Genomic DNA, 57,671 nt, shown 5'->3' with positions numbered 1-57,671 from the left:
ACATACTGCACTTTACGCCGACACATCCATTCCAACGCATCATTTGTAACCCGCCCTACTTCAACAGCGGCGAGCAATCGAAACACAGTCAACGTGCAACCGCGAGGCACACTGATACGCTAGGCCATAACGCATTGCTACAGCGTTGCTATCATTTGCTTGATGACGAAGGGAGAGCTAGTTTTGTTTTGCCAATCACCGAAGGCGAGCAGTTCATTGAGCTAGCATTAAACCAAGGTTGGTATCTATCGAGGATCTGTCGTGTGCAACCATCAGAAAAGAAACCAGTACACCGATTGTTATTTGAACTGTCAAAACGACCTTGCGATTTGCAGACGTCACATTTAATTATCCGTTCAAATGACGGCTATAGTGATGATTTCATCCAGTTAACCCGCGAGTTTTATCTTAAGATGTGAAATAACATGTGATCCTTATCACCAATCACTTTATAATGTGCGACCTTTTTGTATTCTATGCTGTTGTGGCGAACCATTAACCAAGCTTTGCTTGTGGAGAACTCATTGTGATCAGAACCTTTGCTGAACTTGATCTAGACCAAAACCTACTTGAAGCCATTGAAGAGATGGGTTACGAACGCCCAACAAAAATTCAGGCAGAAGCGATTCCACAAGCGTTGGACGGTCGTGACATTCTAGCGTCAGCGCCAACAGGAACTGGTAAAACGGCCGCCTTCGTCCTGCCAGCATTGCAATACTTGCAAGACTTCCCTCGTCGTAAGCCTGGGCCTGCGCGTATTTTGATCCTAACGCCTACTCGCGAACTGGCGATGCAAATTGCCGATCAAGCACGTGCTTTGGCAAAAAATACCAAACTCAACATTTTCACCATCACTGGTGGTGTTCAGTACCAAGAGCACGCCGACATCCTTGCAACAACACAAGACATTGTGGTTGCGACACCTGGCCGTTTAAAAGAATACATTGATGCAGAACGTTTTGATTGTCGTGCAATCGAATGGTTAATCCTTGATGAAGCAGACCGTATGCTAGATATGGGTTTTGCTCCTACTGTCGATCGCCTATCTAACGAATGTCGCTGGCGTAAGCAAACCCTTCTGTTCTCAGCAACGTTAGAAGGGAAAGGCGTAGAAGGCTTTACCGCTGATCTGTTGAATGACCCAGCAGAGATTGATGCAAAATCACCGCTGCGTGAGCGTAAGAAAATTGCTCAGTGGTATCACCGAGCTGATGATGCTGAACACAAACTGGAATTACTAAAACACATTATTACTCAGCAAGCTGAGCGCACTATCGTCTTTTTAAAGACTCGTGAGCGTTTGGCTGAGCTACGAGCGCAGCTTGAAAGTGCACAGATTCCATGTTCTTGGATTCAAGGTGAAATGCCGCAAGATCGTCGTAACAATGCGATTTCTCGCTTCCGCGATGGTACTGTGAACGTGCTGCTAGCGACGGACGTTGCTGCGCGTGGTATCGATCTTCCGGATGTATCACACGTTATCAACTACGACATGCCGCGCACGGCTGATGTTTACCTTCACCGTATCGGCCGTACGGCTCGCGCAGGTAAGAAAGGTAACGCTATCTCAATCGTAGAAGCACACGACCAACCAATGATGGATCGCGTTGCGCGCTACGTGAAAGAAGACATCAAAGAGCGTTTCGTGAAAGAGATGCGTCCTAAACACAAAAAGCCTGTGTTTAAGAAGAAAAAGAAAAAAGACGACAAGAAAAAAGTAGCGAAAAAGAAAACCGCTAAGAAGAAGTAATCTTGTTGGGGCGAAGTAGCTCAAGCTAGAAAATAACAAAGGGTTGGCAATGCCAACCCTTTTTCGTTTGTGCTGATAGAGATTAACGTAGACTACGTCTCAATCAGCTTTATTTTTGCTCTTCACGTTTAAATACTAACTCTGTTGGCGTCGATTCATCTTCCACAAAGTAGTAACCCGCCGTATCAAACTTAGTCAGGTCTGCCACGCTCTCAACACGGTTTTCAATGATGTAACGCGCCATCATACCGCGCGCTTTCTTCGCGTAAAAACTGATGACCTTGTATTGACCATTCTTACAATCTTTGAATACTGGCGTGATCACTTGCGCATCTAAATTCTTTGGCTTAACCGCTTTAAAGTATTCATTTGATGCAAGGTTGATAAGGACATTATCACCTTGAGCAGAAATCGCTTCGTTAAGCTTGTCCGTAATTACATTGCCCCAAAACTGGTACAAGTTCGTACCCTTGTCGTTTGCAAGCTTGGTACCCATTTCAAGACGGTATGGCTGCATCAAATCAAGTGGTTTTAGTAAACCATAAAGACCCGATAGCATACGCAGATGATCTTGAGCATATTCGAAGTCCGCTTCAGATAAACTTTCGGCGTCTAGACCTGTGTAAACGTCACCTTTAAATGCAAGAATGGCTTGTCGTGAGTTTTCCGTGGTAAACGTTTCACTCCATTCTTGGAATCGGCCCACATTTAAATCGGCAATCTTGTCGCTCACTTTCATTAAAGAGGCAACATCAGCAGGAGTCAGTTTGCGGCAAACATCGATAAGCTCTTTTGAGTATTCGACCAACTCAGGTTGAGTAAATTTTTCTGTCGCTAACGGAGACTCGTAATCAAGAGTCTTCGCTGGAGAAACTACGATAAGCATGACTTTCCCTTCTCTAATTTTGTTTTTAATAGGGTACAAAAAAAGCCATGCATTGTCTGCATGGCTTTTTACATCGTACTAATAGCTTTCAACTATGAGTGATAGCTCACTTAGTCTTTTTTATCGTTGTACCAAATGCCTTCTTCAAGCTGAGATTTCAGCTCTGGGAAGTCATTCGCATCAAATGTTGGCACTTTGCCTTCACCAAGCTGGCGGTTGTAATCTTTTGCCAGTTTAATCACGATGCCAGATAGCAAGATGATCGCCACCAAGTTGACTATCGCCATCAGACCCATAGAGACGTCAGCAAGCGACCATACGACTGGTAACGAAGCTAGTGCACCAAACATCACCATACCAAGAACAATAACGCGGAAAATGCTTAAGCCCGCTTTATGATTGTGCTCTAGGAAGATTAAGTTCGTTTCAGCATACGAGTAGTTTGCAATGATTGAAGTAAACGCAAAGAAGAAGATTGCCACAGCAACAAAGATGCCGCCCCAATCGCCAACTTGTGAGCTCAATGCTCGCTGAGTTAGCTCGATACCCGTCACTTCTGTTGCTTGACCGACATACTCACCAGACATCAGGATGATAGCCACTGTTGCAGAACAGATAACGATCGTATCCATGAACACGCCTAGCATCTGTACGTAACCTTGAGACGCTGGGTGTGGTGGGTAAGGTGTTGCTGAAGCTGCCGCGTTAGGTGCAGAACCCATACCTGCTTCATTCGAGAATAGACCGCGCTTGATACCGTTAATCATTGCCTGTGCAATTGCGTAGCCAAGACCACCTGCTGCTGCTTCTTGCAGACCAAATGCACTCTTAAAGATAAGCATCAATACATCAGGTAATTTCTCTAGGTTAGAGAACATGATGAACAGCGCTAGGGCTAGATAAAGTAGTGCCATGATCGGAACGATCATCTCAGCAACTCTTGCGATACGCTTGATGCCACCGAAAATAACAATTGCAGACAGTAAAACAACGGCAATACCGACATACAGGTTATTCCAACCAAATGCGTTGCTCATTGCATTGGCAATTGAGTTAGCTTGTACGGCGTTGAATACCAAACCAAAAGCGATGATTAGGAAAACTGAGAACAACACGCCCATCCAACGCATGCCCAAGCCTTTTTCCATGTAGTAGGCAGGGCCACCACGGTAGTTGCCATCATCATCTTTGGTTTTGTATAGCTGCGCCAGTGTGCTCTCAGCAAACGATGTTGCCATACCAAGCATTGCAATCAGCCACATCCAGAAGATCGCACCAGGACCACCCGCAGTCAATGCAACTGCAACGCCCGCCATGTTACCTGTACCAACACGTGCAGCAAGACTAGTACAAAGCGCTTGGAAAGAGGAAATACCAGCTTTGTCTGCTTTACGGCTGTTCTTAAGAACAGAGAACATGTGGCCGAAATGGCGGAACTGAATGAACCCTAATCGAACGGTGAAGTAAATACCAACACCAACAAGAAGATAAACCAGAATCGAGCCCCAGAGGAGATCGTTCATCAAATTGATTAAGTCTGTCATGTGTACCTCAAAGTGAGTTGCGCCAGTCTATGCGTCCTAGCCATCCACCAAATTGCCTGCTAAGTGTCAAAGTGTGCTTAGCTTTTTAAGTAATGTTTATGGGCAATCTAGAATCGTAAACGTCGCTTCATGCATCCATTTTACGTACCAGCGTATTTTTTGACGGGCGGATAATGCAACCTAGGAGCGCAAAAATCAATATGCAACAATAAGAATATCATTGTTATTTTTCACTATAAAGTCACCAAAAAATAACATAAATAGAAGACTTAACACTCAAACTGCGCAACATTTCAATTACCAAACACCAACATAAATAATTATTCTTCACTAAATGGAATGGCAAACCATATAAACAAGAACAAGCTAGTATTCACAAGGTGTTACACAAATTTACGCTAGTGGCTTACCATCTAATCGAACACTATTTCATCAAACTGATTTTATGCAACTTTAACCTTTGCGCAGAGCCCCCATTCATCAAATCGAATTAACATAGAAAATCTCTCTATTTAATCGTTTTCTTGAGATCGTTTGTGCATTTTTTATCCACATCGTTGCAATAAAAAGTGTGATTTTGAGAATATTTTTGCACGAAAATGTCATGCTACCGACACAAATGCGAAATATATCATGGTTATTCTCACGGCTATTGTGGTACTTAAAAAACTCCACAAGGACTGGTTACAACAGTTTAGCTTAAGAAAGGTAAAGGTGGCTTATGGAAGGCTTTCAACTAGATGACATTTTTAATCTGGATACTACCTCAACAACCAAATCTCGTGCCAAACCAGTAAAGCGAAAGTGGCGTGAAATAGAAGAGATGAACGACAGACGCAATTTGCTTAAAGAGCTGCGCGAACTTGATGTCTGTACCGATTATAACTTGGAAGACATTAAACTCTAATTCAAACAAAAGGCACCTTACAGGTGCCTTTTGTTTTTTGTTTACAGTGACCGTAAACACCGTGAGTTTAGTACCAAGGTTTAAGTATGAATACCATTATTACTCAATGAGAATCTTCCGTACTTTTTGCCGAAAAATATGCACACGAAATTTTCGGTTGATTCCCAATAAATAAGAAATATATCTCACAAACCCGAGATACGACTTTCGCTCGCTCAGGTTTCATCATTCAGGCTTAAACATACTCAGTATCACTTTGACGAACACGTTCGGCCAACTGTTTATAACGATCAGCAATCGTGTCACCAAACACAGGATCATCCTCACTGACGCTCCATAAGCTCTCGACATGCTGCCAATCTTCTGTGGTAAATAACTCTTCAATGAGAGGCAAAATTTTTCGCTCTTCTAGCTCCAAGTGGTGCCTTTGCGATTCGATGAAATCTTCTAGGTGAGCGACAAACATGTCTTGTGGCACAACAGCATCCTGAAGGATCATCTCTATCACGGATGAAAACTCTCTGGTTTTACTCGCTAACTCTAGATGCTCTTTCTCTAAATTTTCCATGGTTTGTTGCTTACCATAGTGTTCAAGAAAGTGGTGATAGAGGATATCTTCTTTCGGGTGGTGTACTTTCTCCGAATGATTAGAGAGGTAATCAACAATCTCGCTTACTAACGCATAGTTGATTACACGTTCTTTTTTTATCTCATTGAGCTTATGGCGCAGTATCGCCAACAGACGAACCATATAACCATGTTCGCGTCGAATTCTTTCGATCATCATAGCGTCTCTCCTTAACACCTACTTTTAGTAAGTGTACATGAGAAATTTACTATCAGCCTCGAGCGTGCTCAAAAAAACAGCGATCATAGCATCCATGATCGCTGTCTCTTCATTTATACCGTTAATGGCAAATGCCAGTTAATTGGTGCTTTTTCTTGTGATGTAAGCAACTGGTTTGCTTGAGAGAAATGCTTACAACCGAAAAAGCCTCGATGTGCCGATAACGGCGATGGATGCGGTGCTGCCAAGACATGGTGTTTATTGCGATCGATAAAGCGCCCTTTCTTCTGCGCGTGTGACCCCCACAGCAAGAACACTACACCTTCTTGATGCTGATTAATGGCTTCAATAACTCGATCAGTAAACGTTTCCCAACCTGTCTTTGAATGTGAATGCGCTTTACCTTGCTCCACCGTTAATACCGTATTGAGTAACAATACGCCTTGCTCAGCCCAGCTTTGCAAAAAACCATGCTGAGGGATTTGGAAACCTTCAATATCTTGCGCCAGCTCTTTATACATATTAACCAGTGACGGTGGCGTTTTAATGCCAGGAAGTACAGAGAAACACAGGCCATGCGCCTGATTTGGGCCGTGGTATGGGTCTTGTCCTAGAATCACGACCTTAACGTCTTTGAACTCGGTAAAACGAAACGCGTTAAAGACATCTTTTGCGGGAGGAAAAATAGCTTTGCCTGCGGCGCGTTCGGCTTCAACAAAATTCAAGGTGTCTACAAAGTAGCTCTGCTTTTTCTCTTCGCCGATCACATCGTGCCAAGTGGGTGACTGATTCATGGAAAGTTCCTGTCCTAAATTTTGCTTCTATTCTAACGAGCGAAACTCAAACAAACAAAAACTTACCACGAACTTGAGACAAGTAATAAAAGACTAATGCTTCTGTGGCGTTCGAAAGTGCCCCTGTCCGGTAATGTGACGATTAGGCATCGGTAAGCGAAGCACACGACGAGTGTAAGTATAAGGAGTAAAAGAGAATGGTCGAGACATGTTGGCATCCTTCTTTGCTAATTCAGAGATTGATGTTCAATGACTAAGAAAGAAAGGTGCCAACTTTGTGGTTACGCCATTAACTGTCAATGGCCGCTAAATGGAATTGACGCAACGTGTTGATCTCTTGCTGCCAAATATCTGGATCAATTGTTTCTAAAATCAGAGGGATACTATCAAAACGAGGGTCTTTCGCGATGTACTCAAAGCAATCCCACCCGATCTCTCCTTTACCAAGAGAATGGTGGCGATCTACTTTGCTGGCAAACTCTACTTTTGAATCATTTAGATGCATTGCTCTTAAATAGTGCATACCTACGATACGGTCGAACTCTGCAAAGGTGCGCTCGCAATCTTCTTTTGTACGTAAGTCATAACCAGCCGTAAAGGTATGGCAGGTATCAATACAAACGCCGACACGATCTTTATCTTCCACTTGCTCGATGATTTCAGCAAGGTGCTCAAACTTCCAGCCTAAGTTAGTGCCTTGACCTGCCGTATTCTCGATAACAGCGATCACATTCGGCACCGCTTTATGCGCAAGATTGATCGACTCGGCGATCGTCGCGAGACACTCCTGTTCAGAGACTTTCTTTAGGTGACTGCCCGGATGGAAGTTAAGCAAAGTCAGCCCCAACTGATTACAACGCTCCATTTCATCAATAAATGCCGCGCGGGATTTATTCAGCTTTTCTTCTTCCGGCGCACCCAAGTTAATCAGATAAGAATCATGGGGAAGAATATGCTCTGCTCCGAAACCCAGCATTTTACAGTTCGCTTTAAACGCACTGATGGTTTTTGCTTCTAAAGGCTTCGCCACCCACTGGCGTTGGTTTTTTGTAAATAGTGCGAAGGCATTCGCGCCAATTTCACGAGCTCTCAACGGAGCTTGATCGACCCCACCAGCAGCAGAGACATGTGCACCAATGAGTTTATTCCCAAGCTTGTTTTTCATGTTTGTCATTTAATCACTTTAGACTTTCAGTATTGCTACCTAAATACAGATAGTTGCGTTAACCAGTTTAAACTTTAATCTCAATTTGTAGTAAATTTACAACAAAACTAGTTATTAAATATTTTTTATATTATCAAATAAATTGTAATTAGTTTGTTTTCAAAGGTTTTATTGATTTAACTCAACAAAATTACCTTAATAAAAATAATGTTTTTGGTTGTTTTTTGACTTAAATCAATATTAAAATAGTGGATATTAGCTATATAATACTCAGCTCAACGAAAATTCGAAAATTAACACCAATAATCACCACGTAAGTGGTCTAGGAGATAGTGATGATCCAAGGTATCCAAATTACAAAAGCGGCAAACGACGACCTACTAAACTCTATCTGGCTATTAGATAGCGAAAAAAATGAAGCTCGTTGTGTTGCTGCAACTGCTGGCTACGAAGCAGACCAAGTTATCGCAATCAGCGACCTAGGTGAATACGAAAGCCGTGAAGTTGCAATCGAAACTGCTCCTCGTATCGAAGGCGGCCAACACCTAAACGTGAACGTGCTTAAACGCGAAACACTAGAAGATGCAGTTGCACACCCAGAGAAATACCCACAACTAACTATTCGTGTTTCTGGTTACGCAGTACGTTTTAACTCGCTAACTCCAGAGCAACAACGTGATGTAATCGCTCGTACTTTTACTGAGACTCTATAATCTCTCAGTAAACTAGCTCGCTAGAATTTAAAAAGCTTGGTCAGCAATGACCAAGCTTTTTTGTTTCAGAATCCTTCTAAACCCTTTCTATAATGGAAAGCAACTCGCCTCTAAGGTGCATTTCTTTGCGAAGGATCTTTCTGAAACGCTTGCGCTAAAGAGGTTGGATCACGCCTATCTCTTTGCAGTGACGCCCCTTCTGCCCACCAAATCAATTGATGCATCGTGCGATTCATATAGTTGTCCCACTGCGTCTGCTCCGACTCATCCGCAGCAACGCCCTGTTCATCAAAGACTTCTTGCGCTTTCGGAATGTGGATCATCGCAGAGACAGGTAAACATCCAAGTTCAGATAAGAAGGTACGCATAGAAACGGCAGCTCTAACACCACCCCATTGTCCGGCAGAATAGGTCACGATAGCACTCGGCTTGTAAGAAAACAGCGAACTGCCGAAATGGTTAAGCATGTTCGCCAAAGCAGGACTCATCGAATGGTTATATTCCGGGCTAACCATCACATACCCATCCGCATGTTTGATTTTGTCTGCCAGCTCACTTAGGTGCTGCGGAACTTTAGAGCGGTGATAAGCAAACTCGGGCTTAAACACATCGCCAAAGTCGTAATTCAAAGGGTCGATGATTTCGACCATATGTTGCGAATGTTGACTCGCGATGAGTTTTTCACACGCTTTACTGACTCGCATTCCTAAACGGGCTGGTCGTGGTGGCGTGCTGTTTCTCACTGAGCCAAGAAAAATCAAAAAATGCATGCTTCTCTTTCTATCTCATTTAGTTAAGTTCGTTTCTCAATCATAAAGAGAGTCACAACTTACCGACAATAAAAAAGGTGAATGATTACTCATTCACCTCTCGTTATTTCTGTTTTTGATACTTACTATACTTTGAAGCTTACTGCACGCGGCGCAGTACTTGTTTCAATGCGTCAAAGTCTGCGTCGAGCTCTTCCGATAGCAGCTCCATCGCAGCGTGCTTCGCTAGTGGCGCAGGAAGGTCGATATCGGATTCTAGAATATCATCCACCACTTCTTTGAACTTCGCAGGGTGAGCAGTACATAGGAACAGACCGGTTTCACCGTCTTGCAATTGTTCTTCAAGCACTCGGTAAGCAATCGCACCATGCGGTTCGCATAGGTAGCCTAGAGCATGTAAATCTTTCACTGACTGTGCGCTTTGCTCATCAGATACTGCGCCTTTACCTAACGTCTCCAAGCCCCACTCTTTCACGCGGCACAGCTCTTCAATACGAGGCCAATTGTTTGGTTGGCTCACGTCCATCGCGTTCGATGTTGTTGCGACTGTTGGTTTTGGCTCCCACTTACCTGTTTCTAGGTAGCGAGGAACCGTGTCATTGGCATTAGTTGCAGCGATAAAGCGTTTGATAGGCAAGCCCAACGCTTTTGCCAATAGACCAGCAGTTAGGTTACCAAAGTTACCACTTGGTACAGACACAACAAGGTTTTCACGCTCTTGTTTGCTCATTTGCGCAGCTGCTTCAAAGTAGTAACAGATTTGCGCCATCAAACGGCTGATGTTGATTGAGTTTGCAGAGTTCAGACCGATCTCTTCACGCAGTGCAGAATCATCAAAAGCTTGCTTAACCAGTGCCTGACACGCATCGAAGTCTCCATCGATCGCGACAGTGTGAATGTTTTTACCAAGCGTACAGAATAGCTTCTCTTGCAGTGGGCTGATCTTGCCTTTTGGATAAAGAATCACAACGTTGATGTCTTCCATACCGTAGAAAGCATGCGCAACGGCTGCGCCAGTATCGCCAGAAGTTGCAGTCAGAATGGTGATCTTGCCACCGTCCGAAACGGCTGCAAGAGATTGCGCCATAAAGCGACCACCAAAATCTTTAAATGCAAGCGTTGGACCATGGAACAGTTCCAGAGCGTAAACACCGTCTTTGACCTGATTAATTGGCGCAGGGAATTGGAATGCAGCATCAACAAGAGCATTCACCTGCTCTTCTGCAAGTTCATCTCCAATTAACGCCGATAGAATCTTAGTGCTACGAGAGACAAAGTCTTCTGCAAGCAGCGCATCGATATCTTCAAATTTTGGTAATTCCGATGGGAAAAATAGGCCTTGATTGCGACCTAACCCTTGGCGAACGGCTTGGCCAAAGGAAACTTGTTCATCATTTTCTTTTATATTGTAAAGCTTCATAGCTCACTTCCTGTTACTTTCGAACCCTGCTTATCTAGACGACAAACGTGGACGAATCCTTCTTCGTTTTGTACGTAGTTTTGTTCTAACCAGCGAGCAACTCGCTCAGCGACATCTTTCTCTTTGCAAATACTGAACAGTGTCGGACCACTGCCAGAAATACCGGTTGCCAATGCACCCGCAGACGCTGCGTATTGACGTGCATTCGCAAAACCTGGAAGCAGTTTCTCACGATACGGTTCTGCGATCACGTCTTTGATCATTTTTGCAGCAAGTTCTGGCTGACCAGAATGACACGCATGAATAAAGCCCGCAAGGTGGCGACCATGAGCGATGATATCTTGTCGGCGGTATTGAGATGGTAGGATCTCACGCGCTTCCGCCGTTGATACCTTGATACCCGGATACGCCATCACCCAGTACCAATCATCAAAGCAAGGCACTTCTTGACTGATGATACCCAACTCTTCAAGCATCAGTTGCACACCACCAAGGTAACATGGCGCAACGTTGTCGTAGTGAATACCACCAGAGATCTTGCCTTCCATCTCTCCCATCAGCGCCAATAATTCTGTCTCGTTAAGTGGCTGTCCATGGAATCGGTTCAATGCATCTAATGCAGCGACGATAGAACATGCACTTGAGCCTAAACCAGAGCCAATTGGCATGTTCTTTTCTAGCGTCATCTCAAGTGGTTTTAGCTCAACGCCTTTTTTGTCTAACTCACGAGCAAACACGAGCCAACAGTCGTAGACGATGTTCTCTTTTGGTTCAGTTGGCAATTTCTCAACAAAATCACCCGCCGTTTTAAGGCTGAACGGATCAGCCCCAGATTTCACCAATACACGGTCACCCAATAGTGTGCCATCCACTGGAGACACGGCAGCCCCCAGCACATCAAAGCCAACGCTTACATTACCAATTGATGCTGGGGCATAAACCACTACATCCATATCACTTGAACTCATTATTGTTATACCCCTAGTTTCCAACCTAAAGTACGCATCACGTCAGAAAATACACCCGCAGCCGTTACTTCGGTGCCTGCACCATAGCCACGTAACACTAGTGGGATTGGCTGATAGTAACGGCTGTAAAATGCCAGTGCGTTTTCACCGTCCTTGATTTTATACATTGGATCGTTTTCATCCACCGCTGCGATGCTTACTGTGCACTTGCCCTCATTAATTTCACCAACGTAGCGCAGTACTTTGCCCTCTTCCGCTGCCTTTGCAGATAATTCTTTAAAGTAGGCGTCTGCTTCAGGTAAACGCGCCATAAATTCATCAACGCTACCAGAATCATCAAAACCTGGTGGCAGTGCTTGATCAACCACAACGTCTTCTAGTTCTAGAGACATGCCTGCTTCACGAGCTAGGATCAGAAGCTTACGCGCGACATCCATACCAGAAAGATCATCACGAGGATCCGGTTCAGTAAAACCATTTTCTTTTGCGATATTAGTTGCTTCACTTAGGCTCATACCTTCATCTAACTTACCGAAGATGTATGACAGAGAGCCAGAAAGAATACCGCTAAAGCGCTCTAGCTCATCACCCGCTGAGATTAGGTTTTGCAGGTTTTCGATTACCGGTAGACCCGCCCCCACAGTTGTTTCGTACATCAGCTTGCGACGAGAGCTGCGCGCAACATCGCGAAGCTGATGGTAGTAAGCCATGCTTGCTGTGTTTGCTTTTTTATTTGGTGTAACGACATGGAAACCAGCAGCTAAGAAATCAGCGTATTGATTCGCGATATCTTCACTTGATGTACAGTCAACCAATACTGGGTTGATGATGTGGTTACGTTGAACCAAAGAAATCAAACGCGCTAGGCTGAACTCTTCTGTCGCTGCCGACATACGATCACGCCAATGATCGAGTGGCAGACCTTCACTATCAAGCAGAAGACCTTTGCTGTTTGCCAAGCCACACACGCGAATAACGATGCCTTTTTCCGCAAGCTTCGCCTGTTGACGCTCGATCTGATCCACCAGCTCACCACCAACGCCGCCAATACCAACCACGAATACGTCTAAGAAGTGCTTAGAGTTGAATAGGTTCTCGTGACACGCTTTGATCGCTTCAGAGATTTTATCTTCAGGAATCACGGCTGAGATAGCACGCTCAGATGAGCCCTGTGCGATGGCTACAATGTTTACGTTCACTTCAGCAAGAGATGAGAAGAAGCGAGATGCAACACCGCGCGATGTACGCATGCCGTCACCAACCAACGTTATGATTGAAACATTATCAATAAACTCGACCGGCTCTAATAAGCTATCTTTCAGTTCCAACTCAAACGCATCGGCCAGTACTTGTTGCGCTTTTGCTTTATCTTCTGCCTCAATACAGAAGCTAATGCTGTACTCAGAAGAAGACTGAGTAATAAGAACAATAGACACACCAGCGGAAGACATTGCGCCAAATACGCGGCTTGCCATGCCAACCATACCCTTCATACCTGGGCCGGAGACGTTAACCATGGTTAGGTCGTTTAGCGTCGTGATACCTTTGATCGCCAGATTGTCTTCACCAGTGTCTTGCCCAATCAGAGTTCCTGCACCTTGTGGGTTAAAGCTGTTTTTGATCAGACATGGGATGTGGAACTGCGCGATAGGAGCAATGGTCTTCGGATGCAAAACGGAAGCACCGAAGTAAGAAAGCTCCATTGCTTCTTGGTAGCTAAGAGATTTAAGTAAGCGAGCATCTTCCACTAAACGAGGGTCGCAGTTGTATACACCATCTACGTCAGTCCAGATCTCACAACAATCTGCGCGCAGACACGCCGCAAGAACCGCCGCCGAATAATCAGAGCCATTGCGACCAAGTGTTACCAATTCACCTTTCTCGTTACCTGCGGTAAAGCCAGGCATGATATTCACATGGCCCAGAGGAAGAGGGTTTTGGCGGAAGTTTTGCGTTGAAACATCTACATCAACCATGGCTTCAAGGTGATCACCTTTTGCGTATAGGTATTCAACTGGGTCGATAAGATGTGCTGGCTGGCCTTTGGCTTCTAGCACCGCTTTCATCAATTGAATCGAAACGCGTTCGCCTTTGCTAATAATACGTGCATTAACATTGTTTGGGCACATGCCAAGAAGATTGATGCCATGAACGAATTGGCGTAATTGAGAGAGAGAAGTTTTCACTTGGTTATCGAAAGCTGAACCATCGATATTGGGTAGTACTGCTTGGATTTGAGTGAAGAGCGTTTTAAACGACTCCTCCAACTCTTTGATTTGTAGTTCTGCTTCACCATTGCGCAATGCGCCTTCAATGACCGCAACCAATTTGTTTGTTGTTTTACCAGGAGCGGAAAGAACAACCGCTACTTCTTCTTGTTGAGCGTTATTGGCAATAATGTCTGCCGCTCTCAAAAAGCGATCTGCATCAGCTAGTGATGATCCGCCAAACTTCAATACTCGCATCCCTTCCTCCGGTATATCTTCTTAAATTTGTCTAAATTCTGGATAAAAAAGCATAAAAAAAGGCCTGTATCTTGTTGGATACAGGCCTTTTTTGTGAATTTCTTTCGCTCAGCAGCCTGCCCCAACATGTGTCGTGTCGGTAATAATAATGGTCGTGGTCATTACTACTAGGCTGTTAGATGGCATAAATAAATATTCAACGTTAATTGTGTTTGCTTAACTCTACGTTTACCGAGTTTCTGATACATAGTCAACAAAAAATTGTTTGTTTTTCCATCTTTCAGAGAATTCTGCTAAGCAATGTCATTGATATTTATAGTTAATTACACATTATTGATCATTTAAAAATCTACAGTTAGTTTTTGTAAAGGACTTAACCATCATCACCAGTTCGGTTTTTTATCTAATAACTAGTCTGATCTTTGCCATAAAACGTACGATCAAATAATTCGAGAGGGTTGTGACACATAACAACAACTTAACTGTGACTTATGTTCATAGGATCGAATTATTTAGAAAATAGGTGAGCTAGCTTTCATATTCTATGCTTTAATAGTGAGAAGCTTTGGGCGCATACTAATAAAAAAGTTGACACAAGGAGTGGTGAACATGAAAAGAGGGCTTTTTCTGTTGCTGTTTTTTGTGCCTGGTGTTTGTCTAGCAAACGAGCTTCCGCCGCTTCCAGGTAAAACATCCCCTTCTCCTCATAAACTATTCATTTCCAGCGACAGTTATCAGTCTGACAGTTTTGATGTTTGGAATATCGATACGGGTTACGCTTACGAACTTTTTGATTCGGTAGACGTTTATGTCGGTGCGCGAGTCAATAACTCTCCTACCAAAAATCAAAGTGGTTTTTTGAGTGGGATCAGCTATCACTTTAATGATCGTGTCACGCTGAAAAGTACAGTTCGCTCTTACAAGAACGAAACAGCGGAAGGTATTCGCCAAGACGACAGTAGCCTCGCGGCTGAAGTATCAAGTCGCGTAAAAATTACCGATAAACTGGATCTTCACGCGACTCTTGATTACCAAGATTGGCAACAAGGCTTTGAGGTTGGTTTAGGCTTTCGTTTTTAGAAGTCCAGCTTTTGCTTAGAAATCAACACACCGTTCCAGTCCGCGTAAACGTAGTGCTTAGGTTGAACGATTTGGTTTTGCATCGTTAAGGTTACGTTTACCTCTCCTATCCCGCGTTTCTCTGTTTTAAACGGGTTAGTTCCAAGAGCTTGAACGCCAATGTCCATTTGAGATATTTGTGCTACGTCGCGTATTGCACCATAGACAATGATACCTTCCCACCCATTTTCTATTCCGAGTATCGCTAATTGATCGCCGAGTAATGCTCTCTGACACGATCCATGTCCGTCAACAATCAATACTTTACCCGTTCCATCTTCGCCCAGTACTTCACGCACTTTCGAGTTATCGTGATAGCAGCGCACCGTAACGATTTCACCGTAAAAAGCGCTACGTTGACCAAAGTTCTGCAATGGTAAAGTAAGCAAGCTCACTTGGTCTTCAAATTGGTCACAAATATCGGGTGTAATGTCTCTCATATTTCCTCCGTGAATTTTCTCACCCAAGCGGTGCTTCAGTGAGCAGTATCCTTTTCTATACCTTCTATACGAGCCGAGGTTTAATGGAGCCTAACGTATGAAAAACTTTCGGCTGCGAGCACGCAATAAGATAAAGTTGGTCATTAATGACGTAATAAATCGCGTTTTGTTGAAAGTCACTCGCCAATTCAACGGCTACCTCTGGCGACAACTCGACGGCAAAGCTTTCCTCATACCATGTAAAAGCGCTATCACCTACCGTGACAGGCGCGTAATTAACGTGCTGTAGCTGTTTTTCTAACGCGTGATTGTTTATGCTGTTCTCTTCTTTGGACCTCAAGTTACTGTATGGGTTCCAAGCGGTTATCACAGCATAGTTTGAAACACGCCACTCGGCTTCGAATCTGAAAAAAGATTCTGAATAAGCATTCCATAACGATGCGTCTATGTTCTTATTACTTTTTTCTATCATAAGTCTTAAACGATTAATAACAGTTACATTTCATCAATTGATATAAATCAACAAACTGAATGGAATTAACATTTGAGCATTGTTAGCATGCTGTTAACAATATAAAATCCGCTCAATATCTTAGGGTGTTTACGTTTCAGGCCCCACTGAAAGCAGGAAATGAAAGGTAAACAAGCCCTTTAGAATAAACGTCGCCATTGGATACTGGTGAGTTGGCAAAATTCCATGGAGGGCGGATAACTGAAAGAAGTGTTTTTTTGATCAACTTGATTTATTATCAAAATCACATTACCTGTATGTTATATTTTTGCCTAGAATTTATTCTATTAGCACAATTTTGTCACAAATTTAGGTACCGCCAATGCAAACCCCGCAGATTCTTATCGTTGAAGATGAGCAAGTAACTCGTAACACTCTTAAGAGTATTTTTGAAGCAGAGGGATACGCTGTTTTTGAAGCCAGTGACGGTGAAGAGATGCACCAAGTGTTGTCTGATAACTCAGTCAACTTGGTTATTATGGACATTAATCTTCCAGGCAAGAATGGCCTTCTACTAGCGCGTGAATTACGCGAGCAAGCGAACATTGCTTTAATGTTCCTGACAGGCCGTGACAATGAAGTAGACAAGATCCTAGGTCTTGAGATTGGTGCAGATGACTACATCACTAAACCATTCAACCCACGTGAACTAACTATTCGTGCACGTAACCTACTTAGTCGCTCAATGAGCTCTAACGCGGTGCAAGAAGAGAAGCGCTCGGTAGAAAAGTATGAATTCAACGGTTGGGTACTAGACATCAACAGCCGCTCTCTAGTAAGCCCTGCTGGTGATAGCTACAAGCTACCTCGCTCTGAGTTCCGCGCATTACTGCACTTCTGTGAGAACCCGGGTAAGATTCAAACTCGTGCAGATCTTCTTAAGAAGATGACTGGTCGTGAACTTAAGCCACACGACCGTACTGTAGACGTAACGATTCGTCGTATCCGTAAGCACTTTGAGTCTGTTTCAGGTACGCCAGAAATCATCGCCACTATCCACGGCGAAGGTTACCGCTTCTGTGGCGATCTAGAAGACTAGATTTAACCGCTAATATGCAAAGGGCTTGCTCATTGAGCAAGCCCTTTTTGTTTTAGGTCTAACGACTAATGCAACATCATTGCGGTTAATAAACCTTGTTAATCTTCACGTACTTTTCGACTAACCAACGCTGTTTACCCGCATCGTCTAGAAGCACTGCAATATCAACCGATTTTTCTGTGTTCACATCAATGTGAGACGAGAACGCCACCTCCCATCGGCTTTCACTGTGCGTTCGAGTATCTAAAGACGCACTGTCCACCAACCACTCTTTTTGCCCCTGTTTAATAATAAGAGCTTCTGCCGTTAGATTTGCAGGAAGTAACTGATCTCCTTCGAGGTAAAGTGCACCTTGAATACTTTGCTCTTCCACGTCCCCAATATTCGGCATGAGGTTCACCCATAAATTACTTTTGAGCTCAACATTAACCTCATTAATCGTAATCTGACTGTTTTGTTGCCAATTCACATTTGGAACGGAACTACAGCCTGCCATCAATGCCATGGCTAATGCCAATGGTGCGATTCTTTTCATGTTATTTCCTTTGTTCCAACCAACTTTTGAGGACTTGAATATCGTTTTGGTATTCATTTTTGATCTCTTCAACCCAGTCTGAAATGTTTTCCCACCATGCTGGCATATCGGGCGATTGCGCTTTTTGCGCCACACTTTGGATACGTTTCAGGCCAATTGAACCTGCAGCACCTTTGATTTTATGCGCTTCAGAAACAATCCCATCTTGATCTTTCGCTGTCATGTTCGAATCTAAGACATCGATATAGTCTGGCATCATATCTTCAAACATTTTTATGCTGTCGTAGACAGGTTTTGCACCAACAATGTCGACGTAAGACTCTAACATATCCATATCGAGCAAATGTGTCTCAATCACAGGAGAAGGCACTGGCTCTTCCACTGTTTCGGGACCGCTCACCACTTCCTTAGGTTGTTCTAACTGGTGAGCGAAGAATTTATCAATCACTGACTGAATAGCATTCACTGCCAGCGGCTTACTGATCGCATCATCCATGCCGTTATCTAAGTATTCACGACGATCTTTCATTACATTAGCAGTTAAGGCGACCAATGGAGGAAGATTGTTATAATGCTTGCGGTAATAATTGGCGACATCAAAGCCCGTCATATCAGGCAGTTGGATATCCAACAACGCTAAGTCGTATTTTTCTGGCACAAAGTTCACTAACGCTTCTTGGCCCGTCATTGCCACGGTGACAGAGTGCCCTAGGCTCTCTAGTAACGATTTAGCCACAGTTACGTTAAGCTCGATGTCTTCGACCATAAATATGTTGAGGCGCACATTGTCGCGTTTCGCATCAATGACTGGCTCAGCTAGTTCAACAATCGGAACGTGGATCGATACAGTAAAAGTGCTACCAAAGCCTTCCTCACTGGTAACCGTAATGTCACCATCCATCATATTGATCAGTTGCTTAGATACCGCCAAACCAATACCTGTACCGACCGCATGCAGGTTGTCCTTGCCTGATTTCACTTGGTAGTACATCGCAAAGATCTTATCTAGCTCTTCGTCTGGGATACCAATACCTGTGTCTTCCACTTCCATAATAATGGTCGCAAAATCGTCTTCGACATCCGCGCTCACTGTCATCACAACGCCACCTTCCTTGGTGAACTTCATTGCGTTGCTGACCAAGTTCCAAATCACCTGACGTAGACGGGTTGCATCCACTTCAATTGCTTTTGGCAAGTCGCTTAAACGTTCTAAGTCAAAGCGTAACCCTTTTTGTTCCGCCATCAGAGCTGAGATACTCTCAATCTCTGCGACGAAGTCTTCGAAGTTAAGTGGCGCAGGTAATAGTTCTAACTTACGGCGATCAAATTTATCCATATCGATAATATCGTTGAAGATGTTACCTAGAGTAATCGCACTCACATTGATGGTCTGCATGTGTTTACGCTGCTCTTCTGTCAACGGACTATCTAGAAGCATACGACTTAAGCCTACAATGCCATTCAGCGGCGTTCGCAGCTCATGACTGATGGTTGAGATGAAGGTAGTTTTGTCGCGGCTTGCTTTCTCTAACGACTCTTCATGGCGCTTACGTTCAGTGATATCACGACCGAACCCAACGAGACCAAGGTGGCGGCCATCTTTGCTGTAAAATGGCACTTTACGCAGCTCAAAGTAATGCTTGCGACCATCTGGGTATTCGAGCCATTGCTCGTAAGTAATTGCTTGATTATCGGCAAAAACCTTTTGGTCAGTATCAACGATATGCTCGGCGATTTCTTTGCTATACACATCCCAAGGGCTTAATCCGACTAACTGGTGCTCTTTCTTGCCCGTTAGCTCTTCCATCGCGCGGTTACAGCCAGAGAAAACACCATCCGCATTGCGGTAGTAAATTAAGTCTGGTGAGGCATCAATAAATGAACGCAGTAATGCGGTACGTTCTGCCAGCTCTAATTGAGTACGTTCGCGTTGGAACACCTCGTTTTCGAGGTCTTGCATCGCCTCTTCACGTGCTTCTTCCGCTTTAATACGCTCTTCAATTTCTTGGTTAAGCTTTTCAATGTTTTGTTGAAGTTGGTAATTCAACTCTTGATCTCGCGAACGCATGTCCTTCAGTTTGGACACCAGCTTAGTTAAACGCTGGCGAGACTCTTCTAGTTGATCGACAACCACAGAGAGGAAGTAAACCGCCCAAGGGGTGATCAATAGACCAAAAAACACCGAACGGACAATGTCGATATCATCTACTCGCCCTTTGAGAGCTAAAGTAATCCCTACCTGCACCACAACAGCTAATGCCACCAGCGCAAGGGCTAGCAAAATAGAGAAGCGAACAATCCCCAGTTTGACTAGCAAGTCGACATAATACTGGGCGAGGTTTTTCATGGGTTTCATTAACTACTCCATGGTGGTGGCTAGATTGCGCCATTCGATGATGAAAAACAGGTAAATGCACTTGACCTAACGCAATTTAGGTCTGTTTGATTAGTGAAAAACACACGGTGCGATCTGCGCTTGTGACACGAGATAGAAAGATAAACCAACGAGCACACAGGCTTCTGTAATTTTAACGTGTTTAATACGGTGATTTAAACAATCAGCTATCAACTTAGAGCAAGCGGTCACAAAGCGTTAGCAAGAACTGGGGTGAATACAGGTGCGATTACGTCCATCAGCTTTAGCTTGATATAACGCACTGTCAGCCATAGCGATGCCCATTTCGGGTTCATCACCATGCTGAGGAATGTAAGAGACCAGACCGATACTGACGGTAAGGCGTTCAGATGCTTCTGAACTGTCGTGTTCCATATCAAGCTGTAGAATTTTCTCATGAATACGCTGCGCTACGTTGCGCGCACCTTCCGTGGTGGTATTCGGCAATATAAAACCAAACTCCTCGCCACCATAACGCGCAACACAATCCGAAGAACGATTGATGACTTGTGTAAACACGGTAGCGACACTGACTAACGCTTCATCACCTTGTTGGTGACCGTAACAGTCGTTGTAATCTTTGAAAAAGTCGATGTCACATAACATGATGGTGAGCGGCAGCTTTTCTCGAGCGTGGTGGTACCACAATACCTGCAGTTGTTCGTCGAAACGGCGTCGGTTCGATACTTGAGTTAAGCTATCCATAAAGCTCAATTTTTCTAACTCTAGGTTGGCTTTTTCCAACTTTTGTTCTGCAAGATAACGCTCAGAAATATCACGCGCCATGATCAGCACACCATTCGTTCCTGATGCTTTATCTTTAAAAGGCGATTTCACCACATCAAACCACGTACTTTTACCATCACTACTCACGACTTTATCTATGTATCGAACTGGCTCTAACTGGCGTAATGCTTCTAAGTCACTGTCTGCTAAGCGCGCGTACATCTCTTTAGGAATCACGTCTTGGAGGCGCTTACCTATCAAATCAGAAATTTTTGAAATGCCTAACGCCTTAACAAAAGGCTGATTACACGCTTGATAGACCATGTTCTCATTGAAAATACCAATAGAGTCCGGACTGGCATCCAGAATCGTTTGTAAGATAGTATCTCTTTGCGCTAGCGCCACCTCTGTATCTTTGCGACGCTCCATTTCATCTCGCAGATTCTGTTGCATCTTGTGCCATTCAGTCACGTCATGACTAATAGACAGCGTACCGATAAGCTCACCACTCGGCGAAACAAGAGAGTTTTGATTGACTTCCAATAAGCAACTTCGACCTTGTGGATCCGTTGTCCATTTACGTTCGCTTTTTCTAGTCATCTCACCCAAGGCCTTGGATGCGCAAGCTTCTTCCCTTCGCCCTTGCCAGAATTGATCAAATGCTCGATTGGTCGTTAATAGATTGCCTTGGCGGTCTTGGGTACAAATCAGCTCTGAAAGTGAGTCTAATGCCGAACGTGCGATGATTAATTGGGCAAGTTCTTGTTGCTGCTCTTGGTGAGTGGCTTGATATGGCTGAGCATAAAGAATCCAAACTCGATGATTGCGCAATAAACTCTTTCTGCCTGACAGCTCCACTTTAATAGATTCACTATCAGATAGTCGCCAGTCAAAAGCCTGCTGACGAAAATGACGACTAGAGAAGCGATCGAGAAACTGCTCAAGCTCATGAATATCGAATAAAGCAGGATACAAATACCCCGTTCCCAAAGAGCGAATGCCTAATAACTGCATCGCAGCCTGGTTAGATAGCAAGAGCTGAGCATGGCTAGTGTCCACCACTATGACTGGATAGGGAGAATCCGTTACTAGTTGCTTAAGTGACGTCTGAAAGTGCAAATAGATCAGTGCTAACGCGCACACGCCTGCGATTAATAACAAGACGACATAGCCATAACCGCCTTGACCACCCCAAAGCCAATTGAGTAACTGATCCATCGTTTAAACCTTCAAAGAACACTGGTTAAAATATATCAGTTATTTATTGAGCGATCTGCTATTAATTCCGGTTTAGTATAGATAAAGGCATTCCCCGTAAGGCTCCCTTGAGCACCATGAGCACTGAGATCTCGACCAATTTCCGTCATCGCTAGCCAACGGTTTTCACACCACAGAGGCGATAATAACGTGGGCCTCCTAGCTGCTGATGAAACGCGATGATAAATCACATCTGGTGGTGTCATACGAATCATTTCACTGGCGATCGCAACATATTCTTCTAATTCAGGGGCTTCTAGCTTTCCAGCACGCCAAGCTTTCGCCATGGTGCTACCTTCGACAATATGCAAGCCATGTAACTTGATGCCATCCGTTCCCACGGTCAACACTTTTTGCAGCGTTTCAATATTTTCGGCGCGGGTTTCTTTGGGTAAACCCACAATTAAGTGAGTACAAACCTTGATTCCAAGTGTTCGCGCACGCTTAGTGATTTCGGCATAACACTCAAAGTCATGACCACGATTGATACGTTTTAGGGTGTCATTGTTGGCGGTTTGAAGACCTAGTTCTAGCCAAATTTCATAACCTTGCTGTACATAGCCCGACAGTAAATCCAATACCGCATCAGGGACGCAATCAGGACGCGTCCCCACACAAAGACCAACCATGTCTGCAGCCTTTAGTGCTTCCTCATACATGTTTTTGAGAACTTGTACCTCGGCATAGGTACTGGTGTAGGCCTGAAAATAAGCGAGATATTTCTTCGCTCTGTGAATTTCACCTGCGCGATCTTTTAACTGTTCGTGAATGCTTTTTATCTGGACTTCTTCATCTGCAAACGAAGCCACATTGCAAAATGTACATCCTCCCCGCCCAATCGTGCCATCGCGGTTAGGGCAACTAAATCCACCGTGCAATGTTAACTTATGAACCTTTTCACCGTATCGACGCTGAAGATCTTGGCCGATTGTATTGACCAACTCATGTAACTGCATAAATTCTCACCAACAATAAATCGTAATCAATCTCACTACGATCTGTGTAAATAAATTACATCCCTGCAAGAAAAAACACACAATATTAATCAATTCAAACACCCATCATGCGGGTCAAAATCAATAAACTTGCATAATTAAAGACAAAAATCGTTCATGTTGCGTAAATGTTAAACTAAAAATGCATAATTAAACGAAAAAATTGGGTCACAACGCCGAGTTTTTCATTGCATTCTGAAGTGACAAAATTGTAGGATACTTACACAACCCCGTTATTTTTGTGACTTTTATTACAAAGCACACTGCGGGATTTGTCGGTGTTATCCCACTCCTACCTATATAAATCACTAGATAGTGATAATAAATAAAGGGATACCACCAAGGATTGTTTTTCTCGCAAAACTTTTCCTGCGAGATACGGAAAGGAATCAAGACCGGTCAACCTAGATCGGTGGCGATAATAAATATAAAGGACAAGACGTAATCAATAGTCTAGGTAGTATTTGCTGCCCGGTACTTTTGCGTCGACATTGAACTGGAAGGATGTATCTATGGTAGATAGAGAGCAAAATCCACAGGGTCTGTACACTCCGGAACTGGAGCATGACGCTTGTGGTATCGGTTTTGTTGCTCACCTTAAAAACCGTAAATCTCATGAAGTAGTGACTCAAGCATTGGATATGCTGGCTCGCATGGAACACCGTGGTGGTCAAGGTTGTGACCCATGCAGCGGTGATGGTGCGGGTATCTTGCTACAAAAACCTCATGAATTCCTATTAGAAGAAGCCGTTAAGCTAGGCATTAAACTGCCTTCGTTTGAAAAGTATGGTGTTGGTGTCGTTCTTTTCCCGAAAGACGAATACAAACGCGAGCAATGCCGTGACATTCTAGAACGTAACGCACAACGTCTAGATCTTGAAGTTATCGGCTACCGCGTATTGCCAACCGATAACTCAATGATCGGTGCAGACCCACTAAGCACAGAGCCTCAGTTTGAGCATGTGTTTATCTCTGGTGGCCCGGGCATCACACCTGAAGAGCTAGAGCGCAAACTGTACGTACTTCGTAACTACACTGTACGTGTTTGCCTAGAAAGCGTTTCGAACATTGGTGACGACTTCTACATTAACTCCATGTCTTACAAGACATTGGTGTACAAAGGTCAGTTAACGACCGAGCAAGTACCTCAGTACTTCCTTGATCTACAAAACCCGACCATGGTGACTGCACTGGCACTGGTACACTCTCGTTTCTCTACCAACACCTTCCCGAAATGGCGTCTTGCACAGCCTTTCCGTTACATTGCCCACAACGGTGAAATCAATACAGTTCGCGGTAACTTGAACTGGATGAAAGCCCGTGAAGCAATTCTAGAATCAGACCTGTTCACTCAAGCTGAAATCGACATGCTTCTTCCAATCTGTCAGGAAGGCAGCTCGGATTCATCTAACTTTGACATGGCACTTGAGCTCCTAGTTCTTTCTGGTCGCAGCCTGCCACACGCATTGATGATGATGATCCCGGAAGCATGGCAAGAAAACAAAAACATGGATCCTAAACGTCGCGCGTTCTATCAGTACCACGCGAACATCATGGAACCATGGGATGGTCCTGCTTCAGTATGTTTTACTGATGGTGTTCAAGTTGGTGCGACACTAGACCGTAACGGTTTGCGCCCTTCTCGCTACACAGTGACCAAAGATAACTTCCTAGTGATGGCATCTGAATCTGGTGTTGTGGATATTGAACCAGAGAACGTAGAGTTCCGTGGTCGTCTACAACCGGGTCGTATCTTCGTTGCAGACCTAGAGCAAGGTCGCATCATCTCCGATGAAGAAGTGAAAGACACCATCGCAACGGCACAGCCTTACGAGAAATGGGTAGAAGAAAACCTACTGAGCTTGAAGAAGCTGCCAGATGCGAGCAACCAGTTCAGCCAACCTAAGCCAGAACACCTTCTACACCGCCAACAAGCGTTTGGCGTAAGCACTGAAGAAGTGAACGAAATCATCGTTCCAATGGCGAATGACGCGAAAGAGCCATTATCAGCAATGGGTGCCGACTGGCCTCTTGCGGTTCTATCTCATCAGTCTCAACATCTTTCTAACTACTTCAAGCAGCTGTTCGCACAGGTAACCAACCCACCGATCGACCCGATCCGTGAGCGTATGGTTATGTCGCTGAACACTTACTTGGGTAAAGACCAAAACCTTCTGACTGAAACACCACTTCACTGTCAGAAAGTCGAATTAGAATCGCCGGTTCTGGCGAACTCAGAGCTTGAAAAACTACGTGCGATCGATAACGAGCACCTACAAGCGAAAACGTTGGATATCGTATTCCAAGCTAGTGAAGATCAAGGCAAACTTGAGCGTGCATTAAAACGTATCTGCCAATACGCAGAAGACGCGGTTATCGATGGTTACTCAATCATCCTACTCACTGACCGCGCAGTGAATTCAAACCACGCGGCGATCCCAGCAATGCTGGCAGTTGGCGCAGTGCACCACCACTTGATCCGTAAAGGTCTACGTGCGAAGTGTGACATCGTGGTTGAAACTGGTGACGCGCGTGAAACGCACCACTTTGCAACGCTACTTGGTTACGGTGCGAATGCGGTTAACCCTTACCTAGTGATTGAAACCATCATTGAACTTCAACGTACGAAGAAGTTGGATCCAGAAGCGAACCCTCGTGATCTGTTCAACAACTACCGTAAAGCGATCAATGGCGGTCTTCTGAAGATCTTCTCGAAGATGGGTATCTCGACGCTACAGTCATACCACGGTGCGCAAATCTTCGAAGCGTTGGGTATCCACAAATCAGTGGTCGACAAGTACTTCACAGGTACGGTTTCTCGTATCCAAGGTCTAACCCTTGATGATATCGCCAAAGAAGTACTTATCCGTCACCGCATCGGTTACCCACAACGCGAAATCCCAATTCAAATGCTGGATGTAGGCGGTGTTTACCAATGGAAACAGCGTGGCGAGAAGCACCTCTTCAACCCAGAAACCATTTCTCTACTGCAAGAGTCTACGCGCAACAAGAACTACGATCAGTTCAAGCAATACGCGACAGCAGTAGATAAGCAAGGCGATAACGCGGTAACCCTACGCAGCCAACTTGAGTTCATTAAGAACCCAGCAGGTTCTATCTCTATCGACGACGTCGAACCAATTGAAAGCATCGTGAAACGCTTCGCGACCGGTGCTATGTCATTCGGTTCCATTTCTTACGAAGCACACTCCACACTGGCTGTTGCAATGAACCGCCTTGGCGCGAAATCGAACTCTGGTGAAGGTGGTGAAGACCCAACGCGTTTCGAGCGCAAAGAGAACGGCGATTGGGAACGCTCTGCGATCAAGCAGGTGGCTTCAGGTCGTTTCGGCGTAACCTCTTACTACCTAACTAACGCTGAAGAGCTGCAAATCAAAATGGCTCAAGGTGCGAAGCCAGGTGAAGGTGGTCAGCTACCAGGTGATAAAGTAGATGACTGGATCGGTGCAACACGTCACTCAACTCCGGGCGTCGGTCTTATCTCGCCACCGCCACACCACGATATCTACTCAATCGAAGATTTGGCTCAGCTTATCTACGACTTGAAGAACGCGAACCGCGCGGGTCGTGTGAACGTGAAGCTGGTATCAGAGGCAGGCGTAGGTACGATCGCTTCTGGTGTAGCGAAAGCGAAAGCGGACGTTGTACTTATCGCAGGTTTCGACGGCGGTACAGGTGCATCCCCAATGTCTTCAATCCGTCATACAGGTCTTCCTTGGGAACTTGGCTTGGCAGAAACGCACCAAACGCTACTGAAGAACGGTCTACGTAACCGTATCGTGGTTCAAGCGGATGGTCAGATGAAGACACCTCGTGACCTTGCAGTGGCAACACTACTTGGTGCAGAAGAATGGGGTGTGGCAACCGCAGCATTGGTGGTTGAAGGTTGTATCATGATGCGTAAGTGTCATAAGAACACCTGTCCTGTTGGTATCGCGACTCAAAACAAGACGCTTCGTGAGCGCTTTGATGGTCGCGTAGAAGACGTCGTAACCTTCTTCCAATACATGGCACAAGGTCTGCGTGAAATCATGGCTGAACTTGGCTTCCGCACTATCGATGAGATGGTCGGTCAAGGTCAGAAACTGAAGATTCGCCAAGACGTTTCTCACTGGAAATACAAGAACCTAGATCTGTCTCCTGTTCTTCACGTTGAGCAACCACGTGAAGCTGATGGTGTATTCAACCAAGCTCAGCAGAACCACAACCTAGAAGAAGTACTAGACCGTAAGCTGATTCAAGCAGCGATTCCTGCACTCGAGAAAGGCGAAGCGGTGAATGCCGAGTTCCCTATCGTCAACACGGACCGCTCTGCAGGTACCATGTTGTCGAACGAAATCTCGAAAGTGTACAAAGATGCGGGTCTACCTCAGCCAATGAACGTGAAGTTCAAAGGTTCTGCGGGTCAGTCATTCGGTGCATTCCTAGCTAAGGGCGTGAAGTTCGAAGTGGAAGGCGACGCGAACGACTACTGGGGTAAAGGCTTATCTGGCGGTACCTTAGTACTTTACCCAGATGCAAAATCAAGTATTGTCGCGGAAGACAACATCGTGGTTGGTAACGTGTGTTTCTACGGTGCAACTTCGGGTGAGTCTTTCATTCGCGGTATGGCTGGTGAACGTTTCTGTGTTCGTAACTCAGGCGCGAAAGTAGTAGTAGAAGGCGTCGGTGACCACGGTTGTGAATACATGACGGGCGGTGCAGCAATTATCCTAGGTTCAACAGGTCGTAACTTTGCCGCAGGTATGAGTGGCGGCGTGGCATACGTATGGGATAAATCAGGTGACTTTGAGTCGAAACTGAACCCAGAGCTAGTAGACCTAGATCCAATCGAGCAAGAAGACAGAGATCTATTACTCGACATGCTAACTAAGCATGTTCAATTCACAGGAAGTGAAGTCGCTCAGTCTTTCCTAGACAATTTTGAAGCTAGCCTAGCCTCTATGGCTAAGGTAATGCCGCGTGACTATAAAGCGGTTCTTCAAAAACGCAAAGCTGAAGCACTGTCTCAAGGAAACGAAACTCAAGTGGAGGCCGTATAATGGGTAAGCCTACTGGATTTTTAGAGCATGGTCGTGAACTACCACAGAAGATTGACCCAGCTGAACGCATCAAGAACAACAAAGAGTTCGTTCTGAACGAGGAGTTTGGTGACAAGATCAATACTCAAGCTTCTCGTTGTATGGATTGTGGCGTGCCGTTTTGTCATAACGGCTGCCCTATCGGTAACATCATCCCAGAATTTAACGACGCGGTTTATCGTGATAGCTGGGAAGAAGCTTGGAACATCCTAAGCTCGACGAACAACTTCCCAGAGTTTACTGGTCGTGTTTGCCCTGCTCCATGTGAAAGTGCTTGTGTTCTTGGTATCAACCAAGACCCAATCACTATCTGTAATATCGAAAAAACCATCGTAGAAACGGCGTATCGTGAAGGGTACGCCAAACCAAAAACACCACGCTCTCGCACTGGCAAAACCGTTGCGATCATTGGTTCAGGTCCTGCTGGCCTTGCAGCTGCTGAGCAGCTAAACAGCGCAGGTCATACTGTGACGGTATTCGAGCGAGACGAGAAAGTGGGCGGTCTACTACGTTTTGGTATCCCAGACTTTAAACTGAGCATGGAAGTCATTGATCGCAAGATCAATCTAATGGCAGAAGCTGGCATTGAGTTTAAAGTAAACCAACACGTCGGTGTTGATGTAAATGCTCAACAATTGCGTCAAGAGTTCGATGTGGTTCTACTAACCGGTGGCTCAACGGTTCCACGTGATTTGCCCGTTCCGGGTCGTGAGCTCAAAGGCGTTCACTTCGCGATGGAATTCCTAGGTCAAAACAACCGTCGCGCCAATAACATGGACCTGAAAACGGAAGAGATTCACGCAAAAGGTAAACATGTGGTTGTCATTGGTGGTGGCGATACCGGTTCAGACTGTGTAGGTACGTCAAACCGTCACGGCGCAGCAAGCGTAACTCAAGTGGAAATCATGCCGATTCCACCAGAGAAGCGCCCAGCCAATATGCCTTGGCCTCAATACCCAATGATCCTACGTACTTCGACCTCTCATGAAGAAGGTGTCGATCGTCACTGGAACATCCTGACCAAAGAGTTCATCGGAAATGACAAAGGTGAAGTCACAGGCCTTCGTCTTGCTGATATCGTTTGGCAAGATGCAAAACCAGGCGAGCGCCCAAGCTTCAAAGAAGTAGAAGGCAGCGAGCGTGTGATTCCATGTGATATGGCATTTCTAGCGATGGGCTTCCTACACCCTGAACCAACAGGCGTACTTGCTCAACTGGATATCGCACTAGACGATCGCGGTAACGTAGCAACTCAAGATTTTGCTACTAACCAAGAAGGCGTATTTGCTGCTGGTGATATGCGAACAGGCCAATCTTTGGTGGTTCGTTGTATCAATGAAGGCCGCGAATGTGCCCGTGCTATCGATGATTACCTAATGGGTGGCACAAACCTAGAAGCAAAAGCAGATTCACTGATGCTTTCTGCTTAACGAAGCAGTCATGCTTCTCTCTTTCAATTGCCTAATAGCCATCAGCAATATCGATGGCTATCGGTGAAGAAAGAAAACAATTCCTTCCAATCTTTCTATTTTGACCAGCATTTTATGCTGGTCTTTTTTATCTCCCACAGAATCAAATGTTACTTTTTTGTAACAATCAATTTTCTATCTATTTGAAATTATTAAACTATTTTAGCTTATTAAATGGTAAATCGTATATTCACGTGATGATCCACTAATAACTTGACCTTTTTTACAATAAGCTATAGCTTGTGAAGTTGATGAAAATAAAACACTCAAAAAATGTTAAATATTTCACAACTTTTACTGAATAATTATACATAAAGCTATAAAGATGACGCATAGTTAGTCATCGATATCAACGTAAGCAGTGTTGATATATCTGTCGGGATGACGGATAAGCAAAGGGAGAATTGCAATGGCTCTTTATGATCCAAGTCTTGAGAAAGACAACTGTGGATTTGGCTTGATCGCGCATATGGAAGGCGAACAAAGCCACAAGCTGGTACGTACAGCAATTTCTGCACTTGACCGCATGACTCACCGTGGTGGTATCGCCGCCGATGGTAAAACTGGTGATGGTTGTGGTCTTCTATTACAAAAGCCCGATTCCTATTTACGTCTTATTGCCGAAGAAAATGGTTTCAACCTTGGCAAGCAATACGCCGTAGGGATGATTTTCTTCAACCAAGATCCAGTCAAAGCTCAACTCGCTAAAGACATCGTCAACAAAGAACTGGCGCAAGAGACGCTAACTGTGGCTGGTTGGCGTGAAGTACCAACTAATTCAGAAGTACTCGGTCCAATTGCGGCCAACTCGCTTCCAAATATTCAGCAAGTCTTTGTCTCTGCACCGGCAGGTTGGCGCGAACGCGACATTGAACGTCGTCTCTACATCGCACGCCGTCGCATCGAGAAACAAATCACCGAAGATCCGGATTTCTACATCTGTAGCTTATCGACTCAAGTTTTGGTGTACAAAGGCCTATGCATGCCTGCGGACTTACCGCGCTTTTATCTTGATCTTGCCGATCTACGTATGGAATCTGCTATCTGTCTGTTCCACCAGCGTTTTTCTACCAACACTCAACCGCGTTGGCCATTAGCTCAACCGTTCCGCTACCTTGCTCATAATGGTGAGATCAATACCATTGAAGGTAACCGACAATGGGCACGCGCTCGTGCTTACAAGTTCTCGTCACCACTGCTGCCTGACCTACAAACTGCAGCACCGTTTGTGAACGAGACAGGCTCAGACTCGTCTAGCCTAGATAATATGCTAGATCTCTTTTTAGCTGGCGGCATGGATATCTTCCGTGCCATGCGTATGCTTGTGCCGCCAGCATGGCAAAACCACCCTGACATGGATCCGGATTTGCGTGCGTTTTACGATTTCAACTCCAAACACATGGAACCATGGGATGGCCCAGCAGGTATCGTACTGTCCGATGGTCGTTATGCTGCTTGTAACCTAGACCGAAACGGTCTACGTCCTGCGCGTTATGTAATTACCAAAGACAAGTTGATCACTCTGGCGTCTGAGGTAGGGATTTGGAATTACGCCCCAGATGAAGTTGCCAAAAAAGGTCGTGTAGGTCCGGGGGAATTGCTCGTCATCGACACTCGTAAAGGTAAGCTTTGGCAATCTAGCGAGATCGATAATGACCTGAAATCTCGTCACCCTTATCGCGAATGGATGGAGAACAACGTTCGCAAACTAACACCGTTCTCTCAGCTGCCTGAAGATCAAGTAGGTGAGCGCAGCTTTGATGAAGACTTGCTTAAGACTTATCAAAAGCAGTTTGCTATGAGCAATGAAGAAGTCGATCAAGTATTGCGTGTCCTCGGTGATATGGGGCAAGAAGCCGTCGGTTCGATGGGTGATGACACCCCGATGGCGGTTCTTTCTTCGAAAGAGCGCTTGGTGACTGATTACTTCCGTCAGAAGTTCGCGCAGGTCACCAACCCACCAATCGATCCACTGCGTGAGAAACACGTCATGTCGCTGGCGACCAGCATCGGCCAGGAGATGAACGTCTTCTGTGAAACCGATGGCCACGCGCATCGTGTAACCTTTGATTCTCCAGTACTGCTCTATTCAGACATGCAGCAATTACTAGAGCTGAGTGACGATCATTACCGTAATACCATTCTCGATATCAACTACGACCCACAACAAAAAGATCTTAAACAAGCCATTGATGATCTGTGTGAGCAAGCAGAGCAAGTCGTTCGTGAAGGCACGGTTTTAGTGGTTCTTTCGGACAGAGCCTTGGTCAAAGGTAAGTTACCAATTCCGGCAGCAATGGCAGTCGGCGCCGTTCAAACTCGTCTGATTGACGCGAACTTACGTTGCGATGCCAACATTGTTGTCGAAACCGCAACAGCCCGTGACCCACACCAATTTGCCGTCTTGCTTGGTTTTGGTGCCACTGCGGTTTACCCATACCTTGCTTATGAAGCGTTAGGTAAACTGATTGATGATAAAGCACTAGAGAAAGACTACCGCGATGTGATGCAAAACTACCAATACGGCATCAACAAAGGCCTGTACAAGATCATGTCGAAAATGGGGATCTCAACCATCGCCTCTTACCGCTGCTCACAACTGTTTGAAGCAGTTGGCTTGAGCCAAAATGTGGTCGATCTGTGTTTTAAAGGCGTCACAACTCGAATTGAAGGCGCGAATTTTGACGACTTCCAGCAAGATCTTACAAACTTATCTCGTAAAGCATGGGCGAAACGCAAATCGATTGATCATGGCGGCTTGTTAAAGTACGTCCATGGAGGTGAGTATCATGCTTACAACCCGGATGTCGTCGGCACGCTGCAACAGGCCGTTAAATCTGGCGAAAGTAACGACTATCAGAGCTTTGCTAAGCAGGTAAACCAACGCCCTGTTGCCATGCTGCGTGACTTAATGTCGCTGAAAAAATCAGACTCACCGCTGCCACTTGAGCAAATAGAACCACGCACTGAACTGTTCAAACGCTTTGACTCAGCGGCAATGTCCATTGGCGCACTTAGCCCAGAAGCGCATGAAGCACTTGCAACGGCGATGAACCGTCTTGGTGGTTACTCTAACTCGGGTGAAGGCGGTGAAGATCCTCGCCGTTTCGGTACTGAGCGTAACTCACGTATCAAACAGATTGCTTCTGGCCGATTTGGTGTAACGCCGCATTACCTGACTAATGCGGATGTACTGCAAATCAAGGTGGCACAAGGTGCGAAACCGGGTGAAGGTGGACAGCTACCAGGACACAAAGTCACCGCAGAAATCGCAAAACTGCGTTATTCGGTACAAGGCGTGACTCTGATCTCCCCTCCTCCGCATCACGATATCTATTCGATTGAAGATTTGGCCCAACTGATCTTCGACCTTAAACAAGTCAACCCGAATGCGCTGGTTTCGGTAAAACTCGTCTCCGAGCCAGGTGTCGGCACCATCGCAACGGGTGTAGCCAAGGCTTACGCTGATCTTATTACCATTTCGGGTTACGACGGTGGTACCGCAGCAAGCCCATTAACTTCGGTAAAATACGCTGGTAGCCCTTGGGAGTTGGGGTTGGCAGAGACACAACAAGCTCTGGTTGCTAATGGTCTGCGTCATAAGATCCGCCTACAGGTAGACGGTGGTCTAAAGACTGGTTTAGACGTAGTTAAAGCCGCAATTTTAGGTGCAGAAAGCTTCGGTTTTGGTACTGCGCCAATGGTCGCTATGGGTTGTAAGTTCCTACGAATTTGTCACCTCAACAACTGTGCAACTGGGGTTGCGACTCAAGACGAGACACTGCGTAAAGAATATTTCAAAGGTCTACCAGAAATGGTGATGAATTACTTCATCGGCCTGGCAGACGAAGTGCGCGGATTACTCGCCGAACTTGGCGTTGAAAAGCTGACGGACTTGATTGGTCGTACCGATTTACTTGAGGCAGTAGAGGGATTTACAGCGAAACAGACCAAGCTGGATCTATCCAATATTCTAGAAGCTCCAGTATCACCTGAGGGCCATCCGCTATTTTGGACAGAGCCAAACAAACCGTTTGATAAAGCTGAGCTCAACCAAAAGATCGTTGATGATGCCATGCATGCGGTCGAAAACAGTCAATCGGCAAGTTTCTTCTACAATGTCATCAACACTGATCGTTCTGTTGGTGCACGCTTATCTGGCGAAATAGCAAAACGCTATGGCAACCAAGGGTTGGCGGCTTCCCCTATCAAAATCTATCTTGACGGCACCGCAGGCCAGTCCTTTGGTGTTTGGAACGCAGGTGGTGTAGAGCTTTACCTCACGGGCGATGCGAACGACTACGTGGGCAAAGGCATGGCGGGTGGTAAAGTGGTTATCAAACCTCACCTTGGCACTGCATTTAAGTGTAATGAAGCAACCATCATTGGTAACACCTGTCTGTACGGCGCGACCGGCGGTAAACTATTTGCAGCCGGTAAAGCAGGTGAGCGTTTCGGCGTACGAAACTCAGGTACGATAGCCGTCATTGAAGGTGCTGGCGATAACGCTTGTGAGTACATGACTGGCGGTATTGTTGCCATTCTTGGTGCGACAGGTGTGAACTTTGGCGCGGGTATGACTGGAGGCTTTGCCTATGTTCTGGATGAGAACCAAAGCTTTGAAGGTCGAGTTAATACTGAGTCTGTCGAAGCCATCTCATTGTCCGATCTTTACATCCACCAAGAACATTTGCGTGGCCTAATTGCGGAACACCTTGAAGAAACAGGGTCGAGTCATGCTGAAAATATTTTGGCGAACTTTGATGAATGGATTCCAAAGTTCTATTTGGTGAAACCACAAGCGGCAGATCTTCGCACGCTACTTGGTCACCAGAGCCGCAGTGCCGCAGAGCTGCGTGTTCAAGCACAGTAATCATGGAGGATGTTTGAATCATGAGCCAGAACGTTTATCAATTTATCGATGTGCAGCGTGTAGATCCTGCGAAAAAGCCTATCAAAGTTCGTAAGATCGAGTTCGTTGAAATCTATGAACCGTTCACTAAACAACAGGCGACTGCACAAGCGGATCGCTGCTTAGATTGTGGCAACCCATATTGTGAATGGAAATGCCCAGTCCACAACTACATCCCTCAATGGTTAAAACTTGCTAATGAAGGTCGTATTCTTGAAGCGGTTGAACTATCGCATCAAACCAACAGCCTACCGGAAGTATGTGGGCGCGTTTGTCCTCAAGACCGCCTATGTGAAGGTTCATGCACGCTTAATGATGACTTTGGTGCCGTCACCATCGGTAACATAGAAAAGTACATTACCGACAAAGCGTTTGAAATGGGCTGGAAGCCAGATATGTCCAAGGTGGAGTGGACCGATAAAAAGGTCGCAATCATTGGAGCAGGCCCAGCTGGCTTGGCTGCCGCGGATATCCTAGTGCGCAATGGCGTTAAGCCAGTCGTGTTTGACCGCTACCCTGAAATTGGAGGCCTTCTGACCTTCGGTATTCCTTCCTTCAAGCTTGAAAAAGGCGTGATGGAAAACCGCCGCCGTGTGTTCACTGAAATGGGCGTCGAGTTCCGCATGAACATGGAAGTAGGCAAAGATGTCCAAATGCAAGAGCTACTTGATGAATACGATGCTGTTTTCTTGGGCGTTGGCACCTATAAATACATGCGTGCAGGTCTAGATAATGAAGATGCGCCGGGTGTGTATGACGCGCTGCCATTTTTAGTTTCGAACACCTACAAAGTCATGGATCTTGAGAGTAACCAACCCTTTATCGATATGGCAGGAAAGAAAGTCGTCGTACTGGGTGGTGGTGATACAGCAATGGACTGCGTTCGTACCTCAATTCGCCAAGGTGCCTCCAACGTAGTTTGTGCTTATCGTCGTGATGAGGCCAACATGCCGGGATCTCGTCGCGAGGTAAAAAACGCAAAGGAAGAAGGCGTGAAGTTCATGTTCAACCTTCAGCCTTTGGGAGTGGAAGTGGATGCGTCAGGCAAAGTCTCGGGGGTCAAAGTGGTGAAAACCGCACTTGGTGAACCTGATGAAGCGGGTCGCCGACGTCCAGAGCCCGTTGAAGGCAGCGAGCACGTTCTACCAGCAGACGTTGTTATCATGGCGTTTGGTTTCCAGCCGCACAAAATGGACTGGTTAGCACCGTTTGATGTCGATTTGGATCAATGGGGTCGTATCAAAGCCCCAGCGAAGCAAGAGTTCCAATTCCAGACCAGCAATGAAAAGATCTTCGCGGGTGGCGATGCGGTACGAGGTTCTGATCTTGTCGTAACCGCAATTGATGAAGGACGAAAAGCGGCAGAAGGCATTCTCGATTACCTAGAAGTTTAATCTCAGCTAACCTCACAAAAAGGGTCCTGTTATTGGATCCTTTTTCTTTTGTATCCATATAATTAGAAACAAAATTATAAGAGTAAATATAATGAAAAAAGCCGCTCTCCTTTCCATTACTTTGCTCGGCTTAACCGCTTGTAGCCAAGGAGTCACAACCATGACGGATCGTTCTCAATCACCTTGTGGTGACAAACCAAACTGCGTCTCCACCCAAGACACGCGAGAAAAATACAACCTAACGCCATTTATCTTAGTTGATTCAGCGAACATCGACGCTATTGAGCAAGTTGCGCTTGAACTGCCAGGCGCGAAAACCGCGGTGAAAGAAAGCAACTACCTTCGTATCGAGTGCACATCTAAAATCATGCGCTTCGTGGATGACCTCGAACTAAAAATAGCAGGAGACCAACTGATTGTGCGCTCGGAATCTCGTGTGGGCTACTCTGACTTTGGCGTAAACAGAAAGCGCGCCGATCAATTACGACAAAAGCTCACTCAAGCTAAGCTCATCAAATAGAAAACTGCCAACGGGGAGTGCTATACTCTCGGCCAACTAAAATATTTACCTAAAGAGAGTGTTATGAAAGTTGGTATCATCGGTGCGATGGAACAAGAAGTGACCATCCTGAAGCAAGCAATTACAAACTGCAAAACTGTAAATAAAGCAGGTTGTACGTTTTTCTCTGGTCAAATTAACGATGTCGAAGTCGTCGTACTACAATCGGGCATCGGTAAAGTTGCAGCGGCAGTGGGCACGACAATCCTTCTTGATGAATACCAACCAGACGTTGTGATTAACACAGGCTCTGCTGGCGGTTTCGATTCAAGCTTAAACCTTGGCGATGTAGTTATCTCTACAGAAGTTCGTCATCACGATGCAGACGTAACCGCTTTTGGTTATGAAATTGGCCAAATGGCCGGTCAACCAGCTGCATTCAAAGCGGATGACAAGCTAATGGACTTAGCAGAAAAAGCCCTAGCACAAATGGAAAACACTCATGCGGTTCGCGGCCTAATTTGTACTGGCGATGCGTTTGTTTGTACTGCTGAGCGTCAAGAGTTTATTCGTAAACACTTTCCGTCTGTTATCGCTGTAGAAATGGAAGCATCTGCTATCGCTCAAACTTGTCACCAATTCAACACACCGTTTGTTGTTGTGCGTGCAATCTCTGATGTCGCTGATAAAGAATCACCAATGAGCTTTGATGAGTTTCTACCTCTAGCAGCAAAAAGCTCTTCCGAAATGGTATTCAAAATGCTGGAACTCATTAAGTAAACGACTCATTCATGGAAGAAGTTTTTCAGTCATTTTATGCCAACGGTGCGCTCCTTATAATGTGGGGCGCACTGCCCTTGCACCTTCTAGTGCCAATCCCCCATTCAGCGCACCCCATCACTTTATGGCGAAAGCTAGCAGAACAGCTAGCCAACAAAGTGAACAATAATCACAATTACTCACAGAGTGTAATCTCAGGCAGTCTTGCACTAGGCTTGATGCTGTTTCCTTGTTTGATATTACTGATTGCAGTAAAGCCATTTGTTTGGCAAATCCCTTTATATGAACTGGTTCTATTGATCCTTGCGCTAGACTGGCGCAACAGCGAAACGTTAACGAAACAGCTCGTAACTAGTATGTCTTCGGAAGACAAAGCTCAGTGTCGAGCATTACTGAGACCATACCTTAATCGCGATACTGGTAGCCTCTCGATCGTTGGCATAGGTAAAGCTGGCTCAGAAACCCTGATTATGGGATACAGCCGCAACGTGATCGGTGTGCTATTTTGGTACGCACTAACAGGTGGCATTGGTGCGTTAATGTATCGACTCACAACAGAATTAGCGCGAGTGTGGTCCCCTAGCCGACGCCAATATTTGCCGTTTGGTAAACCTGTGATTCAACTGGTTGCTACTCTGGATATTATTCCACTTCGTCTCTTTGCCATACTTTTAGCTGCCGGAAAGAATACAAGTAATGTGCTCTCTGGAATACAACAGCAAGCGAAGTCTTGGCCCTTACCAGGACCTAGCTGGGTGTTATGTACTATCGGACACAAACTACAACTGTCTTTATGCGGCCCTGCTATCTATCAAGGTGTGCGTGCAGAGCGCGCAAAAATCGGTGGGCGCATTGCGCCATCGGCTATTCACCTTTCACAAATACATACGCTGCTCGTTTGGCGCGTCCTGGCTTGGATCGCAATCCAAAGTTTGCTTTTAGGAATAATTTATCAAGGATTATGATGAATAAATTATGCTTCGCATTAACGCTGTTTGTTTCGACAGCGACCTTCGCTCAACCCGCTCAACGCATTATAAGTTTAGCTCCACATGCCACCGAAATTGCCTTTGCAGCAGGGCTAGGAGACCAGCTTGTTGCTGTCAGCGAAATGAGCGATTATCCAGAACAGGCAAAGCAGCTAGAAAGAGTCTCAAATTATCAAGGAATTAAATTAGAGCGCATTATTGCTCTTCAGCCGGACTTAGTGATTGCTTGGCCAGCCGGAAACCCCGCTAAAGAGTTGGAGAAAATTAAACAGTTCGGTATTCCTATCTATTACTCCACTACAGGTTCATTAGAAGATATCGCCAACAATATTGAGCAACTCAGCCAATACAGCGAAACTCCACAAGTAGGAAAAAAGGCCGCTGAAGATTTTAGAACGCAACTGAGTACACTAAAAGAACAGTACAACACGAACGAGAAAGTTCGTTACTTTTATCAGTTGAGTGAAAAGCCTATCATCACTGTCGCCGGAAAGAACTGGCCAAGTGAAGTCTTTACTTTTTGCGGTGGTGAGAACATTTTCGCCACATCTAGCGCGCCTTATCCTCAAGTTAGCATCGAGCAAGTCATTACTCGCCAGCCAGAGGTTATTTTTACTTCTCGTCACGCAATGAGTAACGATGGTATGTGGGCTGAGTGGAGTAATGAGCTTCTTGCTCTTAAAAACAAACACATCTGGTCCCTAAACTCTGATTGGATTAACCGTCCGACACCACGCACATTGAACGCGATCAAGGAAGTGTGTGAGCACTTTAAAAGCGTTCGTCAAAAACGCTAACGATTTCGTGGCAAATACCGTACAATTTCCGCCCATTTTTTCTCACACTATTTAAAGGTACTAAGTAACATGGACTCCATGCTGCTTTATATGATCGATTTGTTCGGTACCGCTGTTTTCGCTATCTCTGGCGTATTACTGGCTGGCCGTTTAAAAATGGATCCATTCGGCGTTATCGTACTCGGCAGTGTGACTGCTATAGGTGGCGGAACAATCCGAGACATGGCGCTTGGTGCCACTCCCGTATTTTGGATAACAGATACGACTTACTTATGGGTGATATTTGTTACGTGTCTACTAACCATGCTTGTTATTCGAAGACCCAAGCGACTCTCATGGTGGGTATTACCCGTTTGTGATGCCATCGGTCTCGCTGTATTTGTGGGAATAGGAGTAGAAAAGGCACTCGCCTACAATGCTTCTGGGATGGTCGCGGTGATAATGGGGGTTATTACTGGCTGTGGCGGTGGCATTATACGAGACGTGCTGGCTCGCGAAGTTCCTATGGTATTAAGAAGCGAAGTCTATGCTACGGCATGTATTATTGGCGGCATCTTCCATACGATGGCGGTAAACATGGGTTATGACCACTCAACGGCTTTACTCGCTGGTGTAATCTCAACGCTCATTATACGTCTCGGTGCGATTCGTTGGCATCTATCCCTGCCAACTTTCGCCATTAACCGTTAAACACAAACAACATCACTCACCATGGAGTCGACCAAGTGTCGGCTCCTCTCATTTATGCTCATTTGATTCGCCAATTCTTGGGCAATTCGCTAAATTATCTCAACCATTCCTAACTTTCATTAATCATTATGTTGCTTGAAGGTATTGAAACGTTACTTGTCCTCAGTAAAGAAAAAACCATGAGCCGCACGGGCAGTCAACTCTATATTAGTCAATCTGCCGTGAGTAAACGTATTTCAAATCTAGAGAAGAAGTTAGGAAAAAAATTAATAGAGCCAAATGGTCGGCACATAAAGCTGACCTCCGATGGCCTTGCCCTCATCAACACGATCGAGCCAACGTTCAATGAGTTAAGAGGTCAGATCTATGATCAACAACAAATAGAAGATACTTCTTTGATCAAGATAGACTGCTCTGAAACCTTAGTCGCTGGATACCTCAGCATGATCATGGCAGAACACTTTGCCCATGATCAGTACATACGAATATCGACCAATCATACGCCACGCATTATTGAGAATGTGAAATCAGGCAAAGCAACATTGGGATTTTGCGCTGGCTATCTACCACCTCATCATGGATTAATGAGCCTTCACCTCGCCGATGAACCTTTCTCAATTGTCAGTCGACATTCACTTTCACAACTACCTAAAGCTATTTTGACCAATGACCTAACTAACCCTGCCAACACATATCAACAAGCTATTTTATCCAAACACGGAATCGAACCTTTGATGGAAATGGATTCGTATACTGCGGCAGCACAACTGGCTTTGGGAGGTATGGCTCCCGCTTTAATCCCTAAATCTATCCTAACGACACTTAATATCACATCTAAGTTCTGCTATGACTTTGAAGAGCTAGATCAGTTAGTTCGACCAATACATATCTGCTTACGTCACAGCACATATCGTAGCGAACGAGTTAAAGCACTGACAGAATCCATTGCTGATGTTGTTGCCAAAGAAGTTTCGTTGCCATAAGCATCGACATCACTATAACTAGAGGACGAATCCATTTTTGTCCTTTACTTACCACGACCTTCGCTCCTAACTGAGCACCAAGAAAACCGCCAACAGCCATGGTTAAGCCAAGCTTCCACACGGGCAACCCAGCGAAGATAAAAAAGAGTAGTGCCGCAATGTTTGACGTGAAATTGAGAATTTTGGTTCTAGCAGTGGCTTCGACCAAAGAAAAGTGACCTAGTGCAACAAAACAAACAGTAAAAATAGATCCAGTCCCAGGGCCAAAAAAGCCATCATAGAAACCGATTCCGCCACCAATGCATAGCGCAAACATCGCTTCAGATAACTTTGGTTCTCCATCGATTTTTCGCGTACTTGGCGCGAGTAAAAAATAGAGGGAAATGGCTATCAAAAGAACAGGGATCAAACTGGTGAGTACGCTAGCATCAATAAACTGCACAGCCTCGGCACCGATTGCAGCGCCTATAAAAGTGCAGAGTATCGCAAAACGCATTTCCTTTAAGCTGACAATACCGTTACGCACGAAATACCAGCTAGCAGAGAAACTGCCAAACGAACTTTGTAACTTATTGGTTGCTAGAGCTTGAGTCGGACTCAACCCCGCAGCCAAAAGCGCAGGGAGCGTAATGAGCCCCCCCCCACCAGCCATCGCATCAATAAAGCCTGCGGCAGTCGCAACCAAAAATAAGGCCAACAAAATCTCAACCGTGATTTCCACTACACTTCCTTTTTGAAGAGGTATCAAAGAGGAAGAAACGGTAGCACTTATTCACAAAACTACCAATGGAAAGTCAAGACACCAATCTATTCCTAATTTTCATCAGTCAATAAATCTAGAGAATGATACATTAAAAATATCAATTACATCCAAATATAGAGCCTCACCTCAAGAGCCTCTTAATATTTTGATAGAAAAAGAAAATGCTGTCTTAATAGGAAATATTTAATCTGATAAAAAACGAAAATAATGGAAGCCTTACTAACTCGACCATCAATAAAAGAGCAGCAATTACGCTTAAAAATCGAACAGATAGTGAATGTTAATCAGCTATTCAGCGTTATTGACTCTAAACCAGAGACTAGCGGTGCGGGTGTAATTTATATTGATAACAAATTCACCGTTGTACGCTTAAGAGACTTTAAATCCACATGCCATATCAATCCTACCTTTATCATTCTACGAGAACCGATAAAATTACAATCATCTCAAGAATTTGCAAAAAAAATAAAACAGGAAGAGTCAAAATCAAGATTCAATCAAGAGCTTCTATCAGCGAGCATTAGCTGTATTGGTGCAGCGATTGGCTGGATTGGGGTAGTTGGTTCGGGGCTAACAATACCAGTAAGTGGTCCTGTGGGCGTAACTATGTCCTATATCTCACACGCCGCTACTGTTGCTGCCACAGCTCAATGTGCTATTGGAGTAGCAAGAACCCGTATAGTATCTAAATCACCAGACAAATTATCGGATATAGACAGTAATGAGTGGTATCAAAATACAACTAAAGCTTTAGATTACATCTCCTTAGCTGGAGCGGGCGCTAGTGGATATCAAACGATAAAAATGGTTCAATCTCTTAAGCAAACCACTAAGAAAGGCGTTCCCGAGATTCTAAAAGGCTTAAACAGACAAGAAAGAACAAGATTAACTAAAGAAATCATCCGTAAAAACCTTCCGAGCATTTCGAATAAAGCTCGTAAACAGCTAATGTTGTCAGGAGAAATTCCTAAGAGGTATTCACAAGCAACAATATCCGCATCCATTTCTCATCAGCTTCTAGATGCAATTGGAGGCTCAATTAGCATAGTAGGAAGCGGTTATTCGGGAGAGTTAAGAAATCTTGCAATTGGAATCTATGAGGAATTGAAAGTTGAATACTAAATCAATTAGCATAGCAAACATCTCACTAAGTATATGTTTATACTTGGCATTGACTATTGGTCTGGCTATTAGCTTGAGCATTTGGAATGACTGGTTTTCTTTCACTCAACACATTGCTCTAGATACTTACCTTCTTACATTGGGAGCTATTACGGTTGTTGTTGTATGCATTCCAAACATTCTGACAATAAGCAAAGGATTAAGTATTGCTGCAAAAATAAACTTACTTACTATCTCTTTTATCATTCTCACTTGCAGCATTAATTTTGTTGCAGCAAGTGGTAGTACTATTTCTTCATCTTTGGGTACATTGCTTGCCATCATTAGCTTAATGATCTTCAAAAGCGAAGCATACCAATCGTTCCTAGCACACTTTAATGCTCTTCATTTTAGAAAAACCTCGATATAAAAAAGCCCGCTCAAATGAGCGGGCAATGAGGTTGTCATGTAAGCCCTGATTAATGAGCTTACTGATTTTTATCTGTTACGCGTCTAGACTCGCTTTCACTTTAGCGTGCAACTCTTGAACCGAAGTTACTGACGCTTTTGCGTCTGCAGTATGAGACATACATGTAGCGAACGCTGCATTCAGTGTCGTTGTGTAGTTCACTTTTTCTGCCAGTGCACCACGGCGTAGAACTTTCGAATCTTCAATCGCTTGACGACCAGCAGCCGTGTTTACGATGTAGGTGTATTCGTTGTTCTTGATGCGGTCAAGAATGTGTGGACGACCTTCGTGTACTTTGTTTACCAAACGTGGGTTAATACCCGCTTCGCCCAGAATTACAGCAGTACCGTGTGTCGCATCCAACTGGTAACCCAGTTTCACTAACTTAGAAGCTAGGTCAACAACACGCTCTTTATCACCTTCACGTACAGACAGTAGCGCACGACCACCTTCAGGATAAACCGCACCACAACCTAGCTCTGCTTTCGCGTAAGCTTCTGCGAACGTTGCACCCACACCCATTACTTCACCTGTTGAGCGCATTTCAGGGCCCAATAGAGGGTCAACACCAGGGAATTTGTTGAACGGCAGAACCACTTCTTTCACTGAGTAGTAAGGAGGGATAATCTCTTTAGTAAAGCCTTGTGACTCTAGAGATTGACCCGCCATTACACGTGCAGCGATTTTCGCTAGAGGAGCGCCTGTCGCTTTCGATACGAATGGTACCGTACGAGCAGCACGAGGGTTCACTTCAATTAGATAAACGTCGTTATCTTTCACAGCAAACTGCGTGTTCATCAAACCGCGTACACCGAGTTCGAATGCTAACTTCTCAACTTGCTCACGCATCTTGTCTTGAATTTCCTGACTTAGCGTGTATGCAGGCAGTGAACATGCAGAGTCACCAGAGTGAACACCCGCTTGTTCGATGTGCTCCATGATACCGCCGATAACGACGCGTTCACCGTCACAGATAGCATCAATATCAACTTCGGTTGCATCATCCAAGAAACGGTCTAGCAGAACTGGAGACTCGTTCGATACGCTTACTGCTTCGTTGAAGTAGCGACGCAGGTCTTGCTCGTCGTACACGATTTCCATCGCACGACCACCGAGTACATAAGATGGACGAACAACTAATGGGAAGCCAATTTCTTTCGATTTCTCAACCGCTTGCTCCATCGTTGTTACTGTCGCGTTTTCTGGCTGAAGTAGACCTAAACGGTCAACAGCGGCTTGGAAGCGTTCACGGTCTTCCGCACGGTCGATAGCATCTGGGCTAGTACCAATGATTGGCACACCAGCCGCTTCTAGAGCACGAGCCAGTTTAAGTGGCGTTTGACCACCGTACTGAACAATCACACCTTTTGGTTTTTCAACGCGAGCGATAGACAGTACATCTTCCAGAGTTACTGGCTCGAAGTACAGACGATCAGACGTATCGTAGTCAGTAGATACCGTTTCTGGGTTACAGTTAACCATAATGGTTTCGTAACCGTCTTCACGCAGCGCAAGTGATGCATGAACACAACAGTAATCGAATTCGATACCTTGGCCGATACGGTTTGGACCGCCACCAAGAACCATGATCTTATCTTTGTCTGTTGGGTTTGCTTCACATTCTTCATCGTAAGATGAGTACATGTAAGCCGTGTCAGAAGAAAACTCTGCTGCACATGTATCCACACGTTTGTAAACCGGATGAATATCAAACTGCTCACGAGCACGGCGAATTTCACTTTCAGCGACACCAAGCAATTTAGACAAGCGAGCATCAGAGAAGCCTTTGCGTTTCATCTGACGAAGCACTTCTTTGGTCAAACCTGCGTAGCCGCCCGCCTTGACTTGTTCTTCGAGTTTTACAATTTCTTCGATTTGAACCAGGAACCAGCGGTCGATTTGAGTCAAGTTGAACACACCGTCGACTGACATACCCGCTCGGAATGCATCGGCGATGTACCAGATACGCTCTGCACCTGCTTCTTTAAGTTCGTGACGAATCTTAGTCAGTGCATCTGGCGCTTCCAGATCGACCATCTCATCAAAACCAGTTGCGCCAACTTCTAGGCCACGCAGTGCTTTGTGAAGAGATTCTTGTTGGTTACGACCAATCGCCATTACCTCACCAACCGATTTCATCTGAGTTGTCAGACGATCGTTTGCACCAGCAAATTTCTCGAAGTTAAAGCGAGGGATCTTAGTTACGACGTAGTCGATAGTTGGTTCAAATGACGCAGGTGTTGCACCACCTGTGATGTCGTTTTGTAGTTCGTCTAGCGTAAAGCCAACAGCCAGTTTCGCGGCAATTTTCGCGATTGGGAAGCCTGTTGCTTTTGATGCTAGCGCAGAAGAGCGAGATACACGTGGGTTCATCTCGATGATGACCATACGACCATCTTTCGGGTTGATACCAAACTGTACGTTTGAACCACCTGTTTCAACACCAATCTCACGTAGAACGGCTAGCGATGCATTACGCATAAGCTGGTATTCTTTGTCAGTCAGTGTTTGTGCTGGAGCAACCGTGATTGAGTCGCCCGTATGGATACCCATTGGGTCAAAGTTCTCGATTGAACATACGATGATACAGTTGTCCGCTTTGTCACGAACGACTTCCATTTCGTACTCTTTCCAACCGATTAGTGACTCATCGATAAGAAGTTCGTTGGTCGGAGATAAGTCCAGACCGCGACGACAGATTTCTTCGAACTCTTCTTTGTTGTACGCGATACCACCACCAGTGCCACCCATGGTGAACGATGGACGAATGATACAAGGGAAGCCAACCATATCTAAAACTTTGTAAGCTTCTTCCATGCTCTTCGCTGTATCTGCGCGAGGACACTCAAGGCCGATAGACTTCATCGCTTTATCAAAACGAGAACGGTCTTCCGCTTTGTCGATTGCATCAGCCGTTGCACCAATCATCTCTACGCCAAACTCTGCGAGAACGCCGTGCTTCTCTAAATCTAATGCACAGTTAAGTGCTGTCTGACCACCCATAGTTGGCAGAACTGCATCAGGACGTTCTTTCTCGATGATCTTGCGTACCACTTCCCACTGAATCGGCTCGATGTAAGTCGCATCTGCCATCTCTGGGTCAGTCATAATCGTTGCTGGGTTAGAGTTAACCAGGATAACTCGGTAGCCTTCTTCGCGAAGAGCTTTACACGCTTGTGCGCCAGAGTAGTCAAACTCACATGCCTGACCGATAACAATCGGACCAGCACCAAGAATTAGAATACTTTGAATGTCAGTACGTTTTGGCATTATCTACTACTCCGAATTAAGCGCTGTGTTTTTTGATTAGTTCGATAAAGTGGTCAAATAGCGGTGCCGCGTCATGTGGACCAGGGCTCGCTTCTGGGTGACCTTGGAAGCTAAATGCTGGCTTGTCTGTGCGGTGGATACCTTGCAAAGAGCCATCAAATAGCGATACGTGAGTAGCACGTAAGTTTTCCGGTAATGTTGCTTCATCGGCCGCAAAGCCGTGGTTTTGCGAAGTGATCATCACAACGTTACGCTCTAAATCTTTTACTGGGTGGTTTGCACCGTGGTGACCAAACTTCATTTTCACCGTTTGCGCACCTGATGCTAGCGCCAGAATTTGGTGACCTAGACAAATACCAAAAATTGGTAGGCCTTTTTCTAGGAACACTTTGGTTGCTTCAATCGCGTAAGTACATGGTTCTGGGTCACCAGGGCCGTTCGATAAGAATACGCCATCTGGATTTAGTGCCAGAACTTCTTCCGCTGACGTTTCTGCAGGTACAACCGTTAAGCGGCAGCCGCGGTCAACCAACATTCGTAAGATGTTGCGTTTTGCGCCGAAGTCGTAAGCGACAACGTGGTATGGCAGCTCGCTGTCATCTTTCGCCTCTGGAAGTCCACCTTCAAGCGTCCACGAACCTTGCTTCCATTGATACGCTTCTTTTGTTGTAACTTCTTTCGCAAGGTCCATTCCTTTTAAGCCTGGGAATTCTTTTGCTTTCGCTAGTGCCAAAGCTTCGTCTAGGTTGTTGCCCGCAACAATACAGCCGTTTTGAGCACCTTTTTCACGCAGGATACGAGTGAGCTTACGAGTATCGATATCAGCGATGCCAACGATATTTTGAGACTTAAGATAATCAGAGAGGGATTGTTCGTTACGGAAGTTAGAAGCGATTAGAGGAAGATCGCGAATCACAAGGCCTTGTGCATGAATGGAAGAGGATTCTTCATCTTCGGAAGTGGTTCCGGTATTGCCAATGTGAGGATAAGTGAGAGTGACGATTTGCTGAGAATAGGAAGGATCAGTGAGGATTTCTTGATACCCCGTCATCGAGGTATTAAAAACGACTTCACCAACGGAAAGACCATCTGCCCCTATGGACACTCCGCGGAACACTGTCCCATCTTCTAGGACCAACAGTGCTAATTTACCCAAGACAACCTCCAGAATAAAAATGCAAAAAAAATAAATCAAACTGCAAACATGCCTTCCTTTACCTATAAAATCTACATAAATAGGTATTTCAGACAAATTGGCGGTATTCTAAAGTTGGACTCGAAACCTGTCAACCTACAATCAAAAATAAATGATTAATTTCTAGCGAGTAAGGTCATTTTGAATCAGTAAGGCCCAAAAAGATAACTTTTACATGCTATTACATAGAGAGGCATAGAGGTTTAATGAATTTTACAAATTTGAACTTTTTAGAGATCACAAAAAAGTATGTATTTTTCACGCAAACGTTCACCCAACAAAAAAGACATTAGTTTTTAGACATCAAAACCAAAAATACCCACAAAACAACCAAAACAACAACAAAAGTAAGCACCAAAAGACTTTCTGTTAGAATCATTTCATTTACAAATAATTCTATAGATATAAAAAAGCCGGCTACCGCCGGCGAATAATTATGTATTTAGAGTTCATTCAATCCCAAAACATCTGTCATGGTATAAAAGCCTGCTGGTTTGGCACTCAACCAAACAGCGGCCTTGACGGCGCCATTAGCAAACGTCATACGATCGGTCGCTTTGTGCGTTATCTCCACTCGTTCCCCGATATCAGCAAACATGGCTGTGTGCTCACCGACAATATCGCCAGCGCGAATTGTAGCAAAGCCGATCTCATCTTTAGTACGTTCACCTGTGATACCTTCTCGCGCATAGACAGCTACATCATTCAGCTTGTTGCCCATCGCACCAGCAATGGCTTCGCCCATCCCGATAGCGGTACCAGAAGGAGCATCAACTTTATGACGATGATGTGCTTCGACAATCTCAACATCACAGTAGTCGCCCATCACTTTGGCTGCTTTCTCAAGAAGCTTAAATACTAGGTTCACACCAACAGAGTAGTTAGGAGCCATGACAACAGGCACTTGCTTAGCGGCTTCGTCAATCAGTTCACGCTCTGCATCACTGAAACCAGTCGTCCCAATCACAATACTCTTTCCATGCTTCTTACACAGTTCAAGATTCGCCAACGTACTTACTGGGGCAGTAAAATCGATGATTACATCAAAATTATCGACGTCTTTAGCAAGATCATCCGTTAAGAACACATCGAATTTGCCTTCACCACAAAGTTCACCGATATCGACACCGACAAGTGAGGACTCAGGTCGTTCTGATCCCGCGCTCACTGTCGCCTCTGGGTTAAGGTGTGAAGCTTTAACCAAATTACGGCCCATTCGGCCTGCTGCTCCTGCGATTGCAATACGAACCATTGCGCTTTCTCTCCTTCTCTGGATAACGAGGTTTGCTCTCGTTCTCTCGTTTCGCTTAATCTGTTTAAACTAACAACATACCGTGGTTACCACAAGCAAGTTCATCAGGCTTAAGCGAACTCTTTTACGACACGCTCCAAGATAGGCACGTTCGCTTCAGGAAAGGCATAGTTACCCAATTCTCTTATCTCAACCCAGCGACCTTCTTGACCTTCTCGGCCGTAAGGCTCATTACTGAACTTAGATACCGTAATAAAATCAAACTTAAGTGATTTGTCTGGATAGTCATATTCCAAATGCTCGAAAAGGGCTTGCTCAGTAACTTCAATTCCTACCTCTTCTTCAAGTTCTCTTGCTAGAGCATGTTCAATACTTTCTCCTGACTCGACTTTCCCGCCGGGAAACTCCCAAAACCCGCCTTTATGCTTGTCGTCTGGACGCTTTGTAATAAAAATTTTTGATTTGTCTTGGTTAAAAATAATAGCCGCGACTATGTGAATTCTTTTCATAGGGGTTCCTAACTCTCAAGCTGTTACACTTCAACGGTCTTTGAATCTCTAAAACTATCCGATGCTATCAAAACTTATGAAATTCGACAGCCACAGAATTTGCTTAAAAAAAGAGCCGCCTAGGCGACTCTTTAAAAAATTATCTGACTAATACGTTAGTCGATCTTGCCGTGGCACTGTTTATACTTCTTACCACTACCACAAGGGCAAGGCTCATTGCGACCTACTTTACGTTCATCACGTACCATTGGCTGACTTGAACCTTCTTCAGATTCTTCACCTTCAGAAAGAGGGTTTTGTGCTGCTGCGTGTTGCGCTTGAGCACGACGAGCGGCCTCTTCAGCTTGCGCACGACGTTGCTCTTCCATACGTTCAACTTCTTCTTGTTGCTGGACTCGAACGCGAGATAGAACAGTAATCACATCAGTTTTCAGCGCTTCTAGTAGACCTTCAAACAGTTCAAACGATTCACGCTTGTATTCCTGTTTCGGGTTCTTCTGCGCATAGCCGCGTAAGTGAATACCCTGACGCAAGTGATCCATTGCTGCCAAGTGCTCTTTCCAAAGCGTATCCAGAGTTTGAAGCATAACCGATTTCTCGAAGTTACGAAGCACTTGCGCACCCACCACTTCCTCTTTCTCTTTATACACTTCAACGGCTAGATTGATGATCTTCTCGCGTAGCGCCTCTTCGTAAAGCTTATCGTCTTCTTCAAGCCATTGCTTCACTGGCGCATCAAGATCGAAGTCTGCTTTCAAGCGCTCTTGCAGACCTTCAACGTCCCACATATCTTCTAGTGATTGTGGCGGGATGTACTCATCAATAACCGCTGTTAGCACATCTTCACGGTTTTGCTCGATCATACCGCTGATGTCTTCAACGTTCATCAATTCGTCGCGCAGCTCGTAGACAACCTTACGCTGATCGTTCGCCACATCATCGTATTCTAGTAGCTGCTTACGGATATCAAAGTTACGACCTTCCACTTTACGCTGTGCTTTTTCAATTGAGCGAGAAAGCATTTTCGATTCAATTGCTTCACCTTCTTCCATACCACTTTGGATAAGGCTCGCCATACGATCAGAAGTGAAAATACGTAACAAAGAGTCTTCCATAGATAGGTAGAAGCGAGATGAACCCGCATCTCCTTGACGACCAGAACGACCACGTAGCTGGTTATCAATACGGCGAGATTCGTGGCGCTCAGTACCAATGATGTGTAGACCACCAGCATCTAGTACTTGATCATGTACCACTTTCCACTCTGCTTTAATCGCATCGATTTGTTCTTGAGTTGGGTTCTCCAAAGCTTCCACTTTTGATTGCCAACTACCGCCAAGCACAATGTCCGTACCACGACCGGCCATGTTGGTCGCGATAGTTACCGCACCAGGCATACCCGCTTCAGCAACAATTTCCGCTTCCTTTTCATGGAATTTCGCATTCAATACGTTGTGTTTGATCTTCGCTTTCTTTAATGCGTTAGAAAGAAGTTCTGATTTTTCAATCGATACTGTACCAACCAATGTTGGCTGACCTTTCGCAACGCGCTCTTTGATATCTTCAATGATTGCAGCAAACTTCTCAGCTTCGGTACGGTACACCACATCCGGCATATCGTTACGAATCATTGGTTTGTTGGTTGGGATAACCACCGTTTCCAAGCCATAAATAGATTGGAACTCAAACGCTTCAGTATCCGCAGTACCTGTCATACCAGACAGTTTTTCGTATAAGCGGAAGTAGTTCTGGAAGGTAATCGAAGCCAAAGTTTGGTTTTCGTTTTGAATCTTAACGCCTTCTTTCGCTTCTACTGCTTGGTGAAGACCTTCAGACCAACGACGACCTGGCATTGTACGACCAGTATGTTCATCAACAATTACTACTTCACCTTCGTCAGTAACGATGTAATCAACGTTGCGCTCAAACAACACATGAGCACGCAAAGCGGCATTCACGTGATGTAACATGCTGATGTTAGTCGGAGAGTAAAGTGTGTCACCCTCTTCCATAAGACCATTTTTCACCAACAGTTCTTCAACGTACTCTTGGCCCGTTTCTGTGAGGTATACTTGCTTTGATTTCTCATCAACAGTGTAGTGACCATCACCACGATATTCTTCAGAGTCTTCTTTGTCTTGCTTTTTAAGATGCGGGATCAAAAGGTTGATTCGGGTGTATAGCTCAGAGCTATCTTCAGCAGGACCAGAAATGATTAAAGGGGTACGAGCTTCATCAATTAGGATTGAGTCCACCTCATCGACAACTGCAAAGAAGCGTTCACGTTGTACGCGATCTTCGCTACGGAAAGCCATATTGTCACGAAGGTAGTCAAAACCAAATTCATTGTTCGTTCCGTACAAGATGTCAGCTTGGTACGCTTCTTTTTTCTCTTGAGGAGGCATGTTTGGCACGTTTACGCCAACAGTCATACCTAAAAATTCAAATAGAGGGCGGTTTGTCTCTGCATCACGTTTAGCTAGATAATCGTTCACTGTTACAATGTGAACGCCTTTACCAGCCAGGGCATTTAGGTAAGCAGGAAGCGTTGCCGTCAGCGTTTTACCTTCACCCGTACGCATTTCAGCGATTTGACCCGCATTTAGAACCATACCGCCGATAAGCTGGACGTCGAAGTGGCGCATACCGTAGACACGCTTAGATGCTTCACGAACCGTAGCAAAAGCTTCTGGAAGTAGTTTATCAAGAGTTTCACCTTTCTCTAGGCGCTCACGGAATTCAACCGTCTTTGCTTTTAACTCTTCATCACTTAGAGCCTCGAATGTTGGCTCATAGTTATTAATTTCTTTTACAATTTTTCTAAGGCGGCGCAGTGTTCGGTCGTTGCGACTGCCAATCACTTTTGTCAGTAGCTTAGTTATCATTTTTCGTGAATCTCTCTTTATTCAGACCGTTCCCGATCTACTCATAATGCCTTCAGTCTCTGCCAGTTTGGAACTAAGAATACTGAGATAAATCATTTATCAAAGATATTGAGTTCAAACATCCATATTTCAAGGCTAAGTTTTGAAACAATGTGGCTTAGTGTAAGGATTTTTAATCGATACAACCATAAATAGACGTATTTGTTTGAAGCACTCTGAAGTTTTTACTTAAAGTGGTGACTGATTAGCCGATATTGCATACCGCAATATGTGTAATCCATCCAGAGCAAACTTTGCTTTTTACCTTGCTACATTGTAAAACTGAAGCTAAAGACGTTAATGTAAACTATACCTTGATAGAAAGCTGCTCTAGAATAGCTATATCTCAACAAAATTAGATTTTACCTATGCGTGATCACCGTCCAACCTCGACTGAAGATGTTATTGCTGAGTCACAGTTCAAGCAGATTCAAGAACATGCTGGAGAAATCTTACAGCTTAACCAAGCTTTGCAAGAGGTCTTACCCATGGGGACGGCCGATCATTGCCGAGTAGCGAATGTTCGTAACGGCCATCTATTGATCGATGTCTCTAGTGCCGCAATCAAAATGAAGATCGATTACGATCGCCTCATGATCCTAAATAAACTTCGTACTCAAGGCTTTGCCAAGCTGATGAGCGTTGAAGTGAGGATCAATCCTTCACTATATAGAAACCGCTTTCAACAAGACGACAGACCTAAGCGTCCACCACTAACAGAATCTGCAGCAAAGTCATTAATGACGATTGCCGACATGGCGCCACCTAAAATTCAAGAGCGTTTAAAACGATTAGCCGATATGGCAGAAAAGGAAGATCGTAAGTGAACGTTATTTCAATATGCTGAAAGCTTGAATGTTATTGATAAGTCGAAGATTAAAGCCAAATAGCAAAAAACCAGGCATAAGCCTGGTTTTTTATTAATTCTAATGCCAAGTATTTACGCAAGCACCATATTTGGTTCTGCGAATGCTACTGGTGAGCCGACTTCTTCTTCGAATGTAGTCCACTCCCACGCTTCCTGATCTGCAAGAACAGCACGTAACAGTTGGTTATTTAAACCGTGGCCAGATTTAAAGGCACGGAATTCACCAATGATTGGGTGACCACACATGTAAAGGTCACCAATCGCATCCAACACTTTGTGAGTCACAAACTCATTTTCAAAGCGTAGACCTTCTTCATTAAGAATACGGTAATCATCCAAAACGATAGCATTGTCAAAACTACCACCCAAAACTAGGTTTTGAGATTGTAGATATTCGATATCACGCATAAAGCCAAACGTACGTGCTCGAGAAATCTCACGAACAAAGCCTTTTGACGAGAAATCAAACAGCAAACGTTGCTCGTCTGATTCAATCGCTGGGTGATTAAACTCAATTTCGAAGTCCATACGGAAGCCGTTAAATGGTACAAATTCTGCCCATTTATCACCATCTTCAAAACGAACTGGCTTTTTGATACGGATGAAGCGTTTTGGCGCATTTTGCGTTTCGATACCTGCTTGTTGTAGCAAGTATACAAATGGGCTTGCACTACCATCCATGATCGGAATTTCAGGTGCGTCTACTTCGACAACAATGTTATCGATGCCCATACCAGCAAGTGCCGCATTCAAGTGCTCAACAGTTGAAATACGCACACCTTCATCGTTTACCAATGCAGTACAAAGCATGGTGTCACGAACCGAAGCTGGATCAGCTGGAAAATCTACAGGTGGATTTACATCTGTACGACGGTAAATGATACCTGTATTTGCAGCAGCCGGGCGCAGAGTAAGTGTGACTTTACGACCAGAGTGGAGACCCACACCAGTTGTTTTCACTATTTCTTTCAGAGTACGTTGTCTGATCATCTGCTTGCCTCTCAAAAATTTGCTACAAAACACGGCCGTCTGTAACGTCGACCGTGAATGCTACCATAATTTTGAGCCATGTCAAATTTATGGGTTAAAGATTAATCAGCCTGACGACGCAAAAATGCCGGTATATCTAAATAACCACTTTCCTTTTCTTGCTTTGGAGCCGCAGAACTTTGGCTCGACGAAGCTGGAGAAGAAGGAGCAGTGTTTGTCGGCTGAGGAGTTACCTGTGGCTTCTCTTGCACTTGATTATTTTGCAAGGTCTGTGCCGGTTTTTCTTCAGCTTGCGTTGCCGCTGCTTGTTGCTGTGGTTGAGCTTGCGGCGTCGGTGCCACTTTAGCTTTACCACCCGCAACTAGCGTGATATCTGGCTTTTTCTCATTACCAATACCTGTCGCTACAACTGTTACGCGGATTTCGTCAGTCATATCAGGGTCTAGAGAAGTACCGATAACAACAGTCGCATTGTCAGAAGCGAATGCCTTCACTGTATTACCAACCGTCTCAAACTCGTCAAGACGCATATCCAGACCAGCAGTAATATTGACAAGAACACCACGAGCGCCCGCTAGATCGATGTCTTCGAGAAGTGGGCTAGAAATTGCCATTTCAGCCGCTTCTTCAGCACGGTCTTCACCTTTGGCGATGCCGCTACCCATCATTGCGTGACCCATTTCAGACATTACAGTTCTTACGTCCGCAAAGTCGACGTTGATCATGCCAGGGCGAGTAATTAGCTCAGCAATACCTTGAACGGCATTCTTAAGAACATCGTTAGCGCTTGCAAAAGCTTCTAGTAGTGTTACACCACGACCAAGTACTTTAAGTAGCTTTTCGTTTGGAATCGTGATCAAAGAGTCAACATGCTTAGACAGCTCATCGATACCTTGCTCAGCAAATGCCAAACGCTTTTTACCTTCAAAACTAAACGGTTTAGTTACTACCGCTACTGTTAGAATGCCAAGCTCTTTAGCCACTTCAGCAATAACAGGCGCTGCACCAGTACCGGTACCGCCACCCATACCAGCTGCGATAAACACCATATCGGCGCCAGTCAGGGAATCTTTAATTCGATCTCTGTCTTCGAGAGCTGCGTCACGGCCAACCTGTGGATTAGCACCTGCACCCAGACCTTTAGTGATATCACCACCGATCTGAATAACATTGCCAACGCTTGTCTTACGAAGTGCTTGCGCATCAGTGTTGACGCTGATGAATTCCACACCTTCGATGGATTCACGCACCATGTGTTCAACGGCGTTACCACCGCCGCCACCAACCCCAACGACCTTGATTACTGCATCGTCAGACATTTCCATCATCGGTTCAAACATGTGTTGTCTCCGTTTATCCTGCAACTCAGGTTAAAACTCTTTTTGTATCCAGTTACGCAATTTATCGAAAAAGCCAGTTACAGATGAGCGTTTAGGTTCATTATAATCGCTATCGTCGCTAGACTGCATGTCTCTTGCGTAATGAAGTAATCCAACTGCCGTAGAATGGTACGGCTCTTTTACATAGTCAGTTAATCCGCTGACTTCGAGCGGTTTGCCGACCCTTACTTGATTGCGGAATACGCGTTCCGCACATTCTACCACTCCGTCCATTTGCGCAGCACCGCCAGTGAGTACAACTCCCGCAGCCAGATGGTGCTTGATACCCTCTTCGCGCAATTTTGCTTGTACAGAGTCGATAGTTTGGTTAACCAGTCCCATAAGCTCAGAGTAGCGTGGCTCAATCACTTCTGACAACGTTTGACGTTGCAGGCTACGTGATGGTCGTCCACCTACGCTTGGTACATTAACCGTGTCATCCTTACTGACCAGTTCACTCAAAGCACAGCCATATTTGACTTTTATTTCTTCAGCATCGCTCACTGGCGTGCCAAAAGCAAAAGCAATATCACTGGTTACAGCATTTCCTGCGTACGAAAATACTTCTGTGTGACGTAACGCACCGCCAGTCCAGATGGCCACATCCATCGTGCCGGCGCCAATATCAACCACACAAACTCCAAGCTCTCTTTCATCCTCGGTGATTACTGCATTGCTAGCAGCAAGCCCAGAAAATACGAGTTGTTCTACTTTAAGGCCGCAGCGTTCTACCGCCTTAATAATGTTGCGTGCCATGTCATTATGGCATGAGATAAGGTGGACACTCACTTCCATTCTTACCCCAGATAAACCAAGTGGATTTTTGATTCCCTCTTGGTAATCAATGGTGAACTCTTGCGGGATCACATGAAGAATTCGCTGTTCATCACCGATTTTAATCGATTTTGCGGTATGGATAGCGCGATCCATGTCTTCTTGAGACACCTCTTCATCAGAAATCGTGCCCATACCTTTTTCAATTCGGCTTGCGATATGCTTACCAGACAACGAAATGAAGACTCGGCTGATCTGGCACTCTGCCATTAATTCAGCTTGATCAATTGCACGTTGTACTGATTTTACAACCGACTCCAAATCATTCACGCCACCTTTATCCATGCCGCGTGAGGGGCTACTACCTGCGCCAATAATATTAATTTGACCGTCTGGTAAAACCTCACCCACTAGAGCCGATACGGTTGCAGTGCCTATATCAAGACCAACAATAATGTTGTCATCAGCGGCCTTAGTCATCTGTACTCTCTTCTAACTCTTGTTCAGGAAACCAACCAACTGCGGCTCCTGTATCGTACCTAAGATCGATATAACTGATTCTTTGCGTGTCACTGCCAAGCTTGTTATAGAGCTTAAAAAAGCGCTCTATACGCTCAAGAAGAGACTCTTTACCGAGCTCTAATCGAATACCGTTATCAAGGATGATTTGCCAAGCTCGTCGCTCGTTTAATACCAGAGACGATATCGCTAAACCCAATTGCTGAAACTTAGGACTCAAATCACGGTAAGTCTGTAAGACTTCCGGTCCGCTATCTTTGGGTCCGTACAGCTTCACTTTTTCTTCTTGCAACAGAGCAACATCTCCATCAAAAACGAACCCGTTTTTATCTAACAGTTCGTTGCCATTCCAAATGGCTTCTGGTTGATGCTCCGTCAAAAAAACTTTTACTGTATCCGGCCACTGCTTTCGGATTGCGGCATGCGCTACCCATGGCAGAGCTTCGACACTTTGCTGTAATACATCAATATCCTGAGACATAAATGTACCGATGTGATCAATTCGACTAAATGCAGCCTGCACATCGTCAGCTTGGACATACTCCAGTTTCCCCTGAAGTACTATTTTGGAGAGAGGTAACCTTTGGTCATCCCACATCCAACTGATCGCCGCGTACAAAACAGAACTAATTAAAGTCACAACCACAACGAAAAATAACGCACCCAAGATTTTTTCTTGGCGACCACGGTTGTTACCCGTGTTTGGTCGCTCGTCATTCAGTGCAATATTCAACAACGTCTTCGTTTCCTGACTTTTGTCGTGTACTTTTTACCCATATAATTACGCAGAGGTAAAAGTCTTGACTTTAACCTTGGGATTATACTGAGCTCTTGTAAACTATCAAACACTGATAGCA

45 protein-coding genes and 1 other annotated feature (1 of these 46 cut by a window edge) are annotated in these 57,671 nt (G+C 45.0%); of the genes, 19 read left to right on the top strand and 26 right to left on the bottom strand.

Translation table 11 applies throughout. The annotated features are described in order from the left end of the window. Positions 1-419, top strand: the 3' portion of a protein-coding gene (locus KJB35_RS12330; RefSeq protein ID WP_053306891.1) for a tRNA1(Val) (adenine(37)-N6)-methyltransferase. It extends 301 nt beyond the left edge of the window; only the last 419 of its 720 coding nucleotides appear in the window; the start codon falls outside the window, past its left edge; it ends in the stop codon at positions 417-419. A 107-nt stretch (positions 420-526) separates the two neighbouring features. Next, complete coding sequence (srmB, locus tag KJB35_RS12325) at positions 527-1,750, top strand: ATP-dependent RNA helicase SrmB (RefSeq protein ID WP_005381797.1); 1,224 nt, start codon at positions 527-529, stop codon at positions 1,748-1,750. 109 nt (positions 1,751-1,859) lie between these two features. Here the strand turns inward: srmB and yaaA are convergent, their stop codons facing one another. Further along, entirely contained in the window at positions 1,860-2,636 is a 777-nt protein-coding gene (gene yaaA / locus KJB35_RS12320) for a peroxide stress protein YaaA (protein ID WP_005382848.1), read from the bottom strand. Positions 2,637-2,746: 110 nt separating this feature from the next. Then, positions 2,747-4,180, bottom strand: a complete 1,434-nt coding sequence (locus tag KJB35_RS12315) for a sodium:alanine symporter family protein (protein WP_005381800.1) — start codon at positions 4,178-4,180, stop codon at positions 2,747-2,749. Positions 4,181-4,901: 721 nt separating this feature from the next. Between KJB35_RS12315 and KJB35_RS12310 the strand changes: the two genes are divergently transcribed. Next, positions 4,902-5,087, top strand: a complete 186-nt coding sequence (locus KJB35_RS12310) for a DUF3545 family protein (RefSeq protein WP_005381805.1) — start codon at positions 4,902-4,904, stop codon at positions 5,085-5,087. A 235-nt stretch (positions 5,088-5,322) separates the two neighbouring features. Here the strand turns inward: KJB35_RS12310 and KJB35_RS12305 are convergent, their stop codons facing one another. From KJB35_RS12305 to nfo, 3 genes are all read right to left on the bottom strand, one after another. Further along, positions 5,323-5,874: a hemerythrin domain-containing protein gene (locus tag KJB35_RS12305; RefSeq protein ID WP_005381807.1), complete on the bottom strand. Its 552-nt coding sequence runs from the start codon at positions 5,872-5,874 to the stop codon at positions 5,323-5,325. Between the two features lie 113 nt (positions 5,875-5,987). Beyond that, positions 5,988-6,668, bottom strand: coding sequence for a uracil-DNA glycosylase (gene ung / locus KJB35_RS12300; protein WP_005382846.1), 681 nt, complete (start codon positions 6,666-6,668; stop codon positions 5,988-5,990). A gap of 289 nt (positions 6,669-6,957) precedes the next feature. Beyond that, positions 6,958-7,842: a deoxyribonuclease IV gene (nfo, locus tag KJB35_RS12295; RefSeq protein WP_213908099.1), complete on the bottom strand. Its 885-nt coding sequence runs from the start codon at positions 7,840-7,842 to the stop codon at positions 6,958-6,960. A 326-nt stretch (positions 7,843-8,168) separates the two neighbouring features. Between nfo and grcA the strand changes: the two genes are divergently transcribed. Next, positions 8,169-8,546 (top strand): autonomous glycyl radical cofactor GrcA, encoded by a 378-nt coding sequence (grcA, locus tag KJB35_RS12290; protein ID WP_005381814.1) that lies wholly within the window; start codon positions 8,169-8,171, stop codon positions 8,544-8,546. A 110-nt stretch (positions 8,547-8,656) separates the two neighbouring features. Here grcA and KJB35_RS12285 read toward each other — a convergent pair whose 3' ends face one another. The 5 genes from KJB35_RS12285 to thrL form a co-directional block, all read right to left on the bottom strand. Continuing rightward, a complete protein-coding gene (locus KJB35_RS12285) occupies positions 8,657-9,316 on the bottom strand; it encodes an NADPH-dependent FMN reductase (protein ID WP_213908100.1) in 660 nt (219 codons plus the stop codon). Positions 9,317-9,455: 139 nt separating this feature from the next. Next, positions 9,456-10,736, bottom strand: a complete 1,281-nt coding sequence (thrC, locus tag KJB35_RS12280) for a threonine synthase (RefSeq protein ID WP_033906104.1) — start codon at positions 10,734-10,736, stop codon at positions 9,456-9,458. Continuing rightward, the gene (thrB, locus tag KJB35_RS12275; protein ID WP_017635074.1) at positions 10,733-11,689 is read right to left on the bottom strand and encodes a homoserine kinase; all 957 of its coding nucleotides are present in this window, start codon (positions 11,687-11,689) and stop codon (positions 10,733-10,735) included. Before thrB ends, thrC begins: the two co-directional genes overlap by 4 nt. 20 nt (positions 11,690-11,709) lie before the next feature. Beyond that, positions 11,710-14,169, bottom strand: coding sequence for a bifunctional aspartate kinase/homoserine dehydrogenase I (thrA, locus tag KJB35_RS12270; protein ID WP_065274188.1), 2,460 nt, complete (start codon positions 14,167-14,169; stop codon positions 11,710-11,712). Positions 14,170-14,222: 53 nt separating this feature from the next. Then, positions 14,223-14,342 (bottom strand) — a sequence feature (Thr leader region). Beyond that, the gene (gene thrL / locus KJB35_RS12265; RefSeq protein ID WP_074192076.1) at positions 14,278-14,355 is read right to left on the bottom strand and encodes a thr operon leader peptide; all 78 of its coding nucleotides are present in this window, start codon (positions 14,353-14,355) and stop codon (positions 14,278-14,280) included. (Overlaps the previous feature by 65 nt.) Before the next feature lie 423 nt (positions 14,356-14,778). Between thrL and KJB35_RS12260 the strand changes: the two genes are divergently transcribed. After that, positions 14,779-15,249 carry a hypothetical protein gene (locus tag KJB35_RS12260; protein ID WP_005381821.1) on the top strand — a complete coding sequence of 157 codons (471 nt, stop codon included), beginning with the start codon at positions 14,779-14,781 and terminating at the stop codon, positions 15,247-15,249. On the opposite strand, the gene KJB35_RS12255 is transcribed toward KJB35_RS12260, so the two are convergent. Beyond that, complete coding sequence (locus KJB35_RS12255) at positions 15,246-15,728, bottom strand: putative 4-hydroxy-4-methyl-2-oxoglutarate aldolase (RefSeq protein WP_005381822.1); 483 nt, start codon at positions 15,726-15,728, stop codon at positions 15,246-15,248. The genes KJB35_RS12260 and KJB35_RS12255 overlap by 4 nt on opposite strands. A 64-nt stretch (positions 15,729-15,792) precedes the next feature. Beyond that, positions 15,793-16,200 carry a DUF3293 domain-containing protein gene (locus tag KJB35_RS12250; RefSeq protein ID WP_005381823.1) on the bottom strand — a complete coding sequence of 136 codons (408 nt, stop codon included), beginning with the start codon at positions 16,198-16,200 and terminating at the stop codon, positions 15,793-15,795. Between the two features lie 361 nt (positions 16,201-16,561). On the opposite strand from KJB35_RS12250, the gene arcA reads away from it, so the two are divergent. Continuing rightward, positions 16,562-17,278 (top strand): two-component system response regulator ArcA, encoded by a 717-nt coding sequence (arcA, locus tag KJB35_RS12245; protein ID WP_005381824.1) that lies wholly within the window; start codon positions 16,562-16,564, stop codon positions 17,276-17,278. Between the two features lie 85 nt (positions 17,279-17,363). On the opposite strand, the gene KJB35_RS12240 is transcribed toward arcA, so the two are convergent. From KJB35_RS12240 to KJB35_RS12225, 4 genes are all read right to left on the bottom strand, one after another. Then, complete coding sequence (locus tag KJB35_RS12240) at positions 17,364-17,813, bottom strand: hypothetical protein (protein WP_005381825.1); 450 nt, start codon at positions 17,811-17,813, stop codon at positions 17,364-17,366. A gap of 1 nt (position 17,814) precedes the next feature. Further along, positions 17,815-20,169, bottom strand: coding sequence for an aerobic respiration two-component sensor histidine kinase ArcB (gene arcB / locus KJB35_RS12235; protein WP_005381826.1), 2,355 nt, complete (start codon positions 20,167-20,169; stop codon positions 17,815-17,817). 237 nt (positions 20,170-20,406) lie between these two features. After that, positions 20,407-22,152 (bottom strand): GGDEF domain-containing protein, encoded by a 1,746-nt coding sequence (locus KJB35_RS12230; RefSeq protein ID WP_005381828.1) that lies wholly within the window; start codon positions 22,150-22,152, stop codon positions 20,407-20,409. A 35-nt stretch (positions 22,153-22,187) separates the two neighbouring features. Next, complete coding sequence (locus KJB35_RS12225) at positions 22,188-23,147, bottom strand: TIGR01212 family radical SAM protein (protein WP_005384584.1); 960 nt, start codon at positions 23,145-23,147, stop codon at positions 22,188-22,190. Positions 23,148-23,698: 551 nt separating this feature from the next. On the opposite strand from KJB35_RS12225, the gene gltB (KJB35_RS12220) reads away from it, so the two are divergent. The 10 genes from gltB (KJB35_RS12220) (at position 23,699) to KJB35_RS12175 (ending at position 40,801) form a co-directional block, all read left to right on the top strand. Then, positions 23,699-28,249, top strand: a complete 4,551-nt coding sequence (gene gltB, locus KJB35_RS12220) for a glutamate synthase large subunit (RefSeq protein ID WP_213908101.1) — start codon at positions 23,699-23,701, stop codon at positions 28,247-28,249. Next, entirely contained in the window at positions 28,249-29,718 is a 1,470-nt protein-coding gene (locus KJB35_RS12215) for a glutamate synthase subunit beta (RefSeq protein WP_138938955.1), read from the top strand. The genes gltB (KJB35_RS12220) and KJB35_RS12215 overlap by 1 nt, the downstream gene beginning before the upstream one ends. A gap of 448 nt (positions 29,719-30,166) precedes the next feature. Then, positions 30,167-34,630, top strand: a complete 4,464-nt coding sequence (gene gltB, locus KJB35_RS12210; RefSeq protein WP_158159560.1) for a glutamate synthase large subunit — start codon at positions 30,167-30,169, stop codon at positions 34,628-34,630. A 20-nt stretch (positions 34,631-34,650) separates the two neighbouring features. Continuing rightward, positions 34,651-36,063, top strand: a complete 1,413-nt coding sequence (locus KJB35_RS12205) for an FAD-dependent oxidoreductase (RefSeq protein ID WP_005381833.1) — start codon at positions 34,651-34,653, stop codon at positions 36,061-36,063. Positions 36,064-36,154: 91 nt separating this feature from the next. Then, positions 36,155-36,583 (top strand): DUF1499 domain-containing protein, encoded by a 429-nt coding sequence (locus tag KJB35_RS12200; RefSeq protein ID WP_158159559.1) that lies wholly within the window; start codon positions 36,155-36,157, stop codon positions 36,581-36,583. A 63-nt stretch (positions 36,584-36,646) separates the two neighbouring features. Then, positions 36,647-37,342 (top strand): 5'-methylthioadenosine/S-adenosylhomocysteine nucleosidase, encoded by a 696-nt coding sequence (mtnN, locus tag KJB35_RS12195; RefSeq protein WP_005381837.1) that lies wholly within the window; start codon positions 36,647-36,649, stop codon positions 37,340-37,342. A gap of 11 nt (positions 37,343-37,353) precedes the next feature. Continuing rightward, a complete protein-coding gene (locus tag KJB35_RS12190) occupies positions 37,354-38,307 on the top strand; it encodes a cobalamin biosynthesis family protein (RefSeq protein ID WP_158159558.1) in 954 nt (317 codons plus the stop codon). Then, positions 38,307-39,128 carry a vitamin B12 ABC transporter substrate-binding protein BtuF gene (btuF, locus tag KJB35_RS12185; protein ID WP_181881276.1) on the top strand — a complete coding sequence of 274 codons (822 nt, stop codon included), beginning with the start codon at positions 38,307-38,309 and terminating at the stop codon, positions 39,126-39,128. Before KJB35_RS12190 ends, btuF begins: the two co-directional genes overlap by 1 nt. 69 nt (positions 39,129-39,197) lie before the next feature. Beyond that, complete coding sequence (locus tag KJB35_RS12180) at positions 39,198-39,818, top strand: TRIC cation channel family protein (protein ID WP_005387377.1); 621 nt, start codon at positions 39,198-39,200, stop codon at positions 39,816-39,818. A 128-nt stretch (positions 39,819-39,946) separates the two neighbouring features. Continuing rightward, positions 39,947-40,801, top strand: coding sequence for a LysR family transcriptional regulator (locus KJB35_RS12175; protein ID WP_017821479.1), 855 nt, complete (start codon positions 39,947-39,949; stop codon positions 40,799-40,801). Here the strand turns inward: KJB35_RS12175 and KJB35_RS12170 are convergent. Further along, complete coding sequence (locus KJB35_RS12170) at positions 40,743-41,522, bottom strand: TSUP family transporter (RefSeq protein ID WP_005381847.1); 780 nt, start codon at positions 41,520-41,522, stop codon at positions 40,743-40,745. The two genes, KJB35_RS12175 and KJB35_RS12170, sit on opposite strands and share 59 nt — an antisense overlap. A gap of 249 nt (positions 41,523-41,771) precedes the next feature. On the opposite strand from KJB35_RS12170, the gene KJB35_RS12165 reads away from it, so the two are divergent. Together KJB35_RS12165 and KJB35_RS12160 are read left to right on the top strand one after the other, a co-directional pair. After that, positions 41,772-42,686 carry a hypothetical protein gene (locus tag KJB35_RS12165; protein ID WP_213899725.1) on the top strand — a complete coding sequence of 305 codons (915 nt, stop codon included), beginning with the start codon at positions 41,772-41,774 and terminating at the stop codon, positions 42,684-42,686. Continuing rightward, complete coding sequence (locus KJB35_RS12160; RefSeq protein ID WP_169644219.1) at positions 42,676-43,095, top strand: hypothetical protein; 420 nt, start codon at positions 42,676-42,678, stop codon at positions 43,093-43,095. The genes KJB35_RS12165 and KJB35_RS12160 overlap by 11 nt, the downstream gene beginning before the upstream one ends. 75 nt (positions 43,096-43,170) lie before the next feature. Here KJB35_RS12160 and carB read toward each other — a convergent pair whose 3' ends face one another. The 5 genes from carB to secA all read right to left on the bottom strand — a co-directional run bounded on the left by carB (position 43,171) and on the right by secA (position 52,245). After that, positions 43,171-46,404 carry a carbamoyl-phosphate synthase large subunit gene (gene carB, locus KJB35_RS12155; protein ID WP_005381854.1) on the bottom strand — a complete coding sequence of 1,078 codons (3,234 nt, stop codon included), beginning with the start codon at positions 46,402-46,404 and terminating at the stop codon, positions 43,171-43,173. A 16-nt stretch (positions 46,405-46,420) separates the two neighbouring features. After that, positions 46,421-47,560 (bottom strand): glutamine-hydrolyzing carbamoyl-phosphate synthase small subunit, encoded by a 1,140-nt coding sequence (gene carA, locus KJB35_RS12150; protein ID WP_017821483.1) that lies wholly within the window; start codon positions 47,558-47,560, stop codon positions 46,421-46,423. Between the two features lie 481 nt (positions 47,561-48,041). Further along, positions 48,042-48,851, bottom strand: coding sequence for a 4-hydroxy-tetrahydrodipicolinate reductase (dapB, locus tag KJB35_RS12145; RefSeq protein WP_005381860.1), 810 nt, complete (start codon positions 48,849-48,851; stop codon positions 48,042-48,044). Between the two features lie 110 nt (positions 48,852-48,961). Next, positions 48,962-49,360 carry an 8-oxo-dGTP diphosphatase MutT gene (mutT, locus tag KJB35_RS12140; RefSeq protein WP_005387387.1) on the bottom strand — a complete coding sequence of 133 codons (399 nt, stop codon included), beginning with the start codon at positions 49,358-49,360 and terminating at the stop codon, positions 48,962-48,964. Between the two features lie 155 nt (positions 49,361-49,515). Continuing rightward, entirely contained in the window at positions 49,516-52,245 is a 2,730-nt protein-coding gene (gene secA / locus KJB35_RS12135) for a preprotein translocase subunit SecA (protein ID WP_005387389.1), read from the bottom strand. 407 nt (positions 52,246-52,652) lie between these two features. On the opposite strand from secA, the gene KJB35_RS12130 reads away from it, so the two are divergent. Further along, positions 52,653-53,111: a DUF721 domain-containing protein gene (locus KJB35_RS12130; RefSeq protein ID WP_005381869.1), complete on the top strand. Its 459-nt coding sequence runs from the start codon at positions 52,653-52,655 to the stop codon at positions 53,109-53,111. Between the two features lie 113 nt (positions 53,112-53,224). On the opposite strand, the gene lpxC is transcribed toward KJB35_RS12130, so the two are convergent. The 4 genes from lpxC to KJB35_RS12110 all read right to left on the bottom strand — a co-directional run bounded on the left by lpxC (position 53,225) and on the right by KJB35_RS12110 (position 57,550). After that, entirely contained in the window at positions 53,225-54,142 is a 918-nt protein-coding gene (lpxC, locus tag KJB35_RS12125) for a UDP-3-O-acyl-N-acetylglucosamine deacetylase (protein WP_005381871.1), read from the bottom strand. A gap of 101 nt (positions 54,143-54,243) precedes the next feature. Further along, positions 54,244-55,482, bottom strand: a complete 1,239-nt coding sequence (gene ftsZ, locus KJB35_RS12120; RefSeq protein ID WP_017633617.1) for a cell division protein FtsZ — start codon at positions 55,480-55,482, stop codon at positions 54,244-54,246. A gap of 30 nt (positions 55,483-55,512) precedes the next feature. Next, entirely contained in the window at positions 55,513-56,775 is a 1,263-nt protein-coding gene (gene ftsA, locus KJB35_RS12115; RefSeq protein WP_005372946.1) for a cell division protein FtsA, read from the bottom strand. Further along, the gene (locus KJB35_RS12110; RefSeq protein ID WP_005387393.1) at positions 56,768-57,550 is read right to left on the bottom strand and encodes a cell division protein FtsQ/DivIB; all 783 of its coding nucleotides are present in this window, start codon (positions 57,548-57,550) and stop codon (positions 56,768-56,770) included. Before KJB35_RS12110 ends, ftsA begins: the two co-directional genes overlap by 8 nt. Positions 57,551-57,671 lie beyond the last annotated feature (121 nt).

This window comes from Vibrio sp. D431a (genome assembly GCF_030248655.1).
Taxonomy (GTDB): Bacteria; Pseudomonadota; Gammaproteobacteria; order Enterobacterales; family Vibrionaceae; genus Vibrio; species Vibrio alginolyticus.
This window is presented reverse-complemented; position numbering and strand designations above follow the sequence as displayed.

What these genes read in the sequence shown, in the direction of transcription:
- yaaA (WP_005382848.1), bottom strand. Translation starts at nt 2,636, where the DNA reads ATGCTTATCGTAGTTTCTCCAGCGAAGACTCTTGATTACGAGTCTCCG.
- KJB35_RS12315 (WP_005381800.1), bottom strand. Translation starts at nt 4,180, where the DNA reads ATGACAGACTTAATCAATTTGATGAACGATCTCCTCTGGGGCTCGATT.
- KJB35_RS12310 (WP_005381805.1), top strand. Translation starts at nt 4,902, where the DNA reads ATGGAAGGCTTTCAACTAGATGACATTTTTAATCTGGATACTACCTCA.
- KJB35_RS12305 (WP_005381807.1), bottom strand. Translation starts at nt 5,874, where the DNA reads ATGATGATCGAAAGAATTCGACGCGAACATGGTTATATGGTTCGTCTG.
- ung (WP_005382846.1), bottom strand. Translation starts at nt 6,668, where the DNA reads ATGAATCAGTCACCCACTTGGCACGATGTGATCGGCGAAGAGAAAAAG.
- nfo (WP_213908099.1), bottom strand. Translation starts at nt 7,842, where the DNA reads ATGACAAACATGAAAAACAAGCTTGGGAATAAACTCATTGGTGCACAT.
- grcA (WP_005381814.1), top strand. Translation starts at nt 8,169, where the DNA reads ATGATCCAAGGTATCCAAATTACAAAAGCGGCAAACGACGACCTACTA.
- KJB35_RS12285 (WP_213908100.1), bottom strand. Translation starts at nt 9,316, where the DNA reads ATGCATTTTTTGATTTTTCTTGGCTCAGTGAGAAACAGCACGCCACCA.
- thrC (WP_033906104.1), bottom strand. Translation starts at nt 10,736, where the DNA reads ATGAAGCTTTACAATATAAAAGAAAATGATGAACAAGTTTCCTTTGGC.
- thrB (WP_017635074.1), bottom strand. Translation starts at nt 11,689, where the DNA reads ATGGATGTAGTGGTTTATGCCCCAGCATCAATTGGTAATGTAAGCGTT.
- thrA (WP_065274188.1), bottom strand. Translation starts at nt 14,169, where the DNA reads ATGCGAGTATTGAAGTTTGGCGGATCATCACTAGCTGATGCAGATCGC.
- thrL (WP_074192076.1), bottom strand. Translation starts at nt 14,355, where the DNA reads ATGCCATCTAACAGCCTAGTAGTAATGACCACGACCATTATTATTACC.
- KJB35_RS12260 (WP_005381821.1), top strand. Translation starts at nt 14,779, where the DNA reads ATGAAAAGAGGGCTTTTTCTGTTGCTGTTTTTTGTGCCTGGTGTTTGT.
- KJB35_RS12255 (WP_005381822.1), bottom strand. Translation starts at nt 15,728, where the DNA reads ATGAGAGACATTACACCCGATATTTGTGACCAATTTGAAGACCAAGTG.
- KJB35_RS12250 (WP_005381823.1), bottom strand. Translation starts at nt 16,200, where the DNA reads ATGATAGAAAAAAGTAATAAGAACATAGACGCATCGTTATGGAATGCT.
- arcA (WP_005381824.1), top strand. Translation starts at nt 16,562, where the DNA reads ATGCAAACCCCGCAGATTCTTATCGTTGAAGATGAGCAAGTAACTCGT.
- KJB35_RS12240 (WP_005381825.1), bottom strand. Translation starts at nt 17,813, where the DNA reads ATGAAAAGAATCGCACCATTGGCATTAGCCATGGCATTGATGGCAGGC.
- arcB (WP_005381826.1), bottom strand. Translation starts at nt 20,169, where the DNA reads ATGAAACCCATGAAAAACCTCGCCCAGTATTATGTCGACTTGCTAGTC.
- KJB35_RS12230 (WP_005381828.1), bottom strand. Translation starts at nt 22,152, where the DNA reads ATGGATCAGTTACTCAATTGGCTTTGGGGTGGTCAAGGCGGTTATGGC.
- KJB35_RS12225 (WP_005384584.1), bottom strand. Translation starts at nt 23,147, where the DNA reads ATGCAGTTACATGAGTTGGTCAATACAATCGGCCAAGATCTTCAGCGT.
- gltB (WP_213908101.1), top strand. Translation starts at nt 23,699, where the DNA reads ATGGTAGATAGAGAGCAAAATCCACAGGGTCTGTACACTCCGGAACTG.
- KJB35_RS12215 (WP_138938955.1), top strand. Translation starts at nt 28,249, where the DNA reads ATGGGTAAGCCTACTGGATTTTTAGAGCATGGTCGTGAACTACCACAG.
- gltB (WP_158159560.1), top strand. Translation starts at nt 30,167, where the DNA reads ATGGCTCTTTATGATCCAAGTCTTGAGAAAGACAACTGTGGATTTGGC.
- KJB35_RS12205 (WP_005381833.1), top strand. Translation starts at nt 34,651, where the DNA reads ATGAGCCAGAACGTTTATCAATTTATCGATGTGCAGCGTGTAGATCCT.
- KJB35_RS12200 (WP_158159559.1), top strand. Translation starts at nt 36,155, where the DNA reads ATGAAAAAAGCCGCTCTCCTTTCCATTACTTTGCTCGGCTTAACCGCT.
- mtnN (WP_005381837.1), top strand. Translation starts at nt 36,647, where the DNA reads ATGAAAGTTGGTATCATCGGTGCGATGGAACAAGAAGTGACCATCCTG.
- KJB35_RS12190 (WP_158159558.1), top strand. Translation starts at nt 37,354, where the DNA reads ATGGAAGAAGTTTTTCAGTCATTTTATGCCAACGGTGCGCTCCTTATA.
- btuF (WP_181881276.1), top strand. Translation starts at nt 38,307, where the DNA reads ATGAATAAATTATGCTTCGCATTAACGCTGTTTGTTTCGACAGCGACC.
- KJB35_RS12180 (WP_005387377.1), top strand. Translation starts at nt 39,198, where the DNA reads ATGGACTCCATGCTGCTTTATATGATCGATTTGTTCGGTACCGCTGTT.
- KJB35_RS12175 (WP_017821479.1), top strand. Translation starts at nt 39,947, where the DNA reads ATGTTGCTTGAAGGTATTGAAACGTTACTTGTCCTCAGTAAAGAAAAA.
- KJB35_RS12165 (WP_213899725.1), top strand. Translation starts at nt 41,772, where the DNA reads ATGGAAGCCTTACTAACTCGACCATCAATAAAAGAGCAGCAATTACGC.
- carB (WP_005381854.1), bottom strand. Translation starts at nt 46,404, where the DNA reads ATGCCAAAACGTACTGACATTCAAAGTATTCTAATTCTTGGTGCTGGT.
- dapB (WP_005381860.1), bottom strand. Translation starts at nt 48,851, where the DNA reads ATGGTTCGTATTGCAATCGCAGGAGCAGCAGGCCGAATGGGCCGTAAT.
- mutT (WP_005387387.1), bottom strand. Translation starts at nt 49,360, where the DNA reads ATGAAAAGAATTCACATAGTCGCGGCTATTATTTTTAACCAAGACAAA.
- secA (WP_005387389.1), bottom strand. Translation starts at nt 52,245, where the DNA reads ATGATAACTAAGCTACTGACAAAAGTGATTGGCAGTCGCAACGACCGA.
- KJB35_RS12130 (WP_005381869.1), top strand. Translation starts at nt 52,653, where the DNA reads ATGCGTGATCACCGTCCAACCTCGACTGAAGATGTTATTGCTGAGTCA.
- lpxC (WP_005381871.1), bottom strand. Translation starts at nt 54,142, where the DNA reads ATGATCAGACAACGTACTCTGAAAGAAATAGTGAAAACAACTGGTGTG.
- ftsZ (WP_017633617.1), bottom strand. Translation starts at nt 55,482, where the DNA reads ATGTTTGAACCGATGATGGAAATGTCTGACGATGCAGTAATCAAGGTC.
- ftsA (WP_005372946.1), bottom strand. Translation starts at nt 56,775, where the DNA reads ATGACTAAGGCCGCTGATGACAACATTATTGTTGGTCTTGATATAGGC.